A 57165-nucleotide genomic window follows, 5' to 3' on the forward strand; every position below is an offset into this window, starting at 1 on the left:
GGTCGTTCATGTAACCGCTCCGTTTTTGGAGCCGTGAATCACGCAGCGCCGCGAAAATCAATGCATCCTGACCCTAGATCAAAAGTATGGCATTGGTCGGTAAATGCAGCATTGGTCATTTCGGTCTCCGAGCAGCCTTTCTCCGAACACGTTATCAGTGGCTGATATCAGCAGCATTAAAGTGATTTTGCGTTTAACCCGCAGATGATCTGAACACTTAACGATGGATCGCTTCAACTAAAATCGCTTCGGCAATATCCTCCCATCGTTTCGACTCTATAAAAACATCCAATAGTAGGGATAGCGGACCAAGACCTTGTCGCAGAACCTCTAACTGCGAAGTTCAAGTTACTGTAGCTTCTAAGGTCTTGGCCAAGATGGGCCGAGGATTTCAACGAAAAGATATCAACGCATGACTGGCTTGGTAGCTTGTACCAATTACTTCAGATAGGTGTTGAACCAATCAATTGTGCGGTCCCAGGCTAGGTTTGCCATTTCCTCATCATAGCGTGGCGTACTGTCGTTATGAAAACCGTGGTTGGCGTTTTCGTATATATATGCCTCGTATACTTTGTCGTTGGCCTGCAGAGCAGCCTCAAAATCCGGCCAGCCTTCGTTGATGCGCTCATCAAGCTCTCCCATTTGTATCAGTAGCGGCGCCTGAATTTTGGCAACATCCTCAGCTGCTGGCTGGCGACCATAGAACGGCACGCCTGCGGCCAGTTCTGGGTAGGCCACGGCAATTGCACTAACTACACCGCCGCCATAGCAGAAACCCACTGCGCCGACCTTTCCGGTGCTGTCATCTCGGTTCAACAGGTATTCAAACCCATTGAAGAAATCGTTCATCAACTCGACACGGTCCACTGTCTTTTGCAACTCGCGCCCATCGGCGTCGTTGCCCGGGTAGCCGCCAACCGATGTCAGACCGTCGGGGGCCAACGCCATAAATCCGGCTTTTGCCAACCTGCGCGCCACATCCTCGATGTAAGGATTCAAACCGCGGTTTTCGTGGATCACCAGCACCCCGGGCATGGGCTCTTCAACGCCAGCAGGTCGGACAAGGTATCCGCGAACATCACCGGTTCCATTCGGTGAAGCATAGGTGATGTAGTCCGCGTGGATATCGGGATCGTTGAACGACACTTGCTGAGCCATCGCGTAGTTCGGGCTGAGCATGTTCAGCAGCGCGACCGCTGTCACGCCGCCGACCGCGAACTTGCCTGCGCGGTCCAGGAATTGGCGCTTGGTGATCTTGCCGTGCGCGTAGAAGTCATACAGGTCCAGAAGTTCCTGGTCGAAGTCTTTTGCCGTCATGCGAGTCATTGTGGATCTCCTGATGAGTTTGGCAGTCTGAAGGGTGGGTAGTATCCGATCTGAAGGTCTTGATTTGATTGAGCGTCTGGCTGGGCTTCCTAAGATAACGCCGGTGACCGTTCCTTGTTCGCGTACCGTTCGCGCAGCGCGTTCTTTTGAACTTTTCCCATAGTGTTTCGCGGCAACTCCTGGACGAGTTCGTAGCGGCGAGGATGTTTGAATCGCGACAGCTTGTTTCTGATGATCGACTCGATCTGTTCCACCTGAAGCTGTGATCCGGGCTCAGCAACCAGAGTGGCTATGATCGCTTCGCCGAAGTCTCTATCGGGGATTCCGAAAACGGCTGATTCCAAAACGCCATCGATGTCGTTCAGGACGTCTTCAATTTCCTTGGGGTAGACATTGTACCCGCCGGTGATGATCAGATCCTTCGACCGACCCACAATCGACAGGTAGCCATCTTCGCTGTACCGGCCCAGATCTCCGGTGATGAAAAACTCATTCTCTCGAAGCTCCTCGGCGGTTTTTTCGGGCATCTGCCAATATCCTTTAAAAACATTGGGTCCGCGCACTTCGATCATTCCCACCTCGCCCTGGGGCAATGGTTCTCCGGTTTCGGGGTTAGTCACAATCACCTCGGTGCCGGGCAGAGCCATTCCAACGGTTCCCGCGCGGCGTTCGCCATCATAGGGGTTCGAGGTGTTCATGTTCGTTTCGGTCATGCCATAGCGCTCGAGGATGCGGTGGCCTGTGCGCACTTCAAACGCCTGATGGGTTTCTGCCAGCAATGGGGCTGAACCGGAAATGAACAGGCGCATGCCCCGAGTGATCTGTTTGGTGAAACCGTCAACTTCCAGCAATCTGGTGTAGAAAGTTGGGACACCCATTAAAAGGGTCGACTTGGGCATTTCCTCCACGATCGCGCTTACGTCGAACTTTTCCATCAGCCGAACTTTGGCACCGGCGATCAGCGACGTATTCATCGCTACGAAAAGTCCGTGCGTGTGAAAGATCGGCAGCGCGTGAATCAAGCGGTCGTCGCTTGTGATGCCCCACAAATCCACGAGAGTTTGGGCATTAGACAAAAGGTTCTGATGGCTCAGCATTGCGCCCTTAGAACGACCAGTGGTTCCCGACGTGTAAAGCAGGGCTGCAAGGTCGTCCGGGGCGCGATCCACGGTTTCAAACTCGTGGGGTTGTGCGTCAGCCTCGCGGCTCAGACTCGAAGTGTCGCCGCCGAGGGTCAGCAGCTTTGCGCCAAAGCGGGTCGCCAGTTTTCCGATCTCAGTTTCGTTGGTGCTGTCGCTGACGATCATGGCAGGTTGGGCATCGGCGATGAAATAGTCCAACTCTGCCAACGTGTAGGCGGTATTAAGCGGCAGGTAGACTGCGCCCGCCTGAATCGCAGCAGCGTATAGCGCCAGTGTATCAGCTAGCTTTCGGGCCTGCACAACGATGCGGTCTCCTGGGGAAACTCCGCTGGTCCGCAAAACATGCGCGATCTGTGCGGCGCGTTTCAGAAACGCGTCATATGACACTACCTGTCCGTCATCGAGTTGCAGGAACGGAGCATTGTTTCCCGCGTGGTGGGAAAACAAGCTGTCGTAGAGAGTGTTGGTCACGCTGTATTTTCCTCTGGTCTGGCCGCAAGTTCTGCGGTTGAAGCCGCGCGCACGGAACGCGAGGCTTCGATTGTGGCATGTGCCGCAAATTCTTCGTGGTGGCGCTCTGTCTTTTTCAAATCGTAGAGGTAGTTGACCATTGCGCCGCCAGATTGGGATCGTCCGTTCTGCGACAGGTCGGCCTCGGCATGCAGCTCGTGAAGCTCGGCGCCATTGCCCAAGTGAAAGCGGGCCACGGGATCCAGCGGCATCCCATCTTCGCGCTTGGCGAATAACAGGTATCGGGCGGCCATCGCCCGCACGTCCTGCGCAGAGGCTGTTCCCGCAAGTACGGCTTTGGCGGCATGGCCATGCTCGGGGTGCCCTGTTTCGCCAGCCACCCACCGGTTCATACCCGGTATTGGGGACAAGGTCACAAATGTATCGAGGCCCGGAAGCTCTCGCGAGAGTTCCGTCACAACCTGTTTGATCAACAGGTTTCCAAAGCTGATGCCCGTTAGACCCTTCTGGCAGTTTGAAATGGAGTAGAACGCTGCGACTTTTGCCTGTTCGGGTTCGATCGGTTCTCGGACTTGGGACAAAAGCACATCAATCGCGTTCGGAATTTCAGCCGTCAAAGCAACTTCGACAAAAATCAGCGGCTCATCCGGCATTGAGGGATGAAAAAACGCAAAACAGCGACGGTCGGGCGGGTAAAGCCTGCGCCGCAAATCGTCTAGATCGTTAATCTGATGGACCGCCTCATACGCCACGATCTTGTCCAGAACGCGGGCTGGTGTATCCCAACTGATTTGTTTGAGGACAAGAAAACCCCGGTTGAACCAGCTTCGCAGCAAATGCACGAAATCTATGTCTGTGCGCCTGAGTTCGGGGTTGGATTTGAGAAAACGCAACAGGTTAACGCGCATTGCCACAAGCTCTTGCGTCGCGCCGGAGGGTTGATTCAGCCGGCGCAGCAATTCTTGCCGTTTGGGTTCGGCCGCCTCGCTAAGCTTTTTATACAGAACTACACTTCTATACTCGGCATAATGACGCGCCGTCTCAGACAGTAGATCCGCGTCTAACTCAAGCTGGTCATTCAAATAGGCGAAGAAGTCCAGTTTTTCCGGGTCGTCCAAGGTCTGGTATCGATCCAGTATCGTTGATGCGAGCGCGAAACCTGATACTTCACCTTCCGCAGACAAGAGTGCTTCACATAGCTCAGATATGGATCGCTTGTCATCTTTGCCCCGCTTTTTGCCGGGGCGTTCGAACAACTGATCAAGCAGATCGCCCAGAAACCAGTTCCGCTGCATTTCAGGGCTCCATCTGGCTGCTGAGGTATTCGCCCGTCCGACGATAGTGATCGATCAGGTGCCGGGTTGCGCTGTCTGCGTCGTGAATTAATGCGGCGTCCAGGATCTGCTGATGCTCAGCGGCTATATCCCGCTTTTTGTAGCTTGAACCTCCGGCCGCCAAATAACGGTAGCGAATGTTAAGATCGTAAAGTTGCGAACAATACCGCAACAGTAAAGGAAGCCTCGCATTGTCCAACAAGGCCATATGAAATGCCTTGTGTGCGTCTTCAAAGTCGTGTGCCCCTTTTTGGCCCGCCTTTTTCATATGGTGGTGACGCAAAACGAGCCTATCCTCCCAAGCTGAGTCTGCATTGGTGATGGAAGCGCGCAACGCGGTTTCTTCAAGATTGCATCGCAACAGAAGGATTTCCTCGAAGTTGCACTTGCTCACCGGTGCCGCCCTGAAGCCGCGCTGGTCAATTCGTTCCACCAGCATGTCCGATGTCAAAAGGCTTAGTGCCTCGCGAACCGGGCTTGCGCCAGTGTCCAGCAGCCCGCGGAGCTGCTCGATCTTGAGTTTTTGACCGGGCGGCAGCTCGCCAGTCAGGATCATTTCGCGGAGCCTTCGATACGCACCATGAGTGGCGGAAGTCTCTTTGCCCTCGGTATCAAGCATGGCGTCCATATCTGACGGTTCCTCTTTCGCGGCAAAATCTCTGGAGTGCTTTTAGCTAAGTGCACTCATTCCAGTTGACAGACCAACTGAAAGGTTCAGCGAGCCTTCGTTTATCATCCATCTGCGCAGAACAAAGCTGCGTGCCCCACTTTTGTGCATGGGATCCTCCTCGGCCAGTTTTCGGGCGACTTCAAGACTGTCGGCGCGGTAGATGATCAGACCCATACCTTGCATATGCTCTCCTGTTTCATCCGACATTGGTCCAGCAAAAGCGAGCTTCCCCGAACGTTCAAGTTGCGCCTGATATGCCAAGTGATCTGGAAGCGAAGCCTTTACATCTTCCGGTGCCTTGGCCGGCGTGCTGTGTGCAACGTAAAGCTCCAAAGCAAGAGCGCCACGGCTTTTTGCTTCTGATTTATAGTCTGACCAAGCAACCATCGGCGCTCTCCAAAATATCGATATTATTTGACATATTGCAAAATAGTCGGCAAAAATCAAGCGAACTGACATGGATGGTGAAAATGAAATACCTGGTGGGAGAGACTTCGGAAGGCACAGCGGTTTTTGCTGTAAACGGAGAAAACGCAGTGAATCTAACGGCTTTGGACCCTGCCGTTGGTCCCGATCTGATGGGGGTGATCTGCACGCCTGGACTGGTCGATTCGCTTTCTGAAAAAATCGTCGCTTCAGAAAGCGTGCCTGTCTCCTCTGTCACGCCAGCGCTGCCCGTAGCATCTCCCGGCACGATCATTTGCATGGGATTGAATTATACGGACCATATCAAAGAGGGGGGATACGACATCCCAAAGTATCCTGCTCTGTTCATGCGCGGGAAAAACTCGATCATGGCCGCCGGTCAGCCGATGGTGCGCCCGTCCTGCTCGGAACAACTGGATTACGAGGCAGAGCTGATGCTGATCGTCGGAAAGGGCGGTCGCCATATTTCGGAAAAGAACGCATTGGATCATGTGTTCGGCTACACCGTGTTCAACGACGGGTCTGTAAGAAACTACCAGCGCAAGACGCACCAGTGGACGCCGGGAAAGAACTTTGATGACACCGGTGCGATCGGGCCGTTTACCGTGACACCAGACGAGCTGCCTGAAGGGGCATCCGGCCTTAAAATCGAAAGCCGTGTGGGCGACGAAATCCTTCAAAGCTCGAACACTGCCAACATGATCTGGGGCGTTCGTCAAGTCATTGCGACGATTTCCGAGTACACCACATTGGAGCCCGGCGATCTTATTGCGCTGGGTACACCGCCGGGTGTTGGGCACGCCAAGAAGCCAAACCCTAGATGGTTGAAGCCGGGCGAAATCGTCGAAATCGAGATTGAGGGCATCGGCGTCTGCGCCAGCCCGATTGTCGACGAAAAAGACGCAAAATCGAAGGTGGCCGCAGCATGAGCGCGCCAACCGGGGCAGAGCTGGAGGCACTTCGCGCCAAGGCGCAGCAAGATCATCGTGATCTGCGTGAGCGCATTCCGCGTTTGTCGGACGATGCAATTGCCTTGATCCTGCGCGAGTCGAGGTCCCACTATGCGTGGACCGACCAGCCAGTTTCTGACGATCTGCTTGAAGAGATTTATGACATCACGATTAACGGCGCGACCAGCATGAACACGCTGCCCGCCCGCTTCGTTTTCGTGAAAAGTGCCGAAGGAAAGGAGCGGCTTGCCAAGTCGTTAAAGCCAAAGAACGTGCCAAAAATGATGGATGCGCCGGTCACGGCGATCATTGCCTATGACACGGACTTCTGGAAGGAATTGCCTTTTCTTTTCCCGCACGAAGATCGTCGGCCCCTGTTCGTGGACAACCCCGAATACGTGGCCGACACTGCGTTTCGTAATGGGACTCTGCAGGGTGCCTACTTCATGATCGCAGCGCGGGCCGTCGGGTTGGACGTTGGTGCCATGTCGGGCTTTTCAAACAAGATCGTCGACGAGGAATTCTTTGCGGGCACCACGCTCAGGTCGAACTTTCTTTGCAATCTGGGCTACGCGGATGAAACAGGTTTGTTTCACAAACTTCCGCGATTTCAGTTTGAAAAGGTTTGTTCTTATGCATGAGGAGGCGCTGCCGTGGGTATGAAAGTGAAACCCGTCGTGACTTACCGCACGACAGCTCGGTGCCCGACACACGCGCGCACTGAGCTACCAATACGCGATCTGGATGTGGTTATCGACGAACCTGTCGAGCGGGGCGGGACAAATCTTGGTCCGTCTCCGACTGAAACCGCGATGGCAGCGCTGATCGCCTGTACCAACGTCATCGGGCACAAAAATGCGCACGGTTTGGGAATTGATCTTGGCAAAGTGACAATCGACGCGAAATGCAGGTTGGACTGGCGCGGTGTCCTGATGGAGGAGGAGATTGAAGTTCCGTTTCCGGAAATTGAACTCACCGTGAATTGTGAAACCCCCGCCAGTCAGGAGGAGCTGACACGCGTGGGCGAGGAGACAGCCAAATATTGCGCCATCGCAAAACTGTTTGAAGCGGCAGGCACCGACCTGACCGTCAACTGGGTCAAAGCAAACAAATAAAAAAGACCCGACTTTCTGGGAGGAGAGAAATGAAAAACTGGACCAAACGTAGTCTAATGGGCGCCGCTTTAGCTAGCGTTATGGCGCTGCCCGTTGTCGCAGAAGAAACCATTTCCGCGATCGTGATTGATGGTTACCCGGACCGGGCATTGTGGGTGAAGGAATTCACAAACTTCTTTATTCCCGAAGTGGACAAGCGGTTGGCCGAGTCCGGCAACTACAAGATGAACTGGCAAGAAAACTATGGCGGTTCGATCGTAAAGCCCAAGGGCGTTCTGGAAGGCGTACAGCTGGGTTTGGGGGATATTGGCATCGTCACAACCATCTTCCATTCATCCAAGTTGCCTAGTCAGGGGATCTCCGGCTCGACACCATTCGTCGCGTCGGATGCCCGTGCAGTGGCCAAGGCGGTTGACGAGATCGCGCGAGAATACCCGGCTATGCAGAATGAGTTTGCTGCGCAAAATCAGGTTTATCTGGCGACGGGCGTTGTGCTCGACACGTATCAGATGTTCTGCTCAGAGCCGGTCGAGAAAGTTGCAGATCTTGAAGGACGCAAGATCGCGGGTGCCGGCCTGAACTTGCGCTACCTCGAGGGTATCAAGGACGCGGCGGGCGTACGCGGAGGCCTCACTGATTTCTACAACATGGTTCAAACCGGCCTTGTCGATTGCGTGATGATTTGGCCGGAAGCTTCCAAGACGTTCAAGATCGTAGAAGTGGCCCCTTACATGTTGAAGGCAGACCTTGGCGCGGTGAATACAAAAACGGTCACAGTCAACGCCGATTACTGGGCAAATCTGCCTGACGAGGTCAAAGACGTACTCCAGGCCGTGGCTATCGACTACCGTGACCACGTAGCAGGTATTGCAATGGATCGAGCCGCTGCGTCACGAGATGCATTTGTAGAAGCTGGCGGATCGATCATTGAAATCTCGGACGAAGACCGCGCTGCGTGGGCAAATGCGATGCCCAATGTTGCGCAGGAATGGGCTGCAACGCTGAATGAGAACGGCGAGCAGGGCACAGATATGCTGGCCGCTTATCTCGGCAAGCTTCAGGATGCCGGTTTCACTGGTGTGCGGGACTGGACGGCCGAATAATCGTTCAGCGACCCGAGAAAGGGGCCAGACATGCTGAAGACCGCAGTTGCCGTCCTGTCGCGGGTCGCCAATTCGCTTGCAATAACCGCCAACGCCTTGGGCACGCTCGTCGTCCTAGCGTTGGTGGTCATTCTGAATGTCGACGTCGTTGCGCGCGGGCTGTTTTCGGCTCCGCTTCGAGGCACTTACGAAATGGTGCAGTTCTCGGTCGTGATGATTGTTTTTCTGCAATTGCCCGACGTGGTCAGGGTGGACCGGCTGACACGTTCGGACGGGTTCCTGAACCTGATACACCACCGCCGCCCCGGCCTGACGGCCAACCTCAGACGCATTATAAACGCCGTCTCGGCGATCTTCATGGCCTTGATCGCTTATGTGACCTTCCCTGAATTTCTTCATATGTGGGAGACGCAGGACTATTTCGGAGTTCCGGGTCTTTTCACACTGCCATGGTGGCCGGTTAAACTGGTCATCGCGTGCGGTACTGCGCTTGCCTGCGTGATTTTCCTGCTCAAGGTCGTCACGGCGCAGGACCGCCCGCAACTTATTCGCACACCTGAACATGACGAGGACGCAGAATGACGCCGATTGAGATTGGCCTGATCTCGGTCGTAGCCATCGTCTTTCTGATTTACGCAGGCGTCTACATTCCGATTGCTTTGGGCGTGGTCTCTTTCGTGTCGATCTGGCTGATGCGGGACAACTTCACGCTTGCGCTCAACCTGCTGAAGGTTGCGGTCGGCGACAGCGCGATGGAATACAGTTTCGCGACAATCCCGCTGTTTACCTTTATGGGCCTCATCGTTTCAAAAGCGGGACTAGGCAGGGACATTTACGAGGTCATGACCATGCGATTTCGCAAGGTCAAAGGCGGTATCGGAATGGCGACCGTCGGAGCAAATGCCGTGTTTGCGGCCGTTACCGGGTCGTCCATTGCGTCCGCATCAGTGTTCACCAAGGTCTCGGTCCCGCAGATGATGGCACAGGCATATAATCCACGTTTTGCGGTTGGGGTTGTGGCCGGGTCGTCGGTTTTGGGGATGATTATTCCACCCTCGGCGATGCTGATCATCTATTCCTTTGTCGCCGAACAGTCCGTAGGGGACATGTTTCTGGCGGGAGTAATACCCGGTATCATGCTGGCAATAGCTTATGTGGGCGCGATCTGGGTCATGGGGCGTTTCACACCTGCATTTGTGGGCGGCCGGGTCGTCGAAGACACCGAATGGATGTCCGGGCGCGAGATCGCATCCAAGACCCTGCCCACATTGTTCATTATCACGGTAGTGCTCGGTGGCATTTACACAGGATGGCTAACCGCTGTCGAGGCGGGTGCAGCTGGGGCACTGGTTGCGCTCGTGATCGCAGTCGTACGCAAGTCCATGACACCAAGAGCGTTCTGGGACGCGTTGCTGGAAACCGGTCACATTACAGCGGCGATCTTGTTCCTGATTACGGCGGCTTCGATCTATAGTCGCATGCTGGGGCTGGCCGGGCTGCCCAATCAGTTGCAGGATTTGCTCGCGGGAAATTCCGCGTCCTTTTGGTCGATCATGCTGCTCTACGTTCTCTTGATGCTTTTTCTGGGAACTTTGCTCGATACGGCGTCCATCATTCTGATCGTCGTCCCGCTGTTCCTGCCCATGGCCGAAGCCTTGGACATGTCGTTGATCTGGTTTGGCATTATCACTGTGGTCGGCGCCGAAATTGGGCTTTTGACCCCGCCTTTGGGGATATCTTGCTTCGTCATCAAATCGACGATCAACGATGACCGAATATCGCTCAAGGATGTGTTTATGGGCGCACTTCCCTTTGCGTTCGTGATGCTGATCGTTCTGTTTATTCTGATCGAGTTCCCGATCCTCAGCCTTGCCCTGATTTAAGGAGGCGCAGATGCGCTCTGTTACCAAAGACAATATCACCGACGTGTTCATGGGATACCTGTCCAAAGACACCGATCCGCGGATGAGAGAAATCATAGGGTCTCTGGTCAAACACCTCCATGACTTCGCGCGGGAAACCAACTTGACACATGACGAATGGCGCGCCGGGATTGCGTTTCTGGAGGGATGCGCTGCCGTGGAATCAGAGGACAGGCATGAGTTCGTGCTCGCCTCGGATGTGCTGGGCCTGTCGTCATTGGTGGACATGTTGCATTCAAGTTCTGATGCAACAAGTTCGTCCGTACTTGGCCCTTTCCATGTCTCTGGCGCGCCGCCTCTGCCATTCGGCGGGGATATGAAGCGCCACTACGGTGGACCTGTGCTGCTTGCTGAAGGTGTGATCCGGGACACCGATGGTAATCCGATTTCCGGTGCAGAACTGGATATCTGGCAAACCGCGCCGAATGGAATGTATGCAAGCCAGGACGAAGAACAGGACACCTATTCATTCCACGCTCTGATGACGGTTGGGGAGGATGGAAAATATGCGTTCACCACGGTCAAACCGGTGGAATACACGGTTCCGTCGGATGGACCCGTCGGAGACATCCTACGGGCGTGTGGGCGCCATCCTTGGCGGCCTTCGCACCTACACTACATCGTCAAGGCTCCTGGCTACCGTTCTTTGGTGACCGAGATTTTCCCCGACGACGATCCTTATTTAGATCAGGACACGGTGTTTGGAGTTCGGGACGATCTGGTGATGACCTATGTCGAACGGCCGGCTTCAGAATTTCCGGACGGCATGGAACTTTCTGGTACGATCACCGAACCATTCTTGCACGTGAAATTCGACGTGACGCTTGCCAGATTCTGAATAATATCGAGGAGGCATGTGGTGCTGAAACAAATCTGCATTTTGAGTGCCGCGCTGTTTTGCAGCAGTGCCATCGCAGAAGAGCGCCCGATATTTGACGCGCATATTCATTACAGCCACGACGCCGTCAAACTGGTGCCACCAGAACAGGTGGCTAATATCCTTCGGGATGCGGGCGTGCGTAAAGCCCTGGTTTCCAGCTCGGATGACAATGGCACTCAGCTTTTGTTAGCCGCGGCACCGGACATCGTCGTTCCAGCACTGCGCCCGTACCGTCGTCGCGGTGAAATCAACACATGGATGCACGATGAAACTGTAATTGACTATTTGGAAGAAAACCTGGCCAAGAACGACTACGAAGCCATCGGCGAGTTTCACGCTTACGGCGACGACATCAAAACGCCGGTCATCCAGCGCATGATTGCACTGGCGAAAGAGCGGAACCTCATTCTACACCACCACGGCGACCGAGAGGCAGTGGACCTGATCTTCGAAACCTGGCCTGAAGCTCGGGTATTGTGGGCGCACTCTGGCTTTGATGATCCAGCGAGCGTTGTTGACGCGCTGGACACGTATCCCAGGCTTTGGGCCGACCTGGCGTTTCGTTCAGACATGGTCTCACAAGGCAGTATCGACCCGAATTGGAAGGCTGCGTTCGAAGCCCATCCCGATCGGTTCATGGTCGGTACGGATACATTTGCGCCGGAACGCTGGTACTATGTCGGCCCCCACGCAGATTTTTCGCGTGAATGGCTGGATTTGCTGCCGGACCAGATTGCGGACAACATCGCCTTTGCCAACGCAGAACGTTTGCTGACATCAAAATGATCCGTTGCGCCGTCTGTTTTATGATTTGGTCCAGCACGGCTTTTGCTTGTGATGTAATTGGGCAACGTATGATTTCGGAAGTTCAAAACGCACCCGAGGTTTATCTTTCCGTCGATGAAATTCCGTTGGCTCAACCGTTTTCCGTACTGGTTTCTATTTGTAGTGAAACTGCCGTGGGCCACATGCGTGTGGATGCAATCATGCCCGCTCATCGACACGGTATGAACTATACCCCCAAAGTTAGCGCATTGGGCGGCGGAGCGTTCCGTGTTGATGATATGCTGTTTCACATGCCGGGTTTGTGGGAGCTGCAGGTTGGTGTCGACATCAATGGCCAATCAATTTTCTATACGTCAGAAATTACGCTGAAATGAAGCTGTGGTTTACAGCTGCGCTAATAGCCCTGACAGGTGCAGTGCGTGCAGAGGTCTTGTTGTCTGCAGACGAAATTGAACAAGCGCTTTCCTTTGGGCCTTGGCCACCATCCTTCCATTCGGACCCAAGCAATAGAGTTTCGAACAATGCCAGAGCGATCGCGCTTGGAGAGGCCTTATTCAACGATCCGGTGTTGTCCGTCGACGGTGCATTTTCTTGCGCAAGTTGTCATGATCCGGAACAGGCATTTACAACTCCAGAGGCGCGGACGCTCGGCCGTGTATTGTTAGATCGAAACACTCCATCACTGCGGAACCTGGCCGGACTCCGCTGGTATGGGTGGGGTGGCAAAAGCGATAACCTTTGGGCGGCCAGTTTGCATCCAATCATCGAAGCTGAAGAGATGGCGCATACCAACGCAAGCCTAAAGACAGCCATCTCGGAGAGTGCCTACACTGATGACTTTGAAGCAATTTTTGGTGTCATCCAAGATCAAGGCCCAGAGCTTGTTCTGGTGAATACTGCGAAAGCTCTTTCGGCTTACTTGGAGACTTTGGTGACCGACCGGACGCAGTTTGACGATTTTCGCGATGCCTTAGAGCGTCGAGATTTTCCAGCGGCTGCCTACTACCCCGAGGCAGCGCAGCGAGGTCTTCAGCTGTTTTTAGGGCGCGGGAATTGCGTGTTTTGCCACAACGGCCCGAGGTTTTCCAACAATGAGTTTCATGACGCCGGCGTTCCGTATTTTCTGAGCGAAACCGAAGTCGACGAAGGGCGGTTCGGAGGACTGAACTTTTTGCTGTCAAGCCCTTACACACTGGGCGGAAACTGGAACGACGATTCGGAAAAGCAAGGTGCTTGGGTGGTGCGAAAAGTACGCAGGAGCCATTCTGACTTTGGAACCTTTCGGACGCCCAGTCTGCGGGGTGTGGCTGATACTGCCCCTTACATGCATGACGGTAGTTTGATCGACTTGGATGCTGTGATAAGACACTACAGCGAATTAGATAAGGAAAGGCTTCACGCCGATGGTGAGTCGATACTTTCCGAACTGAATTTGACGGAACGGGAGATCGCGGATCTTGTGGCGTTTTTGGAGTCTCTGTCCAGCGTCACGCAGCCTTGAGATGCTCCAACGCAGCCTGCGTGCCGCCTGCGTTATGAGGCACGCCGCTCTTGTCGAGCCCCATTTCTACGCCTGAGAGCGTGGCCATCAACATAAGGTCGTTGAAATCGCCCAAGTGACCTATGCGGAAAACCTTGTCGGCCACTTTGGACAGGCCGTTTCCAAGTGAAATGTCGTAGTGCTTCAGCGCAGTCGCACGGAAGGCGTCGGCGGAATGCCCTTCCGGCACTTTGACAGCGGTCAGGACTCCCGATTCCTGACCTTGGCGAGCACACAGAACCTCGAGACCCCATGCCTGCACGGCAGCCCGTGTCGCGGTTCCGTGGCGCGAATGCCGAGCAAATACGTTGTCCAGCCCTTCTTCATGCAGCATGTCGATGGCCTCAATTAATCCGTAAAGAAGATTGGTTCCGGGGGTGTAAGGGAAAAACCCTTTCTGGTTTGGCCCGACCATATCCTGCCAATCCCAATAGCTGCGTGGTGTTGTCACGGTTTTTGAATTCTCCAACGCACGATCACTTACAGCATTGAAGCTCAAACCGGGTGGTAGCATCAGTCCCTTTTGCGAACCTGAGACGCAAACATCTACGCCCCAGTCATCAAACCTGAAATCGATCGATGCAAGGCCGGAGATTGAGTCGACCATTAGAAGTGCAGGGTGTTTCGCTGCGTCCATAGCCCTGCGCACGTCCTCGATAGGCGAGACAGACCCTGTAGAAGTTTCATTGTGGACGACGCATACCGCCTTGATCTCGTGCTGACTGTCTGCGCGCAAGCGGTCTTCGATCTGATTGGGGTCCGCACCGCCACGCCAGTCCCCTTCAATCAACTCTGGTAGCAACCCAATTTTTCCAGCCAAGTTACTCCACATGAATGCGAAATGTCCTGTTTCGTACATAAGAACTTTTCCGCCTGACGACACTGTGTTCACAAGCGCAGCTTCCCACGCGCCTGTACCGGATGAAGGATAGATAAAGACGTTTTGTTCTGTCTTGAAAATCGTTTTCATCCCAGCGAGAGCCTTGTGGCCTATTTCTGCAAAATCTTGCCCCCGGTGGTCGATGGTCTGCATGCTTATGGCCTTCAGGATGCGTTCCGGCACAGCACTTGGCCCTGGGATTTGCAAAAAATGTCTGCCCGCCTGGCGCATCTGAACTGATCCTTCCGTTGGTGTCATGAAAGTGGCGTGATTACCTATTGGAAAAATTTAATTATGAATTCATTATTCAGTCAACGGAGAAGTGAAGCCTCTAGTTGGCTAGCTGGGAAGGGAGGGCGACTCGATGCTTGAACATGAAACGTTGCACCGCCGACTGCTGTCTGATGTACAGGGTGAGGTGATGGCTGATGCGGCATCGCGTGCACGGTATTCGACCGACGCTTCGATCTATCAGATGGTACCGAAGGCCGTGGTGGTTCCCCGATCCACAGAAGATATACAGGCTGTGATGACTGTTGCGCGCGACGAAGGAAGCTCCGTTCTTCCGCGCGGCGGCGGTACATCGCAATGTGGGCAAACGGTCAATCAAAGCGTTGTTCTGGACAACACCAGGCACTTTAATCGCATTCTGGACGTGGACGTTGAGAACTGCATCGCCCGCGTTCAACCGGGTGTCGTTCTGGATCAACTGAATCAAGCATTGAAGCCGCATGGTCTGTGGTTTCCTGTTGATCCTTCAACCGCGTCTCGATGCACTTTGGGAGGGATGGCGGCCAACAATTCGTCGGGTGGAAAGTCTCTGCGCTACGGGATCATGCGCGACAACGTCCGAGCAATAAGTGCAATCCTCAGTAACGGCATGGAAGCACGGTTCAGCGCCGATACGGCGGCATCTGGCGAGTATGCGGATCTTGTTGAAGACATGCGTGCTCTGGGGCGTCGCGAGGCTTCGGAAATTGATGCCCGGTTTCCCAAAGTTCAGCGCCGTGTAGGCGGATACAACATCGACGCGCTCGTAGGTAACGATGTCAACATGTCCCATTTGCTGGTGGGATCAGAAGGCACGCTGGCCTATTTCACGGAATTGGAGCTGAAACTGGCGCAATTGCCGGGCGAAAAAGTTACCGGCGTATGTCATTTCCCGACATTCCGTGCGGCAATGGAGGCTACGCAGCACCTCGTAACGCTCAGACCGCAGGCGGTAGAGTTGATCGACGACACCATGATCGAATTGGGGCGTGAAATCCCGCTGTTCGGCAGTACGATTGAGGCGTTTGTAGAAGGCAGCCCTGAAGCGTTGTTGTTAGTGGAATTTGCTGAGGGTAGCGCTGACGCCAATGCTGCAAAGCTGGTCGAGCTATCGCAACTGATGGGAGATCTCGGGTTTGATTTCAGCGGGACTGAAAACCGTTGGGGCGGGATTGTATCAGTTACTGATACCAAACTGCAAAACTCGATCGCCGAATACCGAAAATCCGGGTTGAACGTTATGATGTCGATGAAGGAGGCCGGCAAGCCGATCTCTTTTGTGGAAGATTGCGCCGTCCCGTTGCCTGATCTCGCCGATTATACCGCTGGCCTGACGGAAATTTTTACCCGGCACGGCACAAAAGGGACATGGTACGCGCATGCCTCAGTCGGCTGTCTCCATGTTCGTCCTGTCCTGAACATGCGGCAGGATAAGGACGTCCGGACAATGAGGGCGATTGCCGAAGAGACCTTTGATCTAGTCAAGAGATACAAAGGGTCTCATTCAGGCGAACACGGTGATGGGATCGTGCGATCAGAGTTTCATAAAAAGATGTTCGGCCCGCGTATCGTTTCTGCGTTTGAACAGGTTAAGGCCCGGTTTGACCCCTACGGGCTAATGAACCCCGGCAAGATCGTACATGCGCCGGCCATGGATGATCGCCGCCTATTCCGCTACAGCCCGGACTACTCAGTTCAGCAATTCGAAACGGCGCTGGACTGGTCTGCTTGGCCGGGTGCCGGAGGAGGATTTCAGGGCGCCGTCGAGATGTGCAATAACAACGGGGCATGTCGCAAGCTCAAGGGCGGGGTTATGTGTCCCTCCTTCCGTGCGACCCGAAACGAACGTGATGCCACACGTGGGCGGGCAAACACGTTGCGTTTTGCGATTAGCGGACAGTTGCCGGGCGGTTTAACTTCGGACGCAATGCAGGACACGATGGAATACTGCGTGTCTTGCAAGGCTTGTGCGCGTGAATGCCCGACTGGCGTCGATATGGCCCGCATGAAGATCGAAGTGCTTTCAGCGAAGCGCAAAAAAGACGGGCTGACATTGGCAGATAAATTAATAGCTTATCTGCCCAGATATGCACCTAAAGCAGCTAAAGTTGCGTGGCTTTTGAATGCCCGGAATAAAATTGGCCCTTTGCGCAAACTACTGGAAAAACCGGCTGGAATTTCGGCGCGACGTGACCTGCCGGTGTGGTCCTCTGACCCGTTCCGGGATGTCGAGGCCCAAGACACAGATCCGCAGGTGCTTCTATTTGCCGATGTGTTCAACCGATATTTCGAGCCAGACAATCTGCGCGCCGCTGTCCGGGTTCTGCGTGCGCTAGGGCTTCGGGTTGCCATAGCAAGAGATGACCAAACAGGAAGGCCGCTGGATTGCGGGCGTACTCTGTTGGCTGTGGGTTGCTTGGAAGAAGCGCGTCACGAGGCACAGCGCGTGATTGACGCGACGCGAGAAGCGGTTGCACAGGGCATACCGGTAGTCGGTCTCGAACCTTCTTCTATCCTCACTTTCCGGGACGAATATTTGGCTCTTTGTCCGGGGCAGGATGCGGAGTTGCTGTCCAATGCCACTCATACCTTTGAGGAATTTCTGGCCAAACAGCCGGAACTGCCTCTCAAAGCGATAGATCGCCCCATCTATGTGCATGGTCATTGCCACCAGAAAGCACACGATGCCGTCACACCGATGGTTAACTTACTTAAGCGTATTCCCGCATCACAGGTTCATATGCTTGAAAGCAGTTGCTGTGGTATGGCAGGGGCATTTGGATACGCGCCCGGCACTATTGATGTCTCGATCAAGATGGCGGAACTCGACCTGTTTCCAGCTTTGGAGGCGGCGCCTGCGGATGCAATTGTTGTGGCCGATGGAACATCATGCCGCCACCAAATCGCCGAAGGTACGCAGCGCCAAGCAATGCACGTCGCGCGCCTGCTGGATATGGTCCTTGAATATTAGGATGTGGATATGAACCTGACGGATAGCATTAATCGCCCGACCCTTCATGAAGAGTTGGTCGAACGCTTGCGCAATCTTGTCGTCGAAGACGTTTTGAAACCGGGTGAGAAAGTGCCCGAGAAACAGCTTTGCGACTCATTGGGTGTTTCCCGGACACCATTGCGAGAGGCCCTAAAGGTTCTTGCATCCGAAGGCTTTGTGGTGCTTCAAGCCAACCGGGGTGCCCGTGTCGCGAGTGTTACGAGGGAAGAATTGGAAAACACGTTTCCAGTACTCGCAGCGCTTGAGCAACTGGCGGGGGAACTAGCGTGTCAGCAAATGGACGTTGCGGAAATTCAACGGATTGAATGTAGCCACGAGGATATGCTGAGCGCGTACGAGGCGCGTGATCGGCAGGCGTACTTTAAAGCCAATCAAGACATCCATCAGGCACTTATAAAGGGCGCGCGAAACGACATACTGGAAAACCACCACAAGCTTCTGGCCGCGCGGGTCCGCCGTGCACGTTTTTTGGCCAACTTGTCGGACGAGCGTTGGGCACAGGCAATTGACGAACATGAAACCATGATGGAGTTGCTCAAGGCCCGAGATGCAGATGGGCTTGGTAAGGCAATGAAACTTCACATGATGAACAAACTTTCGGCGCTTGTAAAAGCGCTGAAGCCAGAAGTGACGCCTCGCTAAACCCTGGTCAAAAGTGCATACCGGCTTCCCAAAGATATGCCGCTAGTCAGTGTTAACATCAGGAAACGGGGGAGTCAGTCCACAGTCCAGGGCGAGATTGTTGAGGTCTCGGCAAAGAGCGGGGTTGAGGCTTACACCGTCTTTGCGACGGGCCTCAGCTGCAGCCGTTTTTCCGTCTCCGGGCAGGCGTACCGGGTCATGACCGGGCAGGGGGGCGGATGCGCGCATTTCAGAGAAGACGCGGGCTGCATTCGAAGCAAAGTCTTTTTCCATTCCAAAGGCCGCCGGATCAAGCGCCATTACGAATTGCCCTGTGTTTGTGGGTGAGGTTGTGTCTGATGTGAAGTTGACTACGTCAGAGCCGAAGGCAGCGCCGTTCAAGACTCCGGCCATCAACCCTATGGCCACGGAAAGGCCGAAACCCTTCGGACCTCCGATCGGCAAAAGAAACCCTTCTGATTTGCGGGCAGGGTCCGTTAACGGATTGCCATCACGCCCAACCATCCAACCTTCGGGCATAGGTTCGCCTTGCTGCAACAGGGTCTTGATCTTACCCATCGCAGCAACTGTCGTCGCCATATCAAACACAAACGGGTCGGGGCCATCGACGGGGGCGGAAAAAGCAATGGGATTGGTACCAAGAAGCAAGTCGCTACCGCCATAGGGCGGGACGTGGTTCGCGCTGCCCACTGCCGCGGCCATACCAAGCAGCCCTGCCTCGGCTTGTGGACGTACATAAAGTGCCAGTGGTCCAGCATGATTGCCGCGCCGAACACCAACCCATCCGATGCCGGCCTCTTTTGCCTTTTCAATTGCAAGATCCCGAGCCGCCGACATAGCCAGATGGCCGAGGCCGTCATCTCCGTCGATCAAAGCGGTTGCAGCGGTCTCATGTACTACTGTGACTTTGGGCGTAGGATTGGAGCCACCTCCCGCCAGCCGGGCTAGGTACTGTCGAAGGCGAAAAACACCGTGCGTGCCATAGCCATAAATGTCGGCCTCAACCATCGTCGAGGCCACCTTGTCCGCATCTGATTTTGGCACACCTCGAGTTTCGAGTGCGGCCGCCACAAATTCACGCAGGGTGTGGCAGTCAATTTTCAAAGGCTCAGAAGTCATCTCTTCCCACCTGTTCCTTGTGCCAGAACACCAATTTACGCTGTGTCCAAACCACCGACGCAAATACGACCAGACCGACAAGGCTGAGATACAGGATTAACGAGAAGACGCGCGGCGTGTTGAGCTGCGAGGCGGCAACCCGAATAAGTTCGCCAAATCCCTTGCCACCGCCTAGGAATTCTCCTGTGATCGCACCGGCCATAACGCCGACTGCTCCGATCTTGAGGCCGGTAAAAATCTGCGGCAGGCCAGTCGGCAGTTTCATCTTGAACAATGTCTGCATCCGACTTGCGCCCATCGTCTTGAAAAGCATACGCGCGTTTTCATCGGCGGCGTGAAGCCCAGCCGCAGTACCGACCACGATTGGAAATGTCGCGATAAAGGCAGCAAGTGCCACCTTTGATTCAATACCAAAGCCCAACCACGCTACAAAGAGTGGGGCAAATGCCACTTTTGGCATGGTATCTATCGCCACCAGGTAAGGCATCACTGCCTTTTCACCAAATGCCGTTTCCCCCACCAATACGCCCAGCGAAAATCCGATCGCGATTGCCAGTGCAAAACCATAGATAACTTCTTTGATTGTGATCCACAGCGCCCCAAGCATGTAGCCGCCAGTCAATAGATTTTGTCCCACGAAGATCATATCTTTCAGGGTTTCCAACGGTGTAGGCAGAATGATTGGGGAAACCAGCTTAAGGCTCGTAACAATTTGCCAAGTGCCGACGAAAACCACGAAGACAAAGGTCATCGCCAGCCAGCGTGGGACCGAGTCGATAAAGTGAACTTTTTGTTCCCATACAGTGTCTTCTGCGATGTCGGCGTCTTTTAGGGCAGGTGAGTAGTTATGAACGTCGCTCACATTTCTTCTCCCTTATCCAGGAGGCCGCGAATGTAGTCTACAATAGCGCCAAACTTGGGTGTGGTCATCATATCCAACGTGCGTGGTCGTGGCAGATCGACCTTCACAATTTCGGCAATCCTGCCCGGGCGTGGTTTCAACACGACGATTTCGTCGGACAAAATAACGGCTTCCTGAATAGAGTGCGTAACAAGAAAAGCAGTCGCATCCTGTTCATTGCAAATCCGCTGCAGTTCCATATTCATCATGTCGCGTGACAGCTCGTCCAGCGCGCTGAATGGTTCGTCTAACAAAAGTACAGCTGGTTCTGTGATCAGCATACGGCAGATTGAGGCGCGCTGAGCCATGCCGCCCGACAATTCGTTCGGGTATACGTCTTCGAAACCCTTCAAGCCCACGATGTCCAATAGTTCGTGAGCCTTGCCCATTGCTTGCTTGGCGGCTGCCTTTCCGTCGCGGATCTCGATTGGCAACACGATGTTTTCCACCGCTGTTTTCCAGGGAAATAGTGTCGCCTGTTGAAACATCATACCAATATCTCGACGGGGACCGGTGACTGGCAGGCCCTGTAGGATCACACGCCCTTTGGTGGGAGGGATCAGACCCGCCATGATCTTGAGCAGAGTGGATTTCCCGCACCCGCTGGACCCAATTACAGAAGTGAAGCTTCCTTTCCGTAACGTCAGATTAATGTCCTCAAGCGCAACAACAAGGTTGCGTGCATAGGTCTTGCTTAAATGGGTCAATTCGTAGACCGGCGTGCCCAAGGGCGCGCCGGAAAACTCTTTTGCGGCTGCAGCGTTCATTTGCTGGCGGCCTCGTTGCCGATGGCGGCAAATTCATTGGTCCAGGCAGCGCTCAAGTCATCAAGCGGTCCCGGAATTTCGCCACCTGCAACAAGTGCGTCTTGCCATTCCTGCCAAACTTCGGCGGGGTACCATCCCAAACCGTTGCTTGGATCCGCTGCTATGGTTTTCGAACGTACGGCATCGAACAGCGCTGACTGGAACTCCTTGTCCTCGCCTTCCTGCGGATTGCCGTCCGCCAGGTGCTTCAACACAGCTTCGCGGTTGGCATCATCCAGCGCAAAGGCATGACCACGAGCGAAAGCGCGGCTCCAGGCCTCGACCAGTTCGCGGTCGTTGGCGATTGTGTCGGCCATTGTGGCGATGCCGTTACCGAAGAAACGCCCGAATTCTGCAGGCGTAATGTCACGCACTGCCATTCCGCGTTGGTTCAGAATTGCCGTGTCAGCGGTGGACGCGGAATACGCGTCGATTTCGCCATTCAGAAAAGCCGCGGTCGCAGGGCCACCGTCGCCGACAGTCAGGAAGGTATAATCTTCACCTTCTTTCATTCCTGCGCCGGTCATCACATTGCGCGCAAAGCCCACTTCTGCGCCATCAGCTGTACCTGTCCCGATAACTTTGCCCCGCAACTCTTCAACGTTTTGGATGTCAGAGTCTTCGGGCACTGCGATGCCAAAGTTGCTGCGCGCCGCAACATTGTAAATATGCACGGCATCCACATCACGCGAGCGTGCTGCAATCAAGGGGCCGGGTCCTGGGCGACCGAAGTGCGCCTGTCCAGCGGATAATGCCTGAAGCACGGCTCCCGAACCGTTGATCGCCTCGACGGTCACGTCCAAACCTTCGTCCGCGAAGTAACCTTCTCCAATGGCGACAAAAACAGGAAATGAGTTGATCGCCGATGGGCTCGGCTGCACAAAAGTGATCTTACGCAAGTCCTGCGCAAAACCTTTTGTTCCCAATGCTCCCGCTACCGGAACTGCCGAAAGCAAGGACGCTGTGAAAGTCCTTCTGTTCATCATTTTAGTCTTCCTCCCTTGCATGGTTGGCATCCAGCAGCTTCAGAGATGCAGGAGCCACTTACACGGCGCGCACGGTATTCCTGAGCGTGCCGATTTCTGAAATTTCACAAACCACCGTGTCCCCGCCTTTTAGGAACTGAGGTGGGTCCATTGCGTATCCGACGCCAGACGGCGTGCCGGTCGCCAGTACGTCGCCCGGTTCCAGGGTCAGGCCTTCTGATAGGGATGCGATCAGCGTTGGAATGTCGAAAATCATGTCCGACGTAGTGCCGTTTTGGCGCTGTTCTCCGTTGACTGTTATTCCAATGGACAATGAATGCGGATCGCTGACCGCGTCAGCAGTCACTATCCAGGGACCCAATGGGCAAGAACCATCTAAACCTTTGCCTTTGAAATACTGCCCACCATGTCGGCGTTGAATGTCGCGTGCGGTGATGTCATTTAGGATAGTATAGCCGTATACATGGTCGTATGCGTCAGCCTTGGCTATATTTCGCCCCGGTTTCCCAATCACAACTGCCAGTTCAACTTCATAGTCAATGGCTTGTGAGACCGAGGGGAATATCAGAATGTCTGCCTCTGGCGCCACAATCGATGTCGGCGGTTTTGTGAAGAAAACCGGATGCTCTGTTACACCAATTTTTTGGTTTTGTGCACGTTCGCCCTCGGCGATGTGTTCAGCGTAATTGCGCCCCACACAGAAAACGTTCTTACGCGGGGAAGGAATTGGCGCGAGAAACGGCGCGTCATCCGGGACCAATGCGTCCTTTAGATTACCTACTTCGGCCGATAAAACGAGGCTATTCAAAACGCCAAGCGTATCTTCTCCGCCTGCGATCAGCTGCTGCATTGAACCCGCGTCCAGCGCTTTGCCAAGCACTTGCGCTGCGCGCAAAACGTCCAACTTGCTGCCATCGTTTAGTATTGCCACGCAAACGGCGTGGCCTTCTACGGAAACAGTTGCTAACCGCACTCGGCACTCCTCCCTCGTGCTGATGTCAAGCTGTGGTCACGGATACCGTCCAGCGACTCGTTTTTTGCTTTTGTCTTGCCCTTGAGTTTTTTCCGACTTGGCGTTTCAATCAATCAACCAATCACCAAATTGGGTGGAGATATGAACGCACCAACCGAACTCGCGCAAAGTGTACGCGACCTGATTAACAATGCCGGCTACAGGCATAACGACAGGCTCCCACCTGAACGTGAGCTGTGTTCAAAACTCGGGACAACTCGCAATCAGTTGCGAAGAGCGTTGGCAGAGCTTGAGGCCCAGGGGTTGATCTGGCGTCATGTGGGGCGGGGAACATTTGTTGGTTCCAGGCCGGTTCTCAACCTCACCGATGTAACTTATTTGGGCAACCAAATTAAACCTGAGCAGGTTGTATCCGTTAGATTTACGATCGAGCCGCAGCTTAGCCGCCTCGCAGCGCTCCATTCCACACGTTCCGATCGTGAGCAAATGAGGCTTTGCGCGGACAAATGTCGTACCGCAGAGGATTGGCGCACGTACGAAGCTTGGGACAATAATTTGCATTACGCTATAGCTCGCTCCACTCGTAACCAGCTCTTTTTATACTTCTTTGAGACTTTGAATTCAGTTCGAAGATCGATTGTTTGGGGGCAGCCACGCGAAACTTTAAAGCCCACAGAAAACTATTCCAGCTTTAGCGAACATGATGTGATCGTGTCTGCCATAGCAAAGGGCGACTGTGAGCTTGCGGCCAGTGCCATGGTGGATCACCTGAAATCGGTTTATTCGCGGGTGCTGCCTACGAGCATCCAGTCCGACAGCTGAAGTGGCGCTGGCGCCCAACCAATTCGGGAAATGGTCGGGGCAGATTGTGGCCGTTGGTCTTGCAAAACAGCCTGAATTTTGGCGATGACTTGGTAAGCCGCCGCGTCCGTTTGAATGTGGCGTGGCATCGATCGGAAGGTATCTGACCGTTTGGAAATCCGATCTTTGGCAGTTGAACGTTCAGGAGGAAAGCGATGTCCGATCATGTAATTCCCGCGCCGCAGGTGCATGTCATACCCGTAGCGGGCGGCGGCACGTTCCCGGTCCGACGTGTCTACTGCATTGGGCGAAACTACGCGGCGCATGCAATTGAAATGGGCCATGACCCGAACCGGGAACCTCCATTTTTCTTTCAAAAGAACCCGAACAATTTGGACCCTTCAGGGGAATTCCCGTACCCTCCGCACAGTTCCGACGTGCACCACGAAGCAGAAATGCTTGTTGCGCTCAAGTCCGGCGGCACGAATATCTCGGTGGACGATGCATTGGATCATGTCTTTGGGTACGGCCTTTCGCTTGATATGACCCGTCGCGATCTGCAAGGACAGATGAAAAAGATGGGCCGCCCGTGGGAAATTGGGAAAGCGTTTGAGCGCTCGGCGCCATGCGGACCAATTCACAAGGCATCAGAGGTCGGGCATCTCGACAGAGGTCCGATTACTCTGACGGTGAATGGTGAAGTTCGGCAAGAAGGCGACTTGAACCAAATGATTTGGAAAGTCCCCGAGATGATCTCGTACCTGAGCGACTACTTCGAGCTTGCGGCCGGTGACGTTATCCTTTCAGGGACACCTTCTGGTGTTGGTCCCGTCAACCGAGGGGATGTTATGGTCTTGGCCGTCGACAAGCTGGGCAGCCTGAACGTACGCGTGACTTAGAACCTGCTGCGACGACCTTACATTGCGAAAGAAACCGACGCTTTTGTAAACGGACAACAGATGCCCCATCTAGTCGCTGAATTGATCGCACACAACGCAGACACTGCAAATGCCATTGGCGCCCCTGGCCGGTCTTGGTTGAGCTATCTTGGTTTGCGCGAGCATTGCGCGAAGGTCAAAGAGGATCTGCATCAGATCGGAGTAGGGCGCGGTGACAGGGTGGCAATTGTGTTGCCCAACGGACCAGAGATGGCGACGGCATTCATATCTGTTGCCCAAGTGGCGACGACGGCGCCCTTAAACCCTGCATACACTCACGAAGAATACGTATTTTACCTCAAAGACTTGAAGGCCAAGGCTCTACTTGCAAGCGAAAACGAAAATGGTCCTGCCGTAAAGGCGGCGAGGGACCTTGGCATCGCTATCCTGAGGGCGTGTTGCGACAGTTCACATCCAGCTGGGCAGTTTTCCATTTTATCCTGTGACCCGATTGGCGAGGCTGATACATCCGCACCGGGCGAAGATGACGTTGCCCTGATCCTCCACACGTCAGGAACAACGTCGCGTCCCAAGATCGTTCCGCTGACGCAGGCTAATATCTACGCGTCCGCGAGAAATGTGGCTTCATCTTTGAAACTGACAATCGATGATCGTTGTCTGAGCATCATGCCGCTGTTCCATATCCATGGGCTGATCGCAGCAGTCGCAGCTTCTTTAGGCGCCGGATCGCAAATTAGCTGCGCCCCTGGGTTCAACGCTCTTAGCTTTTTTTCACAGGTCGCTGAGGTTGATCCGACTTGGTACACGGCGGTTCCGACGATGCACCAGGCTATTCTGACCCGAGCTGCACGAAACCAATCAATCATTGATCAATCGCGGTTGCGCTTTCTTCGATCTTCTTCTGCTTCCTTGCCCGCACCAGTCATGGAAGAGTTGGTGGCAACATTTGATGCACCCGTTATCGAAGCCTACGGCATGACAGAGGCCGCGCACCAAATGTGTTGCAACCCGCTTCCTCCGAAAAAGCAAAAGTCCGGATCTGTTGGATTAGCTGCAGGCCCCGAAGTCAGAATTGCGGACGAAACGGAAAACGTATTGATCGCTTCGCGTGATGTTGGAGAAATCGTTATTAGCGGTCCGAACGTGACACCGGGATACGAGAGCAACCCGCAGGCAAATGCAGACAATTTCTTTGAAGCGGATGGAAAGCTTTGGTTTCGCACCGGTGATCAGGGGTCGTTCGACGAAGATAATTATCTGCGTCTGACCGGACGCCTCAAAGAGCTGATCAATCGTGGTGGAGAAAAAATCAGCCCACTTGAGGTCGATGCCGTGCTTCTGAGCCACCCGGACGTTGCTCAGGCAGTTTGTTTTGCCGTTCCACACGAAAAACTTGGCGAAGACATTGCGGCGGCGGTGGTGCTCTCAGAGGGAGCCGCGATTGCAGGTCAGGAAGTTCGGGATTTCGTTGGCGCTCGGCTCGCAAAGTTCAAGGTGCCGACTTCAGTGGTTATTCTCGAAGAGATTCCAAAAGGCGCGACTGGTAAGATACAAAGGATCGGGCTGGCCGCTAAATTGGGACTGGCAAAGGCTTAGACACATGAAAGTTTGCATCTTTGGAGCCGGAGCTATCGGAGGTTACGTGGCCGCGAAGCTCGCGCAGACCGACGTCGACGTCAGTGTCATTGCACGTGGCCCACATCTGGCTGCAATGCAAGAAAAAGGGCTGACTCTCCTTGAGGATGGGCGGGACCCGATCAACGTGCCAGTACGCGCCTCAGACAATGCCGCCGATCTTGGCCCACAAGATTATGTCTTTATCACACTAAAAGCGCACTCTGTTCCAGCAGTTGTGGACACAATGCAGCCGCTGATTGGAGCCGAAACAACACTAGTAAGTGGGGTGAACGGGGTGCCTTGGTGGTACTTCCACAAACTGGATGGTCCCTACGAAGGGACGAGGTTGCGGTCTTTGGACCCGGGTAACGTGCAATGGAACGGTTTCGGGCCAGATCGGGTTCTTGGATGTGTCGTCTACCCAGCCGCGGAAGTCGTTACTCCGGGAACTATCAAGCATGTCGAAGGCAATCGTTTTTCGTTGGGCGAGCCTGATGGTTCCAAAACAGACCGCGCTGCCAAGTTTTCGGTGGCACTATCCGCCGCTGGGTTGCGTGCGCCCGTGAGACCAAGAATTCGGGACGAAATTTGGCTGAAACTATGGGGTAATCTGTCTTTCAACCCTATTTCCGCTCTTACCCACTCAACACTTGATGTATTATGTACCAATCCGGGCACACGCTCTGTGGCGCGCGGAATGATGCTAGAGGCTCAGGAAATCGCTGAGAAACTTGGGGTCAGGTTTCCGGTAGATGTTGAAAAACGTATTGACGGCGGGGCAGCAGTTGGCGCCCACAAGACCTCTATGTGGCAGGACTTGGAGTTGAGCCGACCAATGGAAATTGACGCACTGGTCACTTCTGTGCAGGAATTGGGGCAACTGACCGGGATCGCAACGCCCACAATCGACACTGTTGCATCACTGATAAAACTGAGGGCAAAGGTCGCGGGTCTCTACTAAGTTTCTGCCAGCGATCATCTGAAGAGATCAGTTTTGGGCGGGCGGGGAGCTGAATAGCGATCCGGCGCTACAAAACGCATCTCTTTCAAGCGTCTTGTCAGAAGAGCTTTGCTTGAGCGGGGCAGGAAGCTTTCGTAGCTTTTTCTCATGGAACGATGATCCCCCAGTATTTCAAAACCAGTCCCGAGATCATCCGTCTGGCGGTGATGCTGTACATCCGTTTCCCGCTCTCGCTTCGGAATGTTGAAGACTTGTTGCACGAGCGAGGCATCGACGTGAGTCACGAAACTGTCCGATATTGGTGGAATAGGTTTGGCCCAATGTTTGCTGCTGAGATCAGGCAGAAGCGTGTTCAGAAACTGCGCGCATTCTCGAAATGGAAGTGGCACGTGGATGAGTTTTTCGTGAAGGTGAATGGCAAGCGGCATTATCTTTGGCGGGCTGTTGATCACGAGGGCGAAGTGCTGGAAGCAGGCGTCACCAAACGAAGAAACAAAGCTGCCGCATTGAGATTCCTCAAGAAATTGATGAAGCGACACGAAAAAGCGGAAAACAATTTCACGGATCGATTCGCATCCTATAAGGCTGCGCTCAGACAATTGGGTGCACTCGAAAAACAAAGGACGGGCAGGTGGCTCAACAACCGCGTTGAGAATTCGCACCTGCCGTTTCGACGGCGCGAACGTGCGATGCAGCGTTTCAGGCGAATGCGAAGTTTGCAAAAGTTCGCCGCCGTCCATTCCTCGGTCTACAACCACTTCAACCAGGAAAGATCGCTGGCCAGCAGAGATACCTTCAAGCTGACACGCACCGCCGCACTTGCCGAGTGGCGCGGTCTTTGAACCGAATAAAGGGCAGCTTTACTGGCCTAGCTGAGACTGGTTCGAATTTGTCTGACAGCACCACCAAAACCACGCTTGACCTGATAGGTGGGAACAAAGTTTGCGACAGAACCTCTGAATCAGGTGTGTCGCAAAATTTAGAGTAGCCAAAACTCTGCAATAGTGCCGTCAACTTTAACGGTTTTCCGAAACGTTAGAACTTTTGGCTTCCCTTACGTAAGCCAATTGTGTACGTGCTATGTTGCTTGAAATTGCTAGCGCTAACATCTCGAGCTCTACAACCGACTACGTTGGAGACAATCGTGAAGAAACAGAAAATTGAAGAATCCAAAATCCGTGAAGCAGCATACCTTTTTTGGCTGGACGAAGGTCAGCCTGAAGGGCGCGAACAGGAGCATTGGTTAAAAGCCGAAGATGCGCTGAATGCAGTTCTGCCTAAGGCAAGGACAACTCGTCAGGTTTCCGCCAAACCACGTGGTGCAAAAATAATAAATGCATCAAATAATGCGGCGGCAAAAAGGTCCTCGACCGCGACTACCCAGAAGAAGTCTCGTGCGCAGTAATCTTACATAATACGTAGGTCGGACCGGCCTACGTATTCAGCCCTAAAGGAGGTGCTGTTAGGGGTTTCCTAATTTATCTCTCTTCAATTGCCCAAAGAAGTTGACAAGCTAGTAGACCGATGAGGAGCACTCTTGTTTGAAGCTTTTCAAGTTCGGCAATCTACCTGAGCACGCACGCTCGGAACCCGTGACGGCGGCAAGACCCGGTGTTTTGATGAAAATCAATCTACGGCCGTCACGACTATTGCTGCTTCAAGATGAGCTGCTGACTAATTCGATCGTGGTGTTTGCTATTACCATCCAATGCTCCGTTTCCAAATTCTGTGGTAATTTGAGATTTCCGGGTGTGCATCTGCCGAAAGCCAAGGAAGAATTACAAAGCGTATGCATCAAACGGTCACTTGCTACCCTGTACGAGAAAATTTCCTAAAGTAGACTTGAAGAACGTGATAATCTCCGTGACCATCGACTGCGGAGTAACGCCACTATGTCAATCGGATCATCGGGTGCAGCCCATTTCGACCCCAGAACAATAGAGATTGATACCTCTAGAGTTCTGGCGCGCCGATCAAAGCATTACGCCGTCATTGATGTGGGTTCCAATTCAATTCGGCTTGTCGTCTATGATGATCTTTGTCGAGCGCCATTCCCCCGGTTTAATGAGAAATCACTGGCGGCACTTGGTGAAGGCCTGGATGAAGACGGTAATTTCACACAAGAAGCAATTGACCGTGCCTTGCATGCCATAACGCGCTTCAAGGCAATCACTGAAGCGATGGGTGTGACCAGAGTCGACATACTTGCAACGGAAGCGATGCGTAAGGCCAAGAATGGGTCGGAATTGGTCGCAAAAATTCGGGATTTGACAGGTGTTGAACCAAAACTACTGTCAGGTGATGAAGAAGCAACCTACGCGGCCTTCGGCGTGATATCCGGTTTCTTCCAACCGCGCGGACTGATTGGGGATATTGGTGGTGGAAGTCTCGAAATCGCGGAAATTCTTGGCGACCGAGTGGGAGAGCGCAAAGTAAGCATGCCCTTAGGCGCGTTGCCGGTCCGAGCAATGATGGGACAGAGCTACAAGGAAGCAAGAAAACGCGTCGACGCCATTCTGAAAGACGGTTTGCCGCCTGTGCTGACGGACTCGACATTTTATGCAGTCGGTGGCGGTTGGCGGGCTCTGGCGCGAATTCATATGGCGATGAACGACTGGCCGATCAGCGTCGTACACGCCTATGAACTTCCTGCAGAAGAGGTCTCGGACTTAGCCAAATCGATCTCACGAATGTCACCTGAAGAAATAGCGAAACTTCCGGATGTGCCAAGCCGGCGCGTCGAGACTTTGTCGGCTTCGGCACTGGTGATGTGGCGGGCACTTCGAAGGTTGAAATCCGACAAAGTTATCTTTTCTGCGCTCGGCCTTCGGGAAGGGTGGTTATACGCACAATTGGATGAGGAAGAGCAGTATCGTGATCCATTGATCGAAGGGGCATTGGCCACTGGCCTTCCCGACGCCCGTGTTCCCGACTTCTCCGAAGCGTTGGCACGGTGGACGGATAACCTCTTCCCTGCCGAGATTCCAAATAACCGTCGCGTTCGGCTGGCGGTATGCGCGCTAACCGATATCGCTTGGCGCGATCACCAGAAAGTACGCGCCGCCGAGAGCTTTTTGCGCATCCTGCAATTTCCGTTTATCGGAATAACCCACCCGGAACGGGCATTTCTAGCCACTGCCGTCATGGCGCGCTACGGGGGCAAACCAGCGAAACTGGACACCAGGGCGACGGATACATTGACATCCAATGCCGTGAGGAAAGCAGAATTTCTTGGAGGCGCTTTGCTTTTGGGTCATCGGTTTTCAGCAAGCGTGCCGAAGATCCTCGAACACGCCAAGATCATTGTGGACCCGGATGTCCTTCGCCTGGTCATCGAAGAGTCCTCGGAAGTGCCCGACAGTGATGCCGTAAAGGCCCGTATGGCGAAGCTGGCGAAGGTTTTCGGTCTGGATGCATCAATCGAAACGCAGGAGGGCGGTCAGGCGGACTCCAGCCCTTGAGTCAGATCACGCGTCATCTACGTAGGCGATTAGAGCGGCTTCGCAGCCATTCGCCCAAATCATTGTCAGCCATTTCGAGAATGCATCAGAAAATGGTCCGGCTTCACTCAATTCGCCGTAAATCCGGCCTTGATTGAGCCACACAGCCGGGTTTGATGCTGCGGCAAAGGCGTTTTGTGACAGTTGATCCCAAATCGGATCATTTGCCTCGATGACGCTGCCATCTTCGCGCGTTCCTGCGCACATGCGTGCCCACAGAGCTTCGACAAGCGCGAGGCCTTCAACGGACCGCCCGGCTTGCAATTGGTCCCGAAGGATCGGCAAAACGAACCCAGTATGGCGCGCCGAGCCATCGAAGGCAACGCGGCGGGTGGTGTCGACAATCCGCGGGTTGGAGAACCGGCTTTCGATGAGGCTAATATATTCAGCCGGGCTTTTGCCCGGTACAGCGGCTACCGTGGGCGCGATTTCCGTTCTCTGCACTTTGCCGAAGAATGACGAAATAACAGAGTGCTGCATACATTCGGAAATCGTCCTGAGCCCGAGCACTTCGCCAACATTGGCAAGGACCTGGTGCCCAGCATTGAGGATTCGGATCTTCATGGTTTCGAATGCGTGAACGTCATCGGAGAAGGTTGCGCCAACCGCGTCCCAGTCTGGGTGTCCGGCACAGAAGTTGTCTTCGATTACCCATTGGCGGAATGCTTCGTGGGTAACCACCGCGTCATCGTCGATACCGAAGTCCTTGGCAAGCGCCAACTCGTTTGGGCCTGTGGCAGGAGCGATACAATCCACCATCGAGTTGGGGAAGGTCGCGTTTGCGTCGATCCAATCGGCTAGATCAGGGTCGGACAGACGCGCCAGAGACACCACGGTCTGACGCAGGATGTCACCGTTGCCTTGCAGATTGTCACAGCTCAGTCCCGTAAATGCTCCACGCCTTGCGTCGCGTCGCAGCCTCAATGCGGCCACCATGGCACCAAATGCCGTGCGCGGTGAGTCGGGGTGGGCTGCGTCGTGCTGAATATCGGGGTGGTTGGAGTCGAACTCCTTGGTGACAGGATCGATGTAGTATCCGCTTTCTGTCACAGTCATGGCGACGATACGAATGGCAGGTTCCGCCATTGTGATGATCAGTGCCCCATTGCCGTCCTCGATTGGCAGATAATCGATCATGGAACCAATGACCTCGGCCGAAACTTTTTTCGGGTCGAGTTCGATCAGAGTTGTAAGGCAATCCTGAGCAAGAAGTTTTTCGCGCATGGCGGCATCATAGGGGCGCACGCCGGCGCCGATGATGGCCCAATCATGCGCTTTGCCCTCCTGCATCAGGCGGTGCAGATACCATGCCTGATGTGCACGGTGGAAATTGCCGACGCCGATATGCACGATGCCCGGTTGCAGGGTTGTGCGATCATATCGTGGACGTTCAACAGCCAGTTGATCGAGTGTCGCATTCGAAAGGGAGATCAGCTCATCCATTGTCCACCATCCACGTTGTAGGTTTGGGCGACGATGTAATCCGCCGCGTCACTGGCGAGAAACACAGCCATGCCGGTCAAATCGTCCGGTGTGCCCATGCGCCCGTAGGGCACTGCGGCACCGACTTCCTGTTTCTTTTGCCCCGGGGCCTTGTTTTCGTACTTGGCAAAGAAAGCGTCTACGCCGTCCCAATGCTCACCATCGACGACACCCGGAGAAATGGCGTTCACGTTTATGCCGTGCCGGATCAGGTTCAGCCCGGCGGATTGAGTCAGGCTGATCACTGCCGCCTTGGACGCGCAATAAACAGCGACTAGCGGTTCACCACGCCGCCCGGCCTGACTGGCCATGTTGATGATTTTGCCGCCTCGTCCACGCTTGATCATGTGGCCGGCCACAGCCTGCATCGTGAACAGCGTTCCTGCCACATTGATGTCAAAGACGCGCTGGTAATCATCGCGCTCGATTTCGACAATAGGAGCGGCGGTAAAAAGCGCGGCGTTGTTAACCAGAATGTCGATGTGACCGAACTCTGCCACCGTAAGCGCTACTGCTCTACCTATGCTGGCCTGGTTGGTCACATCCAAGGCAACTCCGATAGCACTTTCGCCCAACGCGGCAGCGCATTCGCGGGCGCCATCGATATTGATATCTGCGATGGCAACCCGCGCGCCCTCGTTAACATAGGCCTCCGCAAAGGCCCGCCCGATCCCTCGGGCAGCACCAGTAATCAAGGCTGTTTTTCCAGCCAGTTGCATCAGACAATCCTCAGACCCTGAGCGTCGAACTTGTGCAGCTTGTCCATTTGCGGAGTCAGAAATATCGTGTCGCCGTGCTTGGCCTGTATATCCCCGGTAATTCGCACGGTGACCATGTCGGCAAGACCCGTGTCATGAACGTGAATGAAGGTGTCCGAACCAAGGTGTTCGGCCACACCGACAACACCTTTCCAAGTCCCTTCCGTCATGCTGACATCCGTGTGCTCGGGGCGGATGCCAATGGTGGTTGCCCCGTGTTTATTGGCCTCGGCCCCACCGATCAGGTTCATCTTCGGAGATCCGATAAACCCTGCGACAAATTCGTTGCGCGGGTTGTGATAGAGCTCCAGTGGAGAACCCACCTGTTCAATTACACCGGCACGCAGGACAACGATCTTGTCCGCCATGGTCATGGCCTCGACCTGATCGTGCGTAACATAGATCATCGTGGTCTTGAGCCGTTCGTGCAGTTCACTGATTTCCAGCCGCATACCAACGCGCAGGGCCGCGTCGAGATTGGACAACGGCTCGTCGAAAAGGAACGCTGCCGGTTCCCGCACAATGGCGCGGCCGATGGCGACACGCTGACGCTGACCGCCAGACAACTGGCCCGGACGCCGGTCCAGATAGTCTGTGAGGTTCAGCGCCTTGGCGGCACCTTCGATGCGGCGTTTTTGCTCGTCTTCATCGATCCCAGCCATTTTCATCGGGAACGCGATGTTCTTACGTACAGACATGTGCGGATACAGGGCATAGGATTGGAAGACCATTGCCAGACCGCGCTTAGCCGGAGGTACATCGGTTGCATCCGATCCGTCGATTTCGATGTGACCAGACGTGATGTCCTCGAGCCCGGCAATCAGGCGCAGCAGCGTGGACTTACCGCATCCCGAAGGCCCGACAAATACCGTGAACTCGCCATCTTCAATCGTGAGGTCCAGAGGCGGAATGACTTGAACATCTCCGAAACTTTTAGTCACTTGGTTGAGTTTAATTTGTCCCATTGGTCAAGTTCCTTATTTGACGGCGCCGAAGGTCAAGCCGCTGACAAGTTGTTTCTGGCTGAACCAGCCAAGAATGAGGATTGGCGCAATGGCCATAGTGGAAGCTGCGCTGAGCTTAGCGAAAAACAGGCCTTCGGGGCTGGAATAGCTGGCAATGAAGGCCGTCAGCGGTGCTGCATTGGCTGCCGTCAGGTTCAGTGTCCAGAACGCTTCGTTCCAGGCCAGAATGAAGTTTAGCAGCAAGGTCGAAGCAATGCCGGGGATCGCCATTGGTGTGAGGACGTAGAGGATTTCCTCTTTCAACGTCGCCCCGTCCATTCGTGCAGCTTCCAGGATCTCACCGGGGATTTCCCTAAAGTAGGTATACAGCATCCAAACGATGATCGGCAGATTCATCAGCATGAGGATGATCACCAGCGCGCCCCGGCTGTCGAGGATGCCAAGCTGGATGCAAATCAGATAGATGGGGTACAGGACGCCCACCGCTGGAAGCATCTTGGTTGACAGCATCCACAGCAGAATGTCCTTAGTGCGCTTGGAAGGTACGAACGCCATCGACCAGGCCGCAGGCACCGCGACGATGATGCCCAGAATTGTCGAGCCACCGGCGATTATGATCGAGTTCCAAAGGAACCGGGCGTAGTTCGACCGTTCCATCACAACTGAATAGTTCTCGAGCGTCCAATCAAAGGCCAGAAACACCGGAGGGTCGGCAATCGCCGTAGCCTCAGTCTTGAAGCTGGTCAAGACGGTCCAGAGGATTGGGAAAAAGATCAGCAGACCAATGCCCCAAGCGGCGGCGGTGTTGATGATTTTACGTTGTTGAGTAACTGCGCGGGCCATTTTTTCCTCCTCACGCGTCCAGGTTCTTGCCGACGATGCGCATCAAGAAGATCGCAACGATATTGGCGAGAATGATTGCATAGACACCACCGGCGGACCCGAGGCCTACGTTCTGACTTTCAAGTACACGCTGGAAGATCAGGTAGGTCAGTGTACGGGTGCCAAATGCACCTCCGGTTGTGACAAAGATTTCCGCGAAGATCGCCAGAAGGAAGATTGTCTGGATCAGGATCACGATCGTGATAGCCCGGCTGAGATGCGGAAGGGTGATGTAACCAAAACGCTTCAATGGTGGCGCACCATCCATTTCGGCGGCTTCCAACTGCTCACCGTCCAGCGACTGGATTGCGGTCAGCAGGATCAGCGTGGCGAAGGGTAGCCATTGCCAGGATACGATCATGACAATCGAAGGCAGGGAAGCCTCAGACAGCCATGAGATCGGCTCGGCTCCGAAAAAGCGCCACAGATGGGCGAACAATCCATTCACCGGGTCCATGAACATGTTTTTCCAGACCAGAGCTGACACGGTCGGCATGACAAAGAAAGGTGCGATCACGAGGATGCGGACGACACCTTGCCCCCACATCGGCTGGTTCAGCAGGATAGCCAGCAAAACACCGAGGACGACCGTTATCAGAAGAACGCCGCCGACAATGGCCAGCGTGGCGCCTACTGCAGGCCAAAACGCGCTAGAAGTTACGAATCGGACGTAGTTTTCGAAACCAACCCATCCAAGGTCTCCACCACGTAGCGGAAGGTATTTCTTGAATGAGAACATCAGGGTCATGATCAGCGGCACGAGCATCCATCCGAGGAGCAAGATGACCGCTGGTGCCATCATGAAGCGAGCCGCTGATCGAGAATGTTGGGTTGCCATGGGGCATACCTCCTCTGTTGATCGCCATAAGGCCATCTTAAACGGAGCTGCGGTTAAAAGAGAAAAATGGGGCCCGAGGGTACAGGGGAGAAAGTGCACCCCCGGGCGGGGAACGCTTAGCGGTAGCCTGCGGCTTCCATAGCGTCGTTGGTCAGAGCCTGGGCCTTGGCAAGCGCTTCTTCCACGGTCTGCTGACCGGCATAGACTGCCGAGAACTCCTGGCTGACTTCGGTTGCGATGCCAGCGAATTCAGGAATTGCAACGAACTGGACACCTACATATGGAACCGGCTTCACAGTTGGGTTTGTCGGATCCGCTGCAAGAATCGAGTCCAGCGTCATCTGAGCAAAGGGGACTTCCTTGTAGTTCGGGTTTTCGTACAGCGAAGTACGCGCACCCGGGGGTACATTGGCCCAACCTTCATTCTCAGCGACGAGCTCAATGTAGTCTTTCGAGGTGGCCCACTCGATGAACTCTTTCGCGGCTTCTTCTTTTTGTGTACCGGCGGGAACAGCCAGAGCCCATGCCCACAGCCAGTTGGCTTTCTTGTCAACGCCTTCGCTATTTGGGGCGAGGGCGAAACCGACCTTGTCAGCGACCGTCGAGTCGTTGGGGTTGGTCACGAAGGATGCGGCAACGGTTGCGTCAATCCACATGCCGCATTTGCCCTGCTGGAACAAGTTCAGGTTTTCGTTGAAGCCGTTGGTCGCGTAGCCCGTCGGACCGGATTCTTCCATCATTCCCACAAAGAAGTTAAGCGCCTCGGCCCATTCCGGCTGATCAAATTGAGCATTCCAGTCTTCATCAAACCAGCGGGCTCCGAAAGAGTTGCCGGTCACGGTGATAAAGGCGCCGCCTTCGCCCCAACCGGCCTTGCCACGCAGACAGATGCCGTTGATGTCATTATCGCGGTCGGTCATGGCCGCCGCTGCTTCGCGGATGAACTGCCAGGTTGGCGCTTCGGGCATTTCCAGTCCGGCCTTTTCCATCAGGTCCGTGCGGTACATGATCATCGAGCTTTCGCCATAAAACGGCGCGGCATACAGCGTGCCATCGTGGCTCAGACCGGCGCGCATGGCGGGAAGGATGTCGTCCGCATCATATTCTGCCGACAGGTCGTCGAGCGGAACCAGCCAGCCGTTCGCGCCCCAGATCGGTGTTTCGTACATGCCGATTGTCATGATGTCGAAGGATCCGCCCTTGGCGGCGATATCAGTGGTGACACGCTGACGCAGTACGTTTTCTTCCAGAGTTACCCATTCAACCGTGTGGCCGGTCTTGTCGGTAAAGTCCTGGGTCAACCCCTGCATACGGATCATATCTCCGTTGTTCACGGTCGCGATGACAAGGTTTTCTGCCAAGGCGCCGCCCGCGGTGACGAGCGTCATGGCTGTCGCTGCGCAAAGTGTTTGCTTGAATGACATCCCAAATTTCCTCCTCGTTGGATGATGGATAGCACTCTAGCCAATATAGTGACGCGAAGTCAATTAAAAATTAACGCGCGTAAAGAAACTATAAAGCGGGCGCGTTTTTAATAGCTTAGGCGGAGTCTCGCATAATCAAACGACCTTCAAAGAGTGTTTCCTGCCGATCGCGCAGGTTTTCTTCCGTCTCGAGTACTCCAAACAATGTATGTACTGCTCGATTCGCAATTGCTTCGTAGTCCTGCGCGATTGTCGTCAAAGGAGGGCAAGTGAATTTTGAAAATGGATGGTCGTCATGACCGGCTATCCTGATGTGGCAACCAGCGGTCTGACCGACGCGCATCCCAAGACCATAGGCGGCAGATAACATGCCTATGGCTAGGCGATCATTGCTGCACAATACAGTGTTGGTGGGAAACACGTTCTCAGCCAGCAACCGACCTCCTTCGTCTCGACCGATTTCTTCAAAATTCCACCCTTTTCCATTGGCTTGAAAGATATGCGGCTTATGCCCGTGCCGTTCCATACTTTCGATATACGCCGTACGGCGCTTTTTGGCATTTGGATTGGTTGGAAATTTCATTTCAAAGAAACATGGTGGCTCGCCGCTTCGACACAGGTATTCAACCATCAAATCGATGCTTTGGGTGTTGTTGGTGCCAACGAACGCTTGACCGACGCCACTGATGTTCGCGTCAAAAAGCACCAGCGGAAAATCTGCTTCAAACGTTTTGACCAGATCTTTTTCTGAGAGGCGCCCGAATGGCGCAAGTAGAACGCCGGCAGCCTTCAAAGACCGGAGTGACGTGAGGTTGTCGCGTTCCATCTCTGGGTTGCCATGCGAGCTAAGCAGGATAGGGCTATATCCCGCCTCGATACAGGCAAGTTCAACCCGACGCGCGATCTCCGAGAAAAACGGGTCAGCCAGATTTGGCACGACAACGCCAATGTTCTTGGTTCTGCGCCGGTTCTGGTTCATTGCGAACACATTCGGGTGATAATCGTGTTCCTCTAACGCGGTCTCGATTTTCTTCCGTGTGGTCGCGCGGACGCTATCCGGATCGTTGAAGTATTTCGATACAGTCGGGCGGGAAATTCCGCTGACTGCGGCAAATTCTTCCATATTGCGAATTCTGCGTTGTGCCATATTTCCCCACACCAATTTAAAATATTGCGCGCGTCAATTATTGTCAAATTTAGGGATGCAAACTTGGGATTGTCAAGCGCCCGAACTTCATTTGCTCGTCAGTCTGGGTTTGAATCGGATACGGGGCGTGTTTGATCGTAGATGCTGAGATCGCGTTGGAAAAATTTTCGTTCAGACGGCCAGCTTTTTCAGCAACCTGCAGGTCGATGCATCTTTTCCATTTGGTGCCGCACCTTTAACCATTGGTAAGAGCATATTGGCAAGTTCTTTGCCAAGCTCGACGCCCCATTGATCAAAAGAGTTGATATTCCAGATCGCACCTTCGACAAACACGCGATGTTCGTACAGAGCAATGATCTGCCCCAAGACGAAAGGGGTCAGTTTGGGGAATGCGAGTGTGATCGAAGGCCGGCTTCCGGGAAAAACCCTTTGAGTCGCCTGGGTATGAAGTTCGGAGCCGTCGTAGCCCAAATTTCGGGCAATCGCTAACGCCTGATCATAGGTGCGACCCAGCATAAGTGCCTCGGATTGTGCAAGACAATTCGCTTTGAGAAGGTCATGATGTTCTTGCAAAGCGGGTTCATGCCCTTTGGCCGCGATCAGGAATTCAGCAGGAGCAACTTCGGTTCCTTGATGCAAGAGTTGGAAAAACGCGTGCTGCCCGTTGGTTCCCGGTTCGCCCCAGACGACCGGGCCAGATGCATGGCTCAGTTCTTTGCCGTCTAACGTTACCCGTTTGCCGTTACTTTCCATATCCAATTGCTGAAGATATGCAGGCAAGCGGCCTAAGCGTTCATCATAGGGCAGAATGGCTCTGGACGAATACTGGCATATGTTTCGGTGCCAAATTCCTACCAACCCCAGAAGGACTGGAAGGTTGCGCGCGAATGGTGCGGTTTGAAAATGTGTGTCCATTGCAAGACCGCCCGCAAGAAACTCGCGGAAGTTCTTGGGGCCAATCGCCATCATTATCGGTAGGCCAACTGGCCCCCAGAGCGAATACCTACCGCCTACCCAGTCTGCGAAACCAAAAACTCGCGTGGGATGGATTCCCATTTCCGCTGTGCGTTCGAGACTGGTGGAAACGGCGGCCAAGTGGTCTGCGACAGCTTCACCAACACCGGCTTTCAACCATCTGAGGGCAGATTTGGCATTGGTCATGGTTTCAATGGTGGTGAAGGTTTTCGAAGCAATGATCACCAGCGTACGTCGTGGATCCAGGCCGCAAAGGGTGTCTGTCAAATCTGCGCCATCGACATTGGAAATGAAATGGCATCGTGGTCCAATATGATACGGGGCCAGCGCTCGTGTCGCCATGGCGGGGCCAAGATCGGAGCCGCCAATTCCAATGTTGACTACATCTGTGAACCGTTCGCCGCCTGACGCCAAAATTGTGCCGGATTGGACGGCTCGGCAAAAGCTTTCCATCCTGGACAGCGTAACTTTGATACCAGGTCGCACGTCTTTTCCATCAACGGTTAACGGTACAGTGTTGCTTGCACGCAAAGCGGTATGCAGGACCGCCCGATCTTCAGTCTTGTTAATCTTTTGTCCTGCAAACATGGCCTCGCGCTTGGCGGCAACTTCAGTGTCTTCGGCCAATCTGATCAGCAACGCCAAGGCTTCGTGATCGATATTGGTTTTGGAAAAATCTAGCAGAAACTGATCCGTTTCCGCTGAGAAATGATCCATTCGGGTCGTGTCGTCAAACAGCGAATTTATGCTTCGATCCTTCGCAGACGAAAAATTCTCTTTAAGTTTGCTCCAGCAGTTAGTCATGTGTCTTCTTCCGCTTCTATGTCCTTGGTCTTATGCCGGCCTCTTGGGTTTCGATGCGCAGATAGCGCTAACATCGCGCCTCAATAAAAACGCCGACAAAGATCACAACTCGTTTGCCCAGGGTGGGTTGGCGCCAGCTCGGGAAACCGTAACGGCGGCGACTTTTGCTCCATGCTCCAGTGCCTGCTCGACAGTTTCTAACGGTACGCCTCTAAGGTTAGTTTTCTGGAGAGCACCCAATTCCGACAGTTTTGCCAGAAAGCCTGCATTGAACGTATCACCCGCGCCGACAGTGTCGCAGATTTCAACACGGCGCGCGGGTACAGTGACCTCAGTCCCGTCAGCCAGAAACCCTGTTGCCCCTTCGCCGCCGCGCGTGAGGATGACAACACTCGGGCCCATCTCTATAACCAGCTCGACCTTTTTGTTCAGCGACAGCGGCGATGGGACAATCCAGTTCAGATCCTCGTCCGAGACTTTTAAGATGTCTGCGGCACTCATCATCCGGTTCAATCGCCCCCGGTAGGACCGTATGTCCTGAATAAACTGTGGACGGATATTCGGGTCGAGCATAACAGCGCGATTCTTGCCTTCTCGTTCGAGCAATGCTGCATAAGCGTTCGCACCGGGTTCACAGGCCAAACTGATCCCTCCAAAATAGAGTGCCGAAACTTCGGGGGACAGGTCCGGCAGATCCTGAGGCGTTAGCATACGTCCAGCAGTGTTTTCGTCATAGAAATCGTAGGTTGCATGCCCATCCTGCAAGCGTACAAATGCCAGTGTGGTCGGGCGCTCCGAAGTAATCACATGAGAAGTGTCGACATGGCTGGCTTTTAGTGCTTCGGAAAGCTGCTGCCCGAACATATCGCTGGACAACCCGGTCAACATCCCCGTTTGCACCCCGAGCCGCCCCAAGGCTATCGCCGTGTTGAAAACCGCGCCACCCGAATGTGGCACAAAACCATCCGAGCCAGCATTGCTTGGAGTTGGAATCATGTCGATGAGAGCTTCACCACAGCACAGGATCATGAGGTCGAACCTTTCAGAAATGCTTTGCGTTCCACAAGGAAGCGCTCGGACAAAGGCAGGCTCGCCGCGCCGAGTGAGCGCGCGTCCGGCCCAATCGAACCTTCCAGAACATTCGGGATATGGATGCCTGCAGCGGAGTGCCGGGACACATACGATCGCACGCGATTGACCAGTTCAGAGCGCACCGAGTCTGGCATCCACCCATCAATCAGAACGTGGTTCACGTCGATCACGCTAACGGATGACAGGATCGCATGGCCGATCCCCTGTGCTGCATCAGCAAGCCATGTCTCTAACGTGTTTTCCGGCAATCTCCAGTCTACCGGAGAATTCCAGGGCATTGCTGCCGCATGTCCTTCGGCAATTACAGCGTTCTCCAATGTCGCCAATGAGGCGATCTCGACGAGTTGACGCAAACGCCCATCTGATGCCGGCACATAAAGTGACCCCAAAGCTGCGGCGTTCCCCGTTGATCCTGTATAAAGCGTGTTGTCGAGAACCAGCCCGCCGCCAATAAAGAAGCCGATGAAGAAGTACAGGAAATCTCGGGGTTTACCGGCATCACCGAACACCAGTTCCGCGCCGCATGCAGCTGACGCGTCGTTGCGCAAATACACGGGAAATTCAAATAATTCGCCAATTTCTACAGCGATGTTCCGATTGCGCCAACCATCCATCTTCGAAGGCTCAACACCCAATGTTCCCGCCCAGTCCCAAAGCTGAAACGGCAGCGCAATACCTAGGCCACCTACACGTTTCTGGTGATCCGCCGGCATCCGACTTAACAGCCGATCAATCTCGTTTCTTGCGAATGTCACCGCGCCATCGGGTGTCGGATAGGCGTGGTTTACGCACACCCTCTCCCTCACTTTGCCCAGGAAATCGGTCAGAACCAGTTCAAGGCTGCGGCGGCCAATTTTCAAGCCGAGAAAAAACGCCCCATCTTTTGCAAGACTAAGAGGTACGGAAGGTTGCCCGATCTTGCCGCGAACCGGCGCGTGGCGTTCCAGCAGCCCATCTGCCTCAAGTGACCGGGTGATGACTGATACGGCCTGCGCGGAAAGCCCAGTCTTGCGGGCAATCTCCGCCTTGGCCATCGCGCCAGCTTGGCGAACCAGCGACAGAACCAGGCGCTCGTTGTAGACGCGCATGCCGCTTTGATTGGACCCTCGCGCTGCGACGTCTGTTTCGACGAATTCATTCATAACTCTTGGGTCGTATTCCATCAGGTTCCCATAAACAGTGCCGGGCAGAGCGTTTTTTGCCAAACTGGCTGACTCCGTGGGATGTGTCAATAATTAAATCACTGTGATTTAGTTATTGACTGAACGAATTGGTTTCGGCATGCAATTATCACCACATCGACTCACTCATGGCGGCGATTCGGCGTCAGCAAAGGAGCACTCTGGAATGACTATCTCCACGCATCGACTTGCTCGGGAAACGATGGCTTTTGTCCTCGCAGGAGGACGGGGCAGTCGCCTGAAGGAACTGACCGACATTCGCGCCAAGCCCGCAGTCTATTTTGGCGGGAAGACACGCATTATCGATTTTGCTTTATCCAACGCCGTGAATTCCGGCATTCGCCGCATCGGGGTCGCGACGCAGTACAAGGCACATAGTCTGATCCGGCACTTGCAGCGCGGTTGGAGCTTTTTCCGCGCCGAGCGAAATGAGTCACTTGACATTCTTCCGGCATCCCAGCGTGTCAACGAACGCCACTGGTATCTGGGAACTGCCGACGCCGTTACGCAAAACATCGATATTATCGAGGGTTATGCGCCCAAATACATACTTATTCTTGCAGGTGACCATATTTACAAACAGGATTACTCGCTGTTGCTGAAACAGCATGTCGAAACCGGAGCAGATGTCACCGTAGGGTGCATTGAAGTGCCCCGTCACGAGGCCAGCGCATTTGGCGTTATGGCCGTGGATGACAGCGATCGAATTCTGGAGTTTGTCGAAAAGCCCGAAGATCCACCGCACATGCCGAGTGACGAATCCCAGTCATTGGCCAGCATGGGTATCTATGTCTTCAAAACTGACTACCTTATCGAGTTGCTGCGCGAAGATGCTCTTTCCGAAGCGTCCGAGCATGATTTCGGGAAGGACATCATTCCAGCGCTGGTGGCAAAGGGAAACGCGTATGCGCATCCTTTCAGCCGGTCCTGCGTGACCAGTTCTTTAGAGCAAAAGCCATATTGGCGTGATGTCGGAACAGTTGATGCATTTTGGCAGGCCAATATTGACCTGACCGACTTTCAACCTGAACTCGACCTCTATGATCAGTCCTGGCCGATCTGGACGTATTCCGAATTGACGCCACCGGCAAAATTCATACATGACGAAAAAGATCGCCGCGGCCTTGCCGTATCTTCGATGGTGGCTGGCGGATGCATCATCTCCGGGGCGCAGTTGAACCAATGTCTGTTGCACACCGGTGTGCGCGCAAACTCCTATTCTGAACTCAACGGTGTGGTGGCTTTACCCAACGTCGATATCGGGCGCGGAGCGCGGCTCAAGAATGTCGTGATTGACCGTTCGGTTCGCATCCCTGAGGGGCTTGTTGTCGGAGAAGACCCCGAAAAAGATGCGGCGCGCTTCCGTCGAACGGAAAATGGCGTATGCCTGATCACTCAACCCATGATCGACAAACTGGACCTATGACCCTCAAGCAACTCTCAATCGCTTCTGAATGCGCACCCTTTGTCAAAACCGGAGGACTGGCCGACGTGGTGGGCGCGCTCGCCCGGGTTATGGGCGATTTCGATGTTGAATGCCGCGTTCTGCTGCCGCTGTACCGCCAAATCGCGCATCTGGCGAAGGGAGCCAGGGAAGTTATGAATTTGGGTGCGGCTTTTGGTGGGCCCGTGCGGGTGCTCGCCAAGAAAGCCAGCGGCGTCAGTTTGCTATTGGTGGATGCACCGCACCTGTATGACCGACCTGGCCAAATATACCTGAACGAAGCGGGCTTGGACTGGAAAGACAACCATTTGCGGTTTGGCCTGCTCAGTTGGCTGGGTGCAGAAATCGGGCGCGCTGGCATCGACAGTTGGCGGCCTGATGTGCTTCACGCACATGACTGGCAGGCTGGCCTTACGCCAGTCTATGCACGAGCAAGTGGCGCTGCGACACCACCCTGTATCCTAACCATCCACAATATCGCCTTTCAGGGAAATTTCCCTGCAACGATGATGGGGACGCTGAACCTTGATCCGGCACAGTTTACGCAAAGCGGTTTTGAGTACTACGGACAGATCAGCTTTCTCAAAGGGGGGCTGATGGCGGCAGATCAAATAACGACTGTCAGCCCGACCTATGCACGCGAGTTGCTTACGCCTGAGTTTGGCATGGGGCTTGAAGGTGTGCTGAATGCGCGTAACGCCGACTTGTCGGGCATACTTAACGGGATCGATACTCAGGTCTGGGATCCCTCCAATGACCCTGCGATCGCGCAAACCTATTCCAGCCGCACTTTGGCCAAAAAAAATAAAAACAAACAGGCTCTGCTACGACGTTTTGGACTAGGGGCCGACAGGACGGGGCCACTATTCTCGGTTATCAGCCGACTGTCCGGGCAGAAAGGTCTTGATCTGGCGTTGGAAGCCTTGCCCTTTGTTCTGGATAAAGGAGCTTCCTTTGTTCTGCTTGGCTCAGGCGAAACGGCGCTGGAATACGGGTTTCGGGAATTGGCCCAGCGATATCCGGATCGCGTTGGTGTTGAAATCGGCTTTGACGAAGACCTCGCGCATTTGATCCAAGCCGGGGCAGATGCCACATTGGTGCCCTCACGTTTTGAACCATGTGGGCTGACCCAACTGTGCGCGATGCGCTATGGCACGCTGCCAGTTGTGTCGCGCACGGGTGGTCTGGCAGACACGGTTATTGACGCGAATGCAGCAGCGCTTGTCGCCGATTGTGCAACAGGTTTTCAGTTCGGGCCCGTCCGTGCGGAAAATCTAAAAGAGGCTTTGTTCCGTGCGATGGAATTGTACGAAGACAAAAAGGCTTGGCAGAAAACACAGCGCAACGCAATGAAACACCCGGTCGGGTGGGACCGTTCGGCACAGCGCATGGCTGATGCCTACAAGTCGCTACAGGAGAATTAAACCGGCATGCAGGACAACAGGCCCATCATGAGCATAAACGCGGGAGATCACGCCACACTAGGCGCGGTTTACAACGGGCAGGGGGTCAATTTTGCCGTGTTCTCGGAAAACGCGACGAAGATCGAATTGTGTCTGTTCAGCGCCGATGGGCAGCGCGAGGTGACACGGCTGGTATTGCCCGAGCAGACGGGCCCGATTTGGCATGGCTTTGTGCCCGGCCTGAAGCCCGGCACGCTGTATGGCTATCGAGCATACGGGCCGTATGAACCCGATCGCGGCCACAGGTTCAACCCTAGGAAATTGCTGGCTGATCCATACGCCCGTGCGTTCCGTGGATACTGGTCGTCAGGCAAGGAGATGCTTGGGTATGAGCCCTCGGGCCATTACACCAACATGCAACCCAGTCAGATCGACAGTGCGCCATTTGTGCCAAAGTCGGTGGTGCCGGACATTGAGCGCCTCTGGTCAGGGGCGCCAGGCCCGCGCAGAGAATGGAACGAAACGGTAATCTATGAGGCCCATGTCAAGGGCCTGACCCAGTTGCACCCCGACGTGCCCGCAGAACTTCGCGGAACCTATGAAGCCCTCGGTAGCGATGCCGTGATCTCGCACCTGAAAGGTCTTGGGGTGACCGCGTTGGAGTTGCTGCCGGTCCATACCTTTCTAAATGACGGCTTTCTGGTGGATCGCGGACTGACTAACTATTGGGGATATAACACTCTGGGTTTTTTTGCGCTGGAGCCGCGTTACTTTGGCCCAAACGGGGCGGATGGGTTTCGTCAGGCCGTCGATCGGCTGCATGCCGAGGGGATCGAGGTGATCCTCGACGTTGTCTATAATCACACCGCCGAGGGCGATCACCGCGGGCCGACCTTGTCTTTCAGGGGGCTGGACAACAAGGCCTACTATAATTTGCAGGCCAGTCATGCGCGCTACTATGTCAACGATACAGGGTGCGGGAACACTCTGGCGATCAACCACCCCTTCGTATTGCGCCTTGTATTGGATTCGTTGCGATACTGGGTCACTGTTATGGGAGTCGACGGGTTCAGGTTTGATCTAGCCACGGTTTTGGGGCGCGAGCACCACGGGTTTGACCTGCATGGCGGCTTCTTTGATGCCATTCGACAGGATCCGGTGCTAAGCCGGTGCAAATTGATTGCCGAACCCTGGGACATCGGCCCCGGCGGCTATCAGCTTGGAAGTTATCCCGCTGACTGGGGCGAGTGGAATGACAAGTTTCGCGATTCTACCCGCAGGTTCTGGCGCGGGGATGCACATTCTGCGCAAGAGCTTGCAGGCAACTTCCTTGGCACAGCATCCGTGTTCGATCGACCGGGACGCCGGACAACTAGTTCCATCAACTTCGTTGCAGCGCATGACGGGTTCACCCTGGCCGACTTAACCCGCTATCGCGAGAAGCACAACGAGGCCAATGGCGAAAGCAACAAGGATGGCCACGGTAACAATCTGTCGGACAATTGCGGAGTGGAAGGGGACACGGACAATCCAGACATTCTTGAACGCCGCGCCCTGCGCATTCGCAATTTGCTGGCCACCGTGTTCCTGTCGCAGGGAACGCCCATGCTTCTGGCCGGGGACGAAATCGGACGAACGCAACGCGGGAACAACAACACCTATTGTCAGGACAATGAAATCAGCTGGATCAACTGGGCTTCCGCTGACAACGACCTGCTGGCATTTGCGCAGAATCTTATCGCGCTGCGGAGCAATACACCCGTCTTGCGCCAAAGCCGATTCCTGCACGGGCGAATCCGGAACGATGGCAATCCTGATGTCTCTTGGTCCGGCCTGGACGGCGGTACGCTAAATTGGCGGGATCCGTCGTTGGATGGATTTTGTCTTCATTTGCGTGGTGAGGCGGAGGGCTCGTTTTCTCCTGAGGGAACCGCTCTGATTGTGGTCAACGGAAACGAACAGCCCAAGAAACTATTCTTACCTGATCCGGGGCCGGGTCTGGTTTGGCAGCGTGTACTGGACACAGCCGAGCCGGATACAGAGCCTGTCGACGTAGTTGACAGAAATCGTCAATGCGCTTCTGCCCATTCCGTTTCGCTGTTTGTTGGAAATGCGGCCGTATCATGACGGATTGGGTTGCAGAACTTTGCCGCTTCGTCGGCGTGGCGTCCGATTACAGGGGGTTTGACGGGCAACTGATCCAGGTTGCGCCCGACACCCAGGTTGCTGTTCTGCGCGCCATGGGACTGAACGTGACGTCTGAGGCAGACGCAAGGGTGGTGCTGCACCGAATGCGGACAGTAGAAGAACAGCGCCAGCTGCCGCAAGAGCTGATCGTCACAGCAGGTCAGCCAGCCAAGTTTCCGGTTTCGCGCACGGTTTCGTGGAGCCTTGAAACCGAATCTGGCGAGAAGGTTGTGGAAGGCGGAGAGGCGGTGCAATCCATCGCTATTCCTGCTTTGCCAATCGGCATTCATCGGCTTTGCCTGAACGGAGAATTTACATCCTGGGTCCTGGCTCGCCCGTTGCGAGCGCTGAACCTTTCAGACTTGATCGCCGAGCCGCGCATTTGGGGCGTTCTTACTGCTTTGTATGGGCTTACAGACAAGACCGCTGCATCTCTGGGTAGCTATCATTCTCTTGGGGAATATGCTGCGGCTATGGCAATGCATGGGGCCGATTTTGTCGGGATCAATCCCATACATGCGATGGGTCAAGTCCGTCCTGATGACGTAGTTAGCCCTTATTCACCAAGTCATCGTGAATTTTTGAATACATGGTACTGCACAGAAACGGGATCGGCTTCGTGTGACCTGATCAACTACCGGGCTGCATTGCAAGAAAATGCAGCAGCCCTGGATGACGGGTTTGAGGAATTTCTACGTTTACCGGATGGAGCGCCTGAAAAGCGTTCATTGGCCGGTTTTAGAGCCTCGGGAGGAGCGCGCCTGCGTGATTTCGCGGTGTTTGAAGCGCTTGCCTTTCGCTTTGGTTCAGACTGGCGCAAATGGCCCACGCCATACCAAGATCGGGACTCAGGCGCAGTGGCCGCATTTGCGCATGATCACGAGCAGGAAATAGCGTTGGTTGAGTGGGGGCAGTGGCAATCTGATGTTCAGCTCGCCAACGCGCAAACCCGCGCCATCAAGGCCGGTATGCGGCTCGGCTTGTATCTGGATCTTGCCGTAGGACCGCGCCTTGGTGGCGCGGAAACATGGAGCAAGGACACAGCCCTGGTGACCGGCGCTACGTTGGGCGCGCCGCCCGATCCGCTTGGTCCGTCGGGGCAAAGCTGGGGTCTCGCCCCGCTGTGCCCAATAAGGATCCGAAAACAAGGCTATGCCGGATTTGCGCGACTGTTGCGGACAGTAATGCGTCACGCCGGAATGATCCGGATTGATCACGTGCTGGGTTTGATGCGCAGCTACTGGATACCGGAAGGAAGCGAAGAAGGCACATATGTCAGATATCCCTTTGACGCTCTTCTCGCTGTGGTCGCCATAGAAAGCGTGAGAACCAAATCGATTGTCATTGGCGAGGATCTTGGCCTCGTTCCCTCCGGCTTGCGCGAAAAGACTGAAGCGGCAGGGATATACGGGCTGGACGTGCTGCAATACATGCGCTCCGAGGACGGTGGATTTGTTGACACCTCGAAGACGCGCAAAAAAGCTGTATGTGCATTCGCCACACATGACACACCCACCATTGCCGGGTTTTTCGCGGCAGAGGATGCCCGAGTACGCGCCGAGATTGGCAGCATAGACCGCACTTGCTTTGCGAACGTTCGCGCGGACCGTCAGGCCGCAGCTCAAACATTGGGAGCATCACAGCCTGTTCAGGAAATCCACCGCCGACTTGCGCGTTCAAACTCCGAAATCGTGGCCGTCCAACTCGATGACATTGCGGAACGAAAAGACCAGCAGAACCTGCCAGGCACCGTTGACGAATTCCCAAACTGGCGGCTGAAAGCGCCGTTTTCGGTGAGTGACATAAAGACGTCCGACGCATTTGTGTGTCTTGGCACAGAGATGTCAGCGCAGAGTCGGTCAAACCAAAATGGAATGGAGAAGGACAATGACCTTCAAGACTGTTCGCACGTCGCCCATTGAGGGGCAGAAACCGGGAACTTCGGGTCTGCGAAAGAAAACCTCAGTATTCCGCACACCGGGATATCTCGAGAACTTTGTGCAATCCGTGTTCGACGGCACCGGCGGTGCCGCGGGCAAAACTTTTGTTGTTGGCGGGGATGGGCGGTTTTACAACTCCGAGGCCATTGGAGTAATCATCCGTATGGCGGCAGCCAACGGTGCTGTTCGATTGATTGTTGGACAGAACGGCATCCTGTCAACGCCCGCAGTATCCAACCTGATCCGGAAGTTCAAAACCGATGGGGGTATCATCCTGTCGGCAAGCCACAATCCAGGTGGTGAGGACGGTGATTTCGGTGTGAAATTCAATGCCCCCAATGGTGGCCCGGCACCCGAGAAGATCACAGATGAGATCTTCGCCCGAACCCAGCAGATCACCGAATACAAAATCGCTGAAGAAGACGCATGCGATTTTGACGAACCCGGCCGCTTCAGATTGGGCAAAACGCAAATCGATGTGGTTGATCCGGTGGCGGATTACGAAGCGCTGATGCAGGAACTGTTCGATTTCGATGCCATCCGCACCCTGTTCGCGAACGGCTTCCGCATCTGCTTCGATGCAATGCATGCGGTCACCGGTCCCTATGCCAAGCGCATACTGGAAGGCGCATTAGGCGCGCCAGCTGGTTCGGTGATCAACGCGGTTCCATCGCCGAATTTCGGCGGTGGGCACCCTGACCCCAACCCGGTATGGGCCAGTGAGCTTGTCGGCGTCATGAACGGCCCTGATGCCCCTGATTTTGGCGCCGCCTCCGATGGAGACGGCGACCGCAACATGATCATGGGGAAACGCACGTTTGTGACGCCTTCTGACAGTCTGGCGCTGTTGACGGCCTACGCCCACCTGACCCCGGCATATTCCGGGAAACTTAGCGGCGTCGCGCGTTCGATGCCGACAAGCCAGGCGGTTGACCGAGTTGCCGAACGGTTGGGGATTCCCTGTTTTGAAACGCCGACCGGCTGGAAATTTTTCGGCAACCTGCTGGACGCGGGTAAGGCGACACTTTGCGGCGAGGAGAGCGCAGGCACTGGATCCAATCACATCCGCGAAAAGGATGGTCTGTGGGCAGTTCTGCTGTGGCTGAACATTCTGGCGCGGGATGGTCGGGATATCGTGCAGCTTCAGCAGGATCATTGGCGCAGCTTTGGCCGGAACTACTACTCGCGTCACGACTACGAAGAGATCCCGACCGACATCGCAAATACGTTGATGACGGCATTGCGCGAAAGGTCAGACACGCTTCCCGGCTCAATGGTCGAGGACATGAAAGTCGTTGAGGCAGATGATTTCTCGTACCGCGACCCGATTGATCAAAGCCTGACCGTAGGGCAGGGCGTCCGCGTCCGCTTTGACGGCGGTTCCCGCGTTGTGTTTCGTCTGTCCGGCACGGGGACCCAAGGGGCTACGTTGCGTGTCTACCTGGAGCGGTTCGTCGGTTGCAGCGGCGATCACAACATGAATGTGCGAGAAGCGCTATCCCCAGTCATTCAGGCTGCAGAAGCGCTAGCGCAGATCAGAAGGCACACCGGGCGCACAAAGGCGGATGTCATCACCTGATGCGACCGTCCGAGACAAATCAGAACAAGAGCAGGATGGAACAGACCATGAAAGATATCTATGAACCCGGGTCGCTGACACAGGCAATCGACTTTCATCTTGCCCATAGCGTTGGCAAGACCCCGGACACGGCCTCCACCACGGACTGGCGCCTCGCGCTGTCCCGCGCGGTGCGCGACAAACTGATCGCACCGTGGTTCGAAGCGACGAACCGTACATATGCCAAGGACCGGAAGCGGGTTTATTACCTGTCGATGGAGTTCCTTTTGGGACGTATCCTGGAGGACGCGGTCAACAACCTCGAGCTTGCAGATGATGCACGCGAAGCCTTGGCGAAACACGGCGTCAGCTTTGCCGATGTGGTAAACGACGAACCGGATGCAGCGTTGGGTAACGGCGGTCTGGGACGGTTGGCCGCTTGTTTTCTGGACAGCATGAGCTGTCTCGGCATTCCCGCATATGGCTATGGCATCCGTTATGCGCATGGTTTGTTCCGGCAGTCCTTCGATCAGGGCAAACAGGTAGAAATGGCAGAGGACTGGCTGCGCCACCAGCACAATTGGGAATTCGAACGCTCGGAATGCCTCTATGATATCGGCTTTGGCGGTGAGGTCATTGAGACGGGCGCACAAGCCAAATGGAGCCCATCCGACATCGTGATGGCACAGGCTTATGACACGCCGGTTGCCGGTTGGCAGGCGCGCTGGACAAATACGCTGCGGCTTTGGTCCGCTAAGCCCAAGAAGATTTTTGACCTCGATCCGTTCAACCGCGGCGAATACATGCAGGCCGCCGCACCCGAGGTGCTGGCGGAAACGATTTCGCGCGTCCTTTACCCCGATGACAGCACCGAAACAGGCAAGGCATTGCGCCTCAAGCAGGAGTTTTTCTTTACCTCCGCCTCGCTTCAGGATCTCTTGCGCCGCTTCCTGACGCACAATGGCGATCTGCGCGCGCTGCCAACCAAAGTTGCGATCCAGATGAATGATACCCATCCGGCAATCGCGGGCCCCGAGTTGATCCGTCTGCTGACAGATGTGCACGGGTTGAGCTTTGACGATGCGTTCGACACTGCGCAGAACACATTGCACTACACCAACCACACACTGCTGCCTGAGGCATTGGAAGCGTGGGATGTCGGGCTGATGGGCAACATCCTGCCGCGTCACATGCAACTGATCGAACGGATCGATGACCGGTTGAGCCGGGACGTTGCAAAATCAAATACCAGCGCCGCCCCACGCATTGTCGAAAACGACGTGGTGAACATGGGAACGCTTGCCTTTACGTGTTCGCGCAGGGTCAATGGGGTCTCGGCCCTGCATACGGACCTGATGAAGCAAACCGTCTTCAGTGATCTGCATAAGGTATATCCCGAGCGAATTCTCAATCAGACCAACGGTGTAACGCCGCGTCGGTGGCTGCATGGATGCAATCCGGGTCTGCGGGATTTGCTAAACGAAACCATCGGAACGGAGTGGGTTTCAGATCTTGAGCAGCTGGAAAACATCGCGCCATTGGCGGATGATCCCGCCTTCCGCAAGCGCTTTATGGCGATCAAGCAAGACAACAAACGCAGGCTTGCGGATTGGGTCGCCGAAAACATGAACCTGCAGATTTCGCCCGATGCGATGTTCGACATTCAGATCAAGCGGATTCACGAATACAAACGCCAGCTGATGAATGCATTTGAAACCGCAGCCCTTGCCAACGCAATCCGCCGCGAACCGGATGCGGATTGGACACCTCGAGTCAAATTCTTTGGCGGTAAGGCGGCACCAGCGTATATCGATGCCAAGAACATCATTCGGCTGATCAACGACATCGCACAGTCAATCAATACTGATCCTGTAATCGGAGATCGGCTCAAGGTGGTCTATCCGCCGAATTATAATGTGTCCTTGGCTGAGATGCTGATCCCGGCGGCGGACCTGTCCGAACAGATATCAACTGCTGGCAAAGAAGCCTCCGGCACCGGAAACATGAAGTTCGCGCTGAACGGTGCGGTTACGATCGGCACGCTCGATGGTGCCAATGTGGAAATCTGCGACCACGTGGGGGCCACCAACATCTATATCTTCGGGATGACCGCTGCCGAAGTACAGGCCGCGCGCGAGGGATATGTCACGCAGGACTATATCGACCGAAGCCCGATCCTGAACGAAGTCATCGAGCAAGTACGCACCGGGTTTTATTCGCCCGGTGATCCGACGCGTCACTGGCCGGTGCTCGAAAAGCTGTTGCGGGACGACTATTTCATGGTCGCCGCCGATTTCGATGCCTACTGGGACGCGCAGCGCAGGGTCGACGGCGGCTTTGCCAACAAAGACGCGTGGGCGCGCATGGCCGTTCTCAATACCGCATTGTCCGGTTGGTTCTCGTCCGACCGTACAATCCAGGGCTATGCGAAAGACATCTGGGGCATCGACTCGCTTGCAGGAGAGACAGAATGACCACAATCAGCTATTCCCCCGCCTTTGACTCTGCCACTGCCGAAGCGTTGCTTGCAGGTTCGATGAGCGATCCGTTTTCGGTTCTTGGCCCTCACAAAAACGGGCGGCGTTGGAGTGTTACCGTGCTGATCCCGGGCGCACTGAGTGTCGAGGTTCTGGACGGCAAGACCGGTAAAGTCGAAGCCGAGCTGCATCGCCTTGACGGGCGCGGGCTGTTCTCGGGCTTTGTCCGCAAACCCGTGGCGACTGGCGCCTATCGCCTGCGTGCCCGCAATGACAGCAATGTCTGGGAGCAGGATGACGCCTACAGGTTCGGGCCGGTACTCGGCGAGATGGATGAGTACCTGATCGCCGAAGGTGCACATCTGCGCCTGTGGGAAAAACTCGGGGCCCATCCGCTTGAGCATGATGGCGTAAAGGGCGTGAACTTCGCGGTCTGGGCCCCGGCCGCGAGCCGTGTTTCCGTTGTGGGCGAGTTCAATCAATGGGACGGACGGCGAAACGTAATGCGTGCACGGGGCACGACCGGGATTTGGGAGATCTTTATTCCCGGCCTGGGCGAAGGGTCGCTCTACAAATACGAAATCCGTAATGCGCAAGGTAACATTCTGCCGCTCAAGGCCGACCCGGTTGGCTTTGGGGCAGAACATCCCCCCGCCACGGCGTCGGTTGTGCGCGATTTAGACGGGTATGATTGGAGTGATGACGCCTGGATGGCAACGCGCGCGGACCGCAACCGCTTTGACCGGCCGATTTCGATCTACGAGGTCCATCTGGGGTCGTGGCGGCGCAAGGTCGAGGACGGCAACCGCCCGCTCAGCTATCTCGAATTCGCCAAGGAGTTGGTGGATTACGTGCGCGAGATGGGGTTCACACATATCGAACTGATGCCTGTCTCTGAGCACCCGTTCGACGGCTCGTGGGGGTACCAGCCCATAGGTCTGTTCGCTCCGACAATCCGCTATGGCACTCCGGATGAATTCCGGGAATTCGTGAATGCCTGCCATATCGCGGGCCTTGGGGTGCTGCTCGATTGGGTGCCGGGGCACTTTCCGACCGACGCGCATGGATTGGGTCAATTCGACGGGTCCGCGCTTTACGAGCATGCCGACCCGAAAGAGGGTTTTCATCAGGACTGGAACACACTGATCTACAATTACGGGCGGCGTGAGGTGCAGAACTATCTCTGCGCCAACGCGCTCTACTGGCTCCGGGAGTTTCACATCGATGGGCTGCGCGTAGACGCGGTCGCGTCCATGCTATACCGCGACTATTCCCGCAAAGAGGGCGAGTGGGTGCCAAATGAACATGGTGGCCGCGAAAATCTTGAGGCGATCGCCTTTCTCAAACGCACCAACGAACTCGTGTACGACGCTGATGCTGGCATCATCATGGCCGCCGAAGAAAGCACGTCCTTTCCGGGAGTCAGCCAACCCACCGACCAGGGTGGGCTTGGGTTTGGGTTCAAGTGGAACATGGGGTGGATGAACGACACGCTGCAATACATGGCGCGCGATCCCATTCACCGGTCGCACCATCATCATGAAATGACATTTGGCCTCACATACGCGTTCTCGGAGAATTTTATCCTGCCCATCAGTCATGACGAAGTTGTGCATGGCAAGGGCTCGATGATCTCCAAGATGCCGGGCGACGGCTTCGATAAGTTTGCTGGGCTGCGGGCCTATTATGGTTTCATGTGGGGCCATCCGGGCAAGAAACTCCTGTTCATGGGTCAGGAATTCGCTCAGGGCGCGGAATGGTCTCACGATCGATCCCTCGACTGGCACTTGCTGGATCATGAATGGCACCGCGGCGTTCAGGCGTGGGTCAAGGCGCTAAACAAGTTCTACGCCGAGACACCATCGCTATTCGAAACTGATTGTATGGCCTCCGGCTTCTACTGGCTTGAAGTCGATCAGTCTGATTTGTCCGTCTACGCATGGCTCCGCCAGGGCGATGAAGGCAAGGATCCCGTGATCGTTGTCTGCAACATGACCCCGACACCTCGCGACGGATTCAGGCTGGGTGTGCCTAATTCAGGCCACTGGGAAGTTGTCCTGAACAGTGATGCTGCAGAGTTTGGAGGAACAGGCCACGGTTGGGGCTCCTATGAGAGTGAAACGGTTGCATGGAGCAATCAGGATCATTCAATTTCTATGCACCTACCGGGTAATACGACGCTGTTTCTCAGGCAAAAGGGATAACGGTGCTGTTTCTGGCCCAACTGGCCCAAAGGTGCGTATTCGGACAATATGAGGACCACAAAAAGAACGCACAATATAGCAGCCACTCGAAACGCTGTTCACGAACTGGGAAGAAGCGGGACATAGTCGCCTCTAGTCTGAACGATTTTCTATGGCGGGATCCGCGGAACTGAGATTGTTTTGAGTCCATCGGTGGCAGTATGCCCAGACAAGCAGGCGGCGGCAGCTTTCTCGCCAAATTTGAGACAACTCTCAATAGGCCAATCTTCATGGAGACCATGAATAACGCCGGAGCAGAAAGCATCTCCCGCACCCACAGGGCTGATGATTTCTTCAGCAGGTATCGGATCAGGCGCGAAGGCAATTTCAACCTCTGTTTCACAACATACGATTTGTGTTGGGCTATGTATTATTACCGCTCGATTGACCCCACCGGATTTCAGAAAGCGAGCTGCTTTCATCATTTCGTTGGGATCAGACTTTTGCGTGAGATTTATGCCTGTTGCCGCCTCAGCTTCGAGTTCATTCGCGAACAGAAAATCGATTTCGGGAAGCGTCTTTGACACAATATCCGAGTAGGTGTCGGACCTGAACGATGCGAGGTCAACGCAAGTCCTCACGCCTTTGGCGCGGGCAACTGACAACAGCCGTGCGGCTCTAGTTTTTCCCTCTGGCAGGATCTCATCCAGTCTGTCTAGTAACGTTAAATAACCAAGATATAATAGCTTAATACCGGCGTCCGATAGCTCATCAATATTAACCGACGCCGCATCAAATAAACTGTTAGCGCCTCGGTGGTGAAAAAAGGTGCGGCTGTCACCTTGTACGTTCATCACATGCGTCTGGGATGTTGTTGCACGTGTTGTTCGCAGTAGGCCGTCTAAAGGCAACCCCGCTTCTGCGCTTAGACGCAAAACTTCGTCGCCCAATGCGCCTGCGCCTATCAGACCAATTGGAATTACCGGATAAGACACGTCCATGGCTTTCAGTCCCAAGGCTACATTGGCGGGTCCGCCGCCAAGGTCGACATGCTGGGTTTTTATGAGCGCCAGCCCCGACTTTTCAGGCCAATGCGAAATTGAGTGAACTGTATCAAGTATCCAATTGCCAGCACATGCAATGCCTTGTCTTACTTTTTTGGGCTGAATCGGCTCGAGCACGATGTGTTCCTACATAGAAAATGATGCTGCCTTGAGAGTATCAGACCTCCTCAAGCCTCGCACTCTAAAGCCACACCACCGGTGGGCTTTCCAGTGACTCTTAAGCTTCAGATTTGCGCGGCATAAGGTAAATTTGAGAACGGCGGTGAGAAAGTCGACCACGGTAGCGGCGGGATGATCTTGGTGCGGGCGGCGTAAAAGTCGTCCATCT

49 protein-coding genes are annotated in these 57165 nt (G+C 54.7%); 27 read left to right on the forward strand and 22 right to left on the reverse strand.

Annotation, left to right across the window (positions count from 1 at the left end; translation table 11 throughout):
* Window positions 1-438: 438 nt before the first annotated feature.
* The 5 genes from yghX to GOW56_RS20505 all read right to left on the reverse strand — a co-directional run bounded on the left by yghX (window position 439) and on the right by GOW56_RS20505 (window position 5330).
* Entirely contained in the window at window positions 439-1326 is an 888-nt protein-coding gene (gene yghX, locus GOW56_RS20485; protein ID WP_171207035.1) for a YghX family hydrolase, read from the reverse strand.
* Between the two features lie 89 nt (window positions 1327-1415).
* On the reverse strand, window positions 1416-2939 hold the full coding sequence (locus GOW56_RS20490) for a malonyl-CoA synthase (RefSeq protein ID WP_171207036.1): 1524 nt from the start codon (window positions 2937-2939) through the stop codon (window positions 1416-1418).
* Window positions 2936-4234, reverse strand: coding sequence for a malonyl-CoA decarboxylase domain-containing protein (locus GOW56_RS20495; protein WP_171207037.1), 1299 nt, complete (start codon window positions 4232-4234; stop codon window positions 2936-2938). Before GOW56_RS20495 ends, GOW56_RS20490 begins: the two co-directional genes overlap by 4 nt.
* 1 nt (window position 4235) lies before the next feature.
* The gene (locus GOW56_RS20500; RefSeq protein WP_171117790.1) at window positions 4236-4901 is read right to left on the reverse strand and encodes a GntR family transcriptional regulator; all 666 of its coding nucleotides are present in this window, start codon (window positions 4899-4901) and stop codon (window positions 4236-4238) included.
* Window positions 4902-4943: 42 nt separating this feature from the next.
* Window positions 4944-5330 carry a YciI family protein gene (locus GOW56_RS20505; protein ID WP_171188371.1) on the reverse strand — a complete coding sequence of 129 codons (387 nt, stop codon included), beginning with the start codon at window positions 5328-5330 and terminating at the stop codon, window positions 4944-4946.
* 83 nt (window positions 5331-5413) lie between these two features.
* Here GOW56_RS20505 and GOW56_RS20510 point away from each other — a divergent pair, with 83 nt between their 5' ends.
* From GOW56_RS20510 to GOW56_RS20555, 10 genes are read left to right on the forward strand one after another with little or no spacing between them, the layout of a single operon-like run.
* On the forward strand, window positions 5414-6298 hold the full coding sequence (locus tag GOW56_RS20510; RefSeq protein ID WP_171207038.1) for a fumarylacetoacetate hydrolase family protein: 885 nt from the start codon (window positions 5414-5416) through the stop codon (window positions 6296-6298).
* Complete coding sequence (locus GOW56_RS20515) at window positions 6295-6960, forward strand: malonic semialdehyde reductase (protein ID WP_171207039.1); 666 nt, start codon at window positions 6295-6297, stop codon at window positions 6958-6960. Before GOW56_RS20510 ends, GOW56_RS20515 begins: the two co-directional genes overlap by 4 nt.
* 18 nt (window positions 6961-6978) lie before the next feature.
* A complete protein-coding gene (locus GOW56_RS20520) occupies window positions 6979-7434 on the forward strand; it encodes an OsmC family protein (RefSeq protein ID WP_171207040.1) in 456 nt (151 codons plus the stop codon).
* A 29-nt stretch (window positions 7435-7463) separates the two neighbouring features.
* Complete coding sequence (locus GOW56_RS20525; RefSeq protein WP_171207041.1) at window positions 7464-8537, forward strand: C4-dicarboxylate TRAP transporter substrate-binding protein; 1074 nt, start codon at window positions 7464-7466, stop codon at window positions 8535-8537.
* A 30-nt stretch (window positions 8538-8567) separates the two neighbouring features.
* Window positions 8568-9119, forward strand: coding sequence for a TRAP transporter small permease subunit (locus tag GOW56_RS20530; RefSeq protein WP_171117803.1), 552 nt, complete (start codon window positions 8568-8570; stop codon window positions 9117-9119).
* A complete protein-coding gene (locus GOW56_RS20535) occupies window positions 9116-10420 on the forward strand; it encodes a TRAP transporter large permease (protein ID WP_171117805.1) in 1305 nt (434 codons plus the stop codon). Before GOW56_RS20530 ends, GOW56_RS20535 begins: the two co-directional genes overlap by 4 nt.
* A 10-nt stretch (window positions 10421-10430) precedes the next feature.
* Window positions 10431-11297, forward strand: coding sequence for a dioxygenase (locus GOW56_RS20540; RefSeq protein WP_171207042.1), 867 nt, complete (start codon window positions 10431-10433; stop codon window positions 11295-11297).
* A 21-nt stretch (window positions 11298-11318) separates the two neighbouring features.
* Window positions 11319-12125 carry an amidohydrolase family protein gene (locus GOW56_RS20545; RefSeq protein ID WP_171207043.1) on the forward strand — a complete coding sequence of 269 codons (807 nt, stop codon included), beginning with the start codon at window positions 11319-11321 and terminating at the stop codon, window positions 12123-12125.
* Window positions 12122-12499, forward strand: a complete 378-nt coding sequence (locus GOW56_RS20550) for a hypothetical protein (protein WP_171207044.1) — start codon at window positions 12122-12124, stop codon at window positions 12497-12499. The genes GOW56_RS20545 and GOW56_RS20550 overlap by 4 nt, the downstream gene beginning before the upstream one ends.
* A complete protein-coding gene (locus GOW56_RS20555) occupies window positions 12496-13626 on the forward strand; it encodes a cytochrome-c peroxidase (RefSeq protein ID WP_171172472.1) in 1131 nt (376 codons plus the stop codon). Before GOW56_RS20550 ends, GOW56_RS20555 begins: the two co-directional genes overlap by 4 nt.
* Here the strand turns inward: GOW56_RS20555 and GOW56_RS20560 are convergent.
* Window positions 13613-14776 (reverse strand): alanine--glyoxylate aminotransferase family protein, encoded by a 1164-nt coding sequence (locus GOW56_RS20560; protein WP_217358848.1) that lies wholly within the window; start codon window positions 14774-14776, stop codon window positions 13613-13615. The genes GOW56_RS20555 and GOW56_RS20560 overlap by 14 nt on opposite strands.
* A gap of 190 nt (window positions 14777-14966) precedes the next feature.
* Here GOW56_RS20560 and GOW56_RS20565 point away from each other — a divergent pair, with 190 nt between their 5' ends.
* Both GOW56_RS20565 and GOW56_RS20570 read left to right on the forward strand, forming a co-directional pair.
* Entirely contained in the window at window positions 14967-17786 is a 2820-nt protein-coding gene (locus GOW56_RS20565) for an FAD-binding and (Fe-S)-binding domain-containing protein (RefSeq protein WP_254447273.1), read from the forward strand.
* Window positions 17787-17795: 9 nt separating this feature from the next.
* Window positions 17796-18470 (forward strand): GntR family transcriptional regulator, encoded by a 675-nt coding sequence (locus GOW56_RS20570; protein WP_171117907.1) that lies wholly within the window; start codon window positions 17796-17798, stop codon window positions 18468-18470.
* A gap of 42 nt (window positions 18471-18512) precedes the next feature.
* On the opposite strand, the gene GOW56_RS20575 is transcribed toward GOW56_RS20570, so the two are convergent.
* From GOW56_RS20575 to GOW56_RS20595, 5 genes are all read right to left on the reverse strand, one after another.
* On the reverse strand, window positions 18513-19589 hold the full coding sequence (locus tag GOW56_RS20575; protein WP_171207046.1) for an Ldh family oxidoreductase: 1077 nt from the start codon (window positions 19587-19589) through the stop codon (window positions 18513-18515).
* Complete coding sequence (locus tag GOW56_RS20580) at window positions 19579-20451, reverse strand: ABC transporter permease (protein WP_371807930.1); 873 nt, start codon at window positions 20449-20451, stop codon at window positions 19579-19581. The genes GOW56_RS20575 and GOW56_RS20580 overlap by 11 nt, the downstream gene beginning before the upstream one ends.
* Window positions 20448-21257, reverse strand: coding sequence for an ABC transporter ATP-binding protein (locus GOW56_RS20585; protein WP_171207047.1), 810 nt, complete (start codon window positions 21255-21257; stop codon window positions 20448-20450). The genes GOW56_RS20580 and GOW56_RS20585 overlap by 4 nt, the downstream gene beginning before the upstream one ends.
* Entirely contained in the window at window positions 21254-22177 is a 924-nt protein-coding gene (locus tag GOW56_RS20590; protein WP_371807931.1) for an ABC transporter substrate-binding protein, read from the reverse strand. The genes GOW56_RS20585 and GOW56_RS20590 overlap by 4 nt, the downstream gene beginning before the upstream one ends.
* A gap of 163 nt (window positions 22178-22340) precedes the next feature.
* Window positions 22341-23132, reverse strand: coding sequence for a fumarylacetoacetate hydrolase family protein (locus GOW56_RS20595; RefSeq protein ID WP_253282550.1), 792 nt, complete (start codon window positions 23130-23132; stop codon window positions 22341-22343).
* 264 nt (window positions 23133-23396) lie between these two features.
* On the opposite strand from GOW56_RS20595, the gene GOW56_RS20600 reads away from it, so the two are divergent.
* The 8 genes from GOW56_RS20600 to GOW56_RS20635 all read left to right on the forward strand — a co-directional run bounded on the left by GOW56_RS20600 (window position 23397) and on the right by GOW56_RS20635 (window position 30994).
* The gene (locus tag GOW56_RS20600; RefSeq protein ID WP_171117826.1) at window positions 23397-24077 is read left to right on the forward strand and encodes a FadR/GntR family transcriptional regulator; all 681 of its coding nucleotides are present in this window, start codon (window positions 23397-23399) and stop codon (window positions 24075-24077) included.
* A 194-nt stretch (window positions 24078-24271) separates the two neighbouring features.
* Window positions 24272-24955 carry a fumarylacetoacetate hydrolase family protein gene (locus tag GOW56_RS20605; protein ID WP_171172484.1) on the forward strand — a complete coding sequence of 228 codons (684 nt, stop codon included), beginning with the start codon at window positions 24272-24274 and terminating at the stop codon, window positions 24953-24955.
* 60 nt (window positions 24956-25015) lie between these two features.
* On the forward strand, window positions 25016-26551 hold the full coding sequence (locus GOW56_RS20610; protein WP_171207048.1) for an acyl--CoA ligase: 1536 nt from the start codon (window positions 25016-25018) through the stop codon (window positions 26549-26551).
* Window positions 26552-26555: 4 nt separating this feature from the next.
* The gene (locus tag GOW56_RS20615; RefSeq protein WP_171172489.1) at window positions 26556-27533 is read left to right on the forward strand and encodes a 2-dehydropantoate 2-reductase; all 978 of its coding nucleotides are present in this window, start codon (window positions 26556-26558) and stop codon (window positions 27531-27533) included.
* A gap of 155 nt (window positions 27534-27688) precedes the next feature.
* Entirely contained in the window at window positions 27689-28375 is a 687-nt protein-coding gene (locus tag GOW56_RS20620; RefSeq protein WP_171207049.1) for an IS6 family transposase, read from the forward strand.
* Window positions 28376-28677: 302 nt separating this feature from the next.
* Window positions 28678-28938: a DUF2934 domain-containing protein gene (locus GOW56_RS20625; RefSeq protein WP_171207050.1), complete on the forward strand. Its 261-nt coding sequence runs from the start codon at window positions 28678-28680 to the stop codon at window positions 28936-28938.
* A gap of 136 nt (window positions 28939-29074) precedes the next feature.
* The gene (locus GOW56_RS20630) at window positions 29075-29368 is read left to right on the forward strand and encodes a hypothetical protein (RefSeq protein WP_171172496.1); all 294 of its coding nucleotides are present in this window, start codon (window positions 29075-29077) and stop codon (window positions 29366-29368) included.
* A gap of 57 nt (window positions 29369-29425) precedes the next feature.
* A complete protein-coding gene (locus GOW56_RS20635; RefSeq protein WP_171207051.1) occupies window positions 29426-30994 on the forward strand; it encodes a Ppx/GppA phosphatase family protein in 1569 nt (522 codons plus the stop codon).
* A gap of 6 nt (window positions 30995-31000) precedes the next feature.
* Here the strand turns inward: GOW56_RS20635 and GOW56_RS20640 are convergent, their stop codons facing one another.
* From GOW56_RS20640 to GOW56_RS20685, 10 genes are all read right to left on the reverse strand, one after another.
* Complete coding sequence (locus GOW56_RS20640) at window positions 31001-32476, reverse strand: mannitol dehydrogenase family protein (RefSeq protein WP_171207052.1); 1476 nt, start codon at window positions 32474-32476, stop codon at window positions 31001-31003.
* The gene (locus GOW56_RS20645) at window positions 32464-33237 is read right to left on the reverse strand and encodes an L-iditol 2-dehydrogenase (RefSeq protein ID WP_305849002.1); all 774 of its coding nucleotides are present in this window, start codon (window positions 33235-33237) and stop codon (window positions 32464-32466) included. The genes GOW56_RS20640 and GOW56_RS20645 overlap by 13 nt, the downstream gene beginning before the upstream one ends.
* Window positions 33234-34238, reverse strand: coding sequence for an ABC transporter ATP-binding protein (locus GOW56_RS20650; protein ID WP_171172503.1), 1005 nt, complete (start codon window positions 34236-34238; stop codon window positions 33234-33236). Before GOW56_RS20650 ends, GOW56_RS20645 begins: the two co-directional genes overlap by 4 nt.
* Before the next feature lie 12 nt (window positions 34239-34250).
* The gene (locus GOW56_RS20655; protein ID WP_171207053.1) at window positions 34251-35081 is read right to left on the reverse strand and encodes a carbohydrate ABC transporter permease; all 831 of its coding nucleotides are present in this window, start codon (window positions 35079-35081) and stop codon (window positions 34251-34253) included.
* Window positions 35082-35091: 10 nt separating this feature from the next.
* Entirely contained in the window at window positions 35092-35958 is an 867-nt protein-coding gene (locus GOW56_RS20660; RefSeq protein ID WP_171117851.1) for a carbohydrate ABC transporter permease, read from the reverse strand.
* Between the two features lie 116 nt (window positions 35959-36074).
* Complete coding sequence (locus tag GOW56_RS20665) at window positions 36075-37382, reverse strand: sugar ABC transporter substrate-binding protein (protein WP_171117853.1); 1308 nt, start codon at window positions 37380-37382, stop codon at window positions 36075-36077.
* 115 nt (window positions 37383-37497) lie between these two features.
* The gene (locus GOW56_RS20670; RefSeq protein ID WP_171117855.1) at window positions 37498-38529 is read right to left on the reverse strand and encodes a LacI family DNA-binding transcriptional regulator; all 1032 of its coding nucleotides are present in this window, start codon (window positions 38527-38529) and stop codon (window positions 37498-37500) included.
* A 171-nt stretch (window positions 38530-38700) separates the two neighbouring features.
* Window positions 38701-40308: a glucose-6-phosphate isomerase gene (pgi, locus tag GOW56_RS20675; protein WP_171207054.1), complete on the reverse strand. Its 1608-nt coding sequence runs from the start codon at window positions 40306-40308 to the stop codon at window positions 38701-38703.
* A gap of 102 nt (window positions 40309-40410) precedes the next feature.
* Complete coding sequence (locus GOW56_RS20680; protein WP_171172509.1) at window positions 40411-41337, reverse strand: carbohydrate kinase; 927 nt, start codon at window positions 41335-41337, stop codon at window positions 40411-40413.
* Complete coding sequence (locus GOW56_RS20685) at window positions 41334-42488, reverse strand: ROK family transcriptional regulator (protein ID WP_171207059.1); 1155 nt, start codon at window positions 42486-42488, stop codon at window positions 41334-41336. The genes GOW56_RS20680 and GOW56_RS20685 overlap by 4 nt, the downstream gene beginning before the upstream one ends.
* A 259-nt stretch (window positions 42489-42747) precedes the next feature.
* On the opposite strand from GOW56_RS20685, the gene glgC reads away from it, so the two are divergent.
* The 7 genes from glgC to glgB are packed head-to-tail and all read left to right on the forward strand — an operon-like array spanning window position 42748 to window position 55794.
* Complete coding sequence (gene glgC / locus GOW56_RS20690) at window positions 42748-44007, forward strand: glucose-1-phosphate adenylyltransferase (protein ID WP_171117911.1); 1260 nt, start codon at window positions 42748-42750, stop codon at window positions 44005-44007.
* Window positions 44004-45449 (forward strand): glycogen synthase GlgA, encoded by a 1446-nt coding sequence (glgA, locus tag GOW56_RS20695; RefSeq protein ID WP_217358849.1) that lies wholly within the window; start codon window positions 44004-44006, stop codon window positions 45447-45449. Before glgC ends, glgA begins: the two co-directional genes overlap by 4 nt.
* A gap of 27 nt (window positions 45450-45476) precedes the next feature.
* A complete protein-coding gene (glgX, locus tag GOW56_RS20700) occupies window positions 45477-47555 on the forward strand; it encodes a glycogen debranching protein GlgX (RefSeq protein WP_171207056.1) in 2079 nt (692 codons plus the stop codon).
* Window positions 47552-49537 (forward strand): 4-alpha-glucanotransferase, encoded by a 1986-nt coding sequence (gene malQ, locus GOW56_RS20705; RefSeq protein ID WP_171207057.1) that lies wholly within the window; start codon window positions 47552-47554, stop codon window positions 49535-49537. Before glgX ends, malQ begins: the two co-directional genes overlap by 4 nt.
* Complete coding sequence (locus tag GOW56_RS20710; RefSeq protein WP_171117868.1) at window positions 49503-51134, forward strand: alpha-D-glucose phosphate-specific phosphoglucomutase; 1632 nt, start codon at window positions 49503-49505, stop codon at window positions 51132-51134. Before malQ ends, GOW56_RS20710 begins: the two co-directional genes overlap by 35 nt.
* 47 nt (window positions 51135-51181) lie before the next feature.
* A complete protein-coding gene (locus GOW56_RS20715; RefSeq protein ID WP_171117870.1) occupies window positions 51182-53587 on the forward strand; it encodes a glycogen/starch/alpha-glucan phosphorylase in 2406 nt (801 codons plus the stop codon).
* A complete protein-coding gene (glgB, locus tag GOW56_RS20720) occupies window positions 53584-55794 on the forward strand; it encodes a 1,4-alpha-glucan branching protein GlgB (RefSeq protein WP_253284226.1) in 2211 nt (736 codons plus the stop codon). Before GOW56_RS20715 ends, glgB begins: the two co-directional genes overlap by 4 nt.
* A gap of 149 nt (window positions 55795-55943) precedes the next feature.
* On the opposite strand, the gene GOW56_RS20725 is transcribed toward glgB, so the two are convergent.
* Window positions 55944-56954, reverse strand: a complete 1011-nt coding sequence (locus GOW56_RS20725) for a carbohydrate kinase family protein (RefSeq protein WP_171117872.1) — start codon at window positions 56952-56954, stop codon at window positions 55944-55946.
* Between the last annotated feature and the right edge of the window lie 211 nt (window positions 56955-57165).

This window comes from Ruegeria sp. HKCCA0235A (assembly GCF_013033235.1).
Taxonomy (GTDB): domain Bacteria; phylum Pseudomonadota; class Alphaproteobacteria; order Rhodobacterales; family Rhodobacteraceae; genus Ruegeria.

What these genes read in the sequence shown, in the direction of transcription:
- yghX (WP_171207035.1), bottom strand. Translation starts at nt 1,326, where the DNA reads ATGACTCGCATGACGGCAAAAGACTTCGACCAGGAACTTCTGGACCTG.
- GOW56_RS20495 (WP_171207037.1), bottom strand. Translation starts at nt 4,234, where the DNA reads ATGCAGCGGAACTGGTTTCTGGGCGATCTGCTTGATCAGTTGTTCGAA.
- GOW56_RS20500 (WP_171117790.1), bottom strand. Translation starts at nt 4,901, where the DNA reads ATGGACGCCATGCTTGATACCGAGGGCAAAGAGACTTCCGCCACTCAT.
- GOW56_RS20505 (WP_171188371.1), bottom strand. Translation starts at nt 5,330, where the DNA reads ATGGTTGCTTGGTCAGACTATAAATCAGAAGCAAAAAGCCGTGGCGCT.
- GOW56_RS20510 (WP_171207038.1), top strand. Translation starts at nt 5,414, where the DNA reads ATGAAATACCTGGTGGGAGAGACTTCGGAAGGCACAGCGGTTTTTGCT.
- GOW56_RS20515 (WP_171207039.1), top strand. Translation starts at nt 6,295, where the DNA reads ATGAGCGCGCCAACCGGGGCAGAGCTGGAGGCACTTCGCGCCAAGGCG.
- GOW56_RS20520 (WP_171207040.1), top strand. Translation starts at nt 6,979, where the DNA reads ATGAAAGTGAAACCCGTCGTGACTTACCGCACGACAGCTCGGTGCCCG.
- GOW56_RS20525 (WP_171207041.1), top strand. Translation starts at nt 7,464, where the DNA reads ATGAAAAACTGGACCAAACGTAGTCTAATGGGCGCCGCTTTAGCTAGC.
- GOW56_RS20530 (WP_171117803.1), top strand. Translation starts at nt 8,568, where the DNA reads ATGCTGAAGACCGCAGTTGCCGTCCTGTCGCGGGTCGCCAATTCGCTT.
- GOW56_RS20535 (WP_171117805.1), top strand. Translation starts at nt 9,116, where the DNA reads ATGACGCCGATTGAGATTGGCCTGATCTCGGTCGTAGCCATCGTCTTT.
- GOW56_RS20540 (WP_171207042.1), top strand. Translation starts at nt 10,431, where the DNA reads ATGCGCTCTGTTACCAAAGACAATATCACCGACGTGTTCATGGGATAC.
- GOW56_RS20550 (WP_171207044.1), top strand. Translation starts at nt 12,122, where the DNA reads ATGATCCGTTGCGCCGTCTGTTTTATGATTTGGTCCAGCACGGCTTTT.
- GOW56_RS20555 (WP_171172472.1), top strand. Translation starts at nt 12,496, where the DNA reads ATGAAGCTGTGGTTTACAGCTGCGCTAATAGCCCTGACAGGTGCAGTG.
- GOW56_RS20560 (WP_217358848.1), bottom strand. Translation starts at nt 14,776, where the DNA reads ATGCGCCAGGCGGGCAGACATTTTTTGCAAATCCCAGGGCCAAGTGCT.
- GOW56_RS20565 (WP_254447273.1), top strand. Translation starts at nt 14,967, where the DNA reads ATGGCTGATGCGGCATCGCGTGCACGGTATTCGACCGACGCTTCGATC.
- GOW56_RS20570 (WP_171117907.1), top strand. Translation starts at nt 17,796, where the DNA reads ATGAACCTGACGGATAGCATTAATCGCCCGACCCTTCATGAAGAGTTG.
- GOW56_RS20575 (WP_171207046.1), bottom strand. Translation starts at nt 19,589, where the DNA reads ATGACTTCTGAGCCTTTGAAAATTGACTGCCACACCCTGCGTGAATTT.
- GOW56_RS20585 (WP_171207047.1), bottom strand. Translation starts at nt 21,257, where the DNA reads ATGAACGCTGCAGCCGCAAAAGAGTTTTCCGGCGCGCCCTTGGGCACG.
- GOW56_RS20595 (WP_253282550.1), bottom strand. Translation starts at nt 23,132, where the DNA reads ATGCAGCAGCTGATCGCAGGCGGAGAAGATACGCTTGGCGTTTTGAAT.
- GOW56_RS20600 (WP_171117826.1), top strand. Translation starts at nt 23,397, where the DNA reads ATGAACGCACCAACCGAACTCGCGCAAAGTGTACGCGACCTGATTAAC.
- GOW56_RS20605 (WP_171172484.1), top strand. Translation starts at nt 24,272, where the DNA reads ATGTCCGATCATGTAATTCCCGCGCCGCAGGTGCATGTCATACCCGTA.
- GOW56_RS20610 (WP_171207048.1), top strand. Translation starts at nt 25,016, where the DNA reads ATGCCCCATCTAGTCGCTGAATTGATCGCACACAACGCAGACACTGCA.
- GOW56_RS20615 (WP_171172489.1), top strand. Translation starts at nt 26,556, where the DNA reads ATGAAAGTTTGCATCTTTGGAGCCGGAGCTATCGGAGGTTACGTGGCC.
- GOW56_RS20620 (WP_171207049.1), top strand. Translation starts at nt 27,689, where the DNA reads ATGATCCCCCAGTATTTCAAAACCAGTCCCGAGATCATCCGTCTGGCG.
- GOW56_RS20635 (WP_171207051.1), top strand. Translation starts at nt 29,426, where the DNA reads ATGTCAATCGGATCATCGGGTGCAGCCCATTTCGACCCCAGAACAATA.
- GOW56_RS20640 (WP_171207052.1), bottom strand. Translation starts at nt 32,476, where the DNA reads ATGGATGAGCTGATCTCCCTTTCGAATGCGACACTCGATCAACTGGCT.
- GOW56_RS20650 (WP_171172503.1), bottom strand. Translation starts at nt 34,238, where the DNA reads ATGGGACAAATTAAACTCAACCAAGTGACTAAAAGTTTCGGAGATGTT.
- GOW56_RS20655 (WP_171207053.1), bottom strand. Translation starts at nt 35,081, where the DNA reads ATGGCCCGCGCAGTTACTCAACAACGTAAAATCATCAACACCGCCGCC.
- GOW56_RS20660 (WP_171117851.1), bottom strand. Translation starts at nt 35,958, where the DNA reads ATGGCAACCCAACATTCTCGATCAGCGGCTCGCTTCATGATGGCACCA.
- GOW56_RS20665 (WP_171117853.1), bottom strand. Translation starts at nt 37,382, where the DNA reads ATGTCATTCAAGCAAACACTTTGCGCAGCGACAGCCATGACGCTCGTC.
- GOW56_RS20670 (WP_171117855.1), bottom strand. Translation starts at nt 38,529, where the DNA reads ATGGCACAACGCAGAATTCGCAATATGGAAGAATTTGCCGCAGTCAGC.
- pgi (WP_171207054.1), bottom strand. Translation starts at nt 40,308, where the DNA reads ATGACTAACTGCTGGAGCAAACTTAAAGAGAATTTTTCGTCTGCGAAG.
- GOW56_RS20680 (WP_171172509.1), bottom strand. Translation starts at nt 41,337, where the DNA reads ATGATCCTGTGCTGTGGTGAAGCTCTCATCGACATGATTCCAACTCCA.
- GOW56_RS20685 (WP_171207059.1), bottom strand. Translation starts at nt 42,488, where the DNA reads ATGCGCGTCTACAACGAGCGCCTGGTTCTGTCGCTGGTTCGCCAAGCT.
- glgC (WP_171117911.1), top strand. Translation starts at nt 42,748, where the DNA reads ATGACTATCTCCACGCATCGACTTGCTCGGGAAACGATGGCTTTTGTC.
- glgA (WP_217358849.1), top strand. Translation starts at nt 44,004, where the DNA reads ATGACCCTCAAGCAACTCTCAATCGCTTCTGAATGCGCACCCTTTGTC.
- glgX (WP_171207056.1), top strand. Translation starts at nt 45,477, where the DNA reads ATGAGCATAAACGCGGGAGATCACGCCACACTAGGCGCGGTTTACAAC.
- malQ (WP_171207057.1), top strand. Translation starts at nt 47,552, where the DNA reads ATGACGGATTGGGTTGCAGAACTTTGCCGCTTCGTCGGCGTGGCGTCC.
- GOW56_RS20710 (WP_171117868.1), top strand. Translation starts at nt 49,503, where the DNA reads ATGACCTTCAAGACTGTTCGCACGTCGCCCATTGAGGGGCAGAAACCG.
- GOW56_RS20715 (WP_171117870.1), top strand. Translation starts at nt 51,182, where the DNA reads ATGAAAGATATCTATGAACCCGGGTCGCTGACACAGGCAATCGACTTT.
- glgB (WP_253284226.1), top strand. Translation starts at nt 53,584, where the DNA reads ATGACCACAATCAGCTATTCCCCCGCCTTTGACTCTGCCACTGCCGAA.